Raw genomic sequence first — 56,867 nt, 5'->3', positions numbered from 1 at the left:
AGCCCCTTTTGACAGTCCGGAAACAAGGTGCCCGGCCATTAAATCCCTGACTGCATTTGTTATCAGCAGCCCCGGAACGAGCGGCATGACTGAACCGATAATGATCTTATCAAGCTCTGTTCCCACTCCTGAGTACACAAAGAAATAGGCGATAAGGCCAATTAATAATGAAGCAATAAATTCAGAGAAAAATTTTATCTGGACCACTCTATGTACGTATATAAATGAAACAAACCCCAGCCCGCCTGCAATCATGGCTGGAACAAAATCTGTCCAGCTTCCCAGGAACATAATTAAAAAGCAGCCGCTTGCAATGGAGGCCGCAAGAATCTGCTGATAAACAGGGAAAGTATAGTCGGCACTTTCAATTTCCTTCAGCCTTGCCAAAGCTTCCTTTCCATCCAGTTCACCGCTGCTGATTTTGCGTGAAACTCCGTTCACTAATGTCACTTTGTACAAATCCGTTGACCGTTCTGAAATCCGAATCAGCTTTGCCGGTTCAGTTCCATCCGTTGAAAATATAATTCCGGTTGGCGTCACATAGCTATGTGAGTGCGGTATACCCAGGGAAGCTGCAATCCTGGTCATTGTGTCCTCTACCCGATACGTTTCTGCACCGCCCTGTAGCATGATTTTCCCGGCAAGCAAGCAGATCTCAATTACTTCAATTGTTGGAGGGAGTTCTTTCCCCATTCTTTCACCTGCTTTACAGATCTAAAATTTAAAAACGTTCATATATAGGGTTACATCTTAACGGAAATGGTAAACGAAAGAAAGACTTTTTGTCTAAAATTTTTATAAAAATGTTTCGTAAACTCTATCAGCTTATTCTATAAGACAGAATAGAAGTGGAATAAAAAAAGCGATTATTCCTTGCAGAATAATCACTTCCCCATTATTTCTTCCGGATTCCAAACTGCGCATTAAGCTGACCCTGAATCATTTTTGACCGTGATGCCTGATCGTCTTTTTTCTTTTTTCTCTTTAATTCCGAGCGGATTTCTTCCGTTCGGACTCCCTCCTCCCTTTTGTTGGCTATATCGATGAGCGTCTCTACATCGCTAAAAGAATATTTCCTGCTTCCTCGTTCTGATCTTTCAGGGAAAATCAATTTCCTCTCTTCGTAATACCGAATCTGCCGTTCACTAAGTCCTGTCAGTTCACTGACCGTCCCAATCGAAATGACTTTTCTGGTTTTGTAGGATGATTCACTTTCCAATCATGTCACCTCAATCTAACCATTTTCTTTCATTATACTAATCTTTCAATCATTTTCATCAATCCTGTCAGATAATCTTACAAAGCAGCAAAAACAATGTAAGAAAACTTAACATAATAAATGAATAAGAGCTAAATTTCTTTTAGAATAAACAAAAACATTAAAGAAAAGAGGAGATAGTGAATGCAATATTTAAGGAAAGCCATTGAGAAAAAACGGCAATATCTAATCGATCTGCTTGTCAAATCAGGAAGCGAATATCAGCATTCTGAACCGGCTCTGCAAAAGCTGACCTTAACGGAACTTGAGGTTATTTTTAAAAAACACAGCAATCGAAGCCGTTATTAACCAGGGGGCCTTTATGGAAACAAAAAATACAATAGATCTGGCGAGAAGGATTATTGAACTCGATTTACTGCGTGATCAGCTGTGGGAAAGTTTAACGGCAGCAGCCGGTGAACATGCTTATGAAATTTTAAGAAATGAACAGAATAATTGACAACTGAACGCTTGAGAGAGCGTTCTTTTTATGTCTATGTTAAGGTTTTGTAAATTTTCAAATTCCCCTTTTCTTATCAAGTTTAATTTGGTATCATCCAATTATCAAATTCCGATATCGGGTTTCGAAATTAATAAGGGAGGCATTTGCTTGGAAGATAAAATAGTGCGCAAGCTGTTCCTCGGGTTTATTCAAATCCATATTCTTCACCATGCAAAGGAGCACCCTGTTTTCGGCGCTTGGATGGTGGAAGAGCTGAAAGAGCATGGATATAGCATCAGTTCCGGAACATTGTATCCTCTCCTCCATTCGATGGAATCAGATGGGCTTCTTCATCAGGAGAAGAAAAATGTAGATGGCCGAATCCGAAAATATTATACTGCAACAGAAAAAGGAATTACGGTGCTCGAGGAAGCCAGAAAAAAAGCTTATGAGCTTTTTAAAGAGATTAAAGACTAAAGGGGATGCATATGAACAAAAACAGAACTGGCTTAAAATCGTTACTGGAAATATTAATGGTTTCAACAAGGCTTGGACTCACCTCTTTCGGGGGACCTGTAGCTCATCTCGGCTATTTTCACGATGAGTATGTCCGGAGAAGAAAATGGATGGATGAGAAAAGCTACGCTGACTTAGTTGCACTTTGTCAGTTCCTCCCCGGACCGGCGAGCAGCCAGGTTGGCATTGGCATTGGTGTCATGAGGGCTGGAGTAGGCGGCGGCATTATGGCTTTCCTTGGTTTCACATTGCCATCTGTTATTGCCCTGATTATTTTTGCCATTCTTCTTCAAGGCATTAATCCGGCGGAAGCCGGCTGGATCCATGGGCTCAAAATTGTCGCGGTCGCCGTAGTGGCTCACGCGGTCTTGGGTATGGCACAAAAGCTTGTACCTGACCTGCCGCGAAAAACGCTGGCACTGCTCGCGATTATCGCCACACTATTATGGCAGACTGCCATTACTCAGGTTGGAGTCATCCTTATCTCTGGTTTTATTGGATTTTTAATCTATAAGAAACATGCAGATAACGATGAAGCACGGATGGAGTTTCCCATTTCAAAAGGTTTTGCCATTGGCTGTTTAGTGTTGTTTTTCGCCCTTTTAATAGTGCTTCCAATTTTAAGGGAGCTAACCGCATGGGATTGGGTTGCTCTTTTTGACAGCTTTTATCGCTCAGGATCTCTGGTTTTCGGGGGCGGCCATGTTGTCCTTCCTTTGCTGGAACGTGAATTTGTCCCAACAGGCTGGCTAAGTGAAGAAGCTTTTCTGGCTGGCTACGGTGCAGCTCAGGCAGTACCGGGACCGTTATTTACTTTTGCTGCCTATCTTGGGGCAGTGATGAATGGCTGGCAAGGCGGTTTGCTTGCAACGGCAGCGATCTTCCTGCCTGCCTTTCTGCTGATATTAGGCACCCTCCCATTTTGGGACACACTTCGCCGCAATCCTAACATAAAGGGTGCATTAATGGGTGTAAATGCTGCAGTTGTCGGCATTTTAATTGCTGCCTTTTATCATCCAATTTGGACCAGCAGCATCCTGGAGCCGGCTGATTTTGCCTTTGCAGCAGTACTATTCAGCATGCTTGTTTATTGGAAGCTGCCGCCCTGGATTATTGTTGTGACAGGGGCTATAGGCGGAACTTTACTAGGATCAATATTTTAGAAACGCATCTAATAAGAAAAGCTGCCTGGATTAGGCAGCTTTTTCTATAGCGGAATTTCAAGTACAATTCTTGTCCCTTTCGTTTCTTCTGAATAAACATTTATGGAACCGCCCGCAGCTTTTGCTCGTTCTTCCATGCTAAAAAGACCGACTCCTCTGGAGACTTCATTAACATTGAACCCTATGCCTTTATCTTCAATGACTATACGGATTTCTTCTTCCATCTGCCTGATTGTGACTGCTGCTTCATCTGTTTCAGCATATTTCCTTATGTTTGTTAAAGCTTCCTGAATGATCCTGTAAATGGTGATTTCTTTATTTGAACTAAGACGGGAAGCCAGGTAGCAATCAAAATGGACGTTGATATTGTGATGTTCTGAAAACCGGACCAGGTAGGATCGAATCGCTGGAATCAGACCAAGATCATCAAGCACAGAAGGACGCAGCTCCCATGAAAGGTCTCTCAGTTCCTCAATGATTTCAGCAGCCTCATCCTGCATTTGATCAAGCAGAGGGTGGTTAATTTCCGCCTGAAGCCTATTAATGGTAATCAGATGGCTGTACAAATTCTGCCCTATTCCGTCATGAAGCTCCCGCGAAAGTCTTTTCCGTTCATCTTCTTGAACATCGATGATCCTGGTCATCATTTTTTGCAGCTCTTCTTCTGCATTTTTTCTTTGCGTGACTTCATGGCGAATAGCAAGATGCTGATAGGGTTTCCCCTTTTCATTAAGGAATGGGACGATTGTGGTATCCACCCAATAATGTGTGCCATCCTTGGCTCTGTTCTTGATCTCTCCTTTCCATACCTTCCCGGAAGAAATCGTCTTCCACAAATCTCTGAAAAATTCTTTGGTGTGGTAACCTGAGTTGATAATTCTATGATCCTGTCCAAGCAATTCTTCCCGTGAATATTTTGAGATGCTGCAGAATTGATCATTCACATAAGTAATGGTGCCTTTCTGATCGGTAATTGCCACAATGGATGAAGCATCCAGGGCAAACTTTAAATCGATCAGCTCGTATACGGAATTTTTCAGTTCCTCCACAACACGCTTATATTCAGTAATTTCTTTCCGGATGGCCAGGTATTTATATGGATTTCCTTTGTCATCAATAAAGGGAACGATCGTGGTATCCACCCAGTAATACGTTCCGTCTTTAGCTTTGTTTTTAATTTCGCCGCGCCAGACTTCCCCGCTCGAAATGGTTTCCCAAAGGTTCTCCATAAAATCTCTGGAATGGTAGGATGAGTTGATAATTCTATGGTCTTTACCAACCAGCTCATCCGCAGAATATTTCGACACCTCACAGAACTTTTCATTCACATACGTGATTTTTCCTTTTTTGTCTGTATAGGCCACAATTGTTGATTCATCCAGTGCAAATTGCAGGTCAACCAATTCCTTTAATGAATATGATTGCTGCTTTTTTAATCGGGAACGGTCTTTAACTGAATGAAAGACGATTAAATAATAGGTTTCTGTTTCTTCTCCCTGCTTGAAAGAATTGATTCTATAAAAGATTGAAAATACTTGACCATTACGATGCTGGCCATATTGGTGAACCACTTTTCCCTCTTCAGTTTCATGCAGGGTGATCTCAGGGAGCAGTTCCTTTAGGCTCTTCCCCTGCAGCTCATTTACCCTATATCCAAATTGCTCTTGCGCCTGCTCGTTCACATAGGAGATGATCCCAAATCTATTAACAAGAATCGTTGCATCAGTGAAATCAGGAGCAATCTCTCTCTTTTTCGGCAACTGATTATTCCTGTCCATTTACGTTCCTCCAGTTGCATTTTTTAACCATTCAGCTTTAGTTCGAGTGTCCTCGCTGCATTCCTTGCAGTGCTTTGCTTGTTTTCATTTATAGGCTGACCGGACCGGTTCCCGATCAAGAGGACCCCTTTGGGGATTCCCTTAAAATGAATGGGAACAGCATATGCATGCTTAAGGGCTTCAGCAAGCATAATCGGGTATTCCAATGCTTTTCCAGCAACATTTTCGGGGAAGTTTTCTACGTACATCGGCCTTCCGGTTGAAATCACCTTTCCTGCAATGCCTTTGCCGTACCTTACTGTAATCCGCTTATATTTTTCGTTGCTATTTCCTGCAGCATAATGCCATCTTACATCCGGGCCATCTGTATTTTGCAGTGCCAATCCGACAAAATCACAGTCCAGCTCTGTCAGCACCTTTTCACAAGCCTGATCAATAAGTGCGCTTTCTCCCGGGCTGCACCCCTTATATTCCATAACCAAGCAGCCCTTTCTTTAAGGCATACGAAACAAGTTCCGGCCTGGTTTTCATCTGAAGTTTTTCCATTAAATTACCTTTATGGGTTTCAACTGTCTTTACACTAATCACAAGCTGTTCAGCAATTTCCTTATTAGAAAACCCTTTGGCTATTAATGTAAGAACCTCTTTCTCCCTGTCAGACAACAGGTTGAATGTATCGGTGTTCCCCTGCTTTACACTTCCGATATATTCTTCCATCAGCCTTTTAGTTGCAGACGGATGCAAATAGGCATTCCCGCTTGCAACAGAACGGATTGCTGCGAGCAGTTCATCATGAGGAGCACTTTTTAAAATACATCCGGACGCACCCGCTTGGATCGCCCTGAATAAGTACTCTTCATCATCATGCATGGTCAAAATCAGGATCTGTATTTCCGGTTTTAATTTCTTCAATTCTGACGTTGCCGACATGCCATCTTTTCCATGGGGCATGCTCAAATCCATTACTACCACATCAGGCTTTAATTCAAGAGCCTGATGAATCCCCTCGTTGCCTTCCGAAGCTTCACCAACCACCTGCATATCTTCATGGTTATTTAAAAGCATTTTCAAACCCATTCTGACTACCGCGTGGTCGTCGCAAAGTAAAATATTGATCAACCTTGCTCCCCCTTTACCATTTGTCCGCACGAGAAAAGCACTAGCGCCTTGCCTGCCCGAGGGGGCAGGCTGGTTGCGCCGGACAGTTCTCGAAGTACAAAGTAACAATTCCAGTGTTAAAAAATTATCCTTTATAGGCAACAAGGGAGCCGCTTTGCGCAGGTCCCTTGTTAAGTATAATCTTAGTATAACGGAAGGCTGATATCTATTGTAGTCCCTTCACCGATTTTGGAGCTGATGACGCACTTGCCGCTGATTAAACACATTCTTTCAATCATGGCAGCAAGGCCAGACGATTTTTGCATCCCAGCATTCACATCAAAGCCCTTCCCCTTGTCTTCAATGTTAATAGAAAGCTGTCCCGGTTTCCATTGCAGGAAGATGACTGCACTCATTGTGTCAGCATACCTGGCTATGTTTGCCAGAGCTTCCTGGCAAACCCGGAACAAAGTTATGCTTTCCCTTTCACTGATTTGGACTTCCATCCCCTCATTTTGAAGCTCCACTGTTATTCCATATGTGGAAGTGTATAATTTCAGATAACTTTTCAGCGCCGGCAGCAGGCCGAGGGTTCCCAGAGCAGGGGGATGCAATTCCACAGCCAGAAGCCTGATTTCCTGAATTGTTTTTTCCATCATTTGCGCCATATCTCCAACATAGCCTTTCATCTCCGGCTGATCGACAGCGGTTTGAATGAACTGCATGCCTGTATATAAGCTGTAAAGCGTCTGCCCGACCCCTTCGTGAAGCTCCAGGGCGATGCGCTTGATCTCATCTTCCTGAGATTGAATAATATATGAACTGATATTTTTCTTTGCTGGCTGGGTTTCCATTTCATCCCTCCTCCTTAAGACTTTATTTTTGCTCTTATTTTGCTTTTTTTACCCGATGGCTGGAAATGTCACTGAACATGCCAGCATATTGAACTACATCTCCAGCATCATTTTTAATCGCACTTATGGTAAGCCATTGGAGATATTCCTCTCCGTCTTTGCGGCAATTCCATATTTCCCCTTGCCAGAATCCATTTTTTTCGATTGAAGTCCATAAGTCCTGGTAAAAGCCCTTAGCCTGCTTTCCTGATTTAAGGATATTCGGATTTTTGCCGACTACTTCTTCTTCCTTGTACCCGGTTATTTCTGTAAAAGCAGGGTTTACAGAGATTATTTTACCGCCCTTATCCGTTACCAGAATTCCTTCAATTGTATGATCAATCACCTGGCTCGCAATTTCCATTTTACCTTGGAAGTACATCCAAACAACCAGAATCAGGCTGGCAAGCGCCACTTCTGACAATGCCATAAAGCCAATCGCATAATGCCCGGTAATATTAAATAACAGGGTCAATATCAGCGGCGGGAAAAATCCTCCCAGGCCGCCCATTGCGGAAACAATTCCGTTCACGATACCCGCCTGCTTCTGGAAGTACATAGGCACCAGCTTAAAGATAACACCATTCCCGATTCCAGCTGATAGTGCAATACTTAAGCATCCGAATGTATACCATGTAATGGACGGAGATAATGATAGAATCACCGCAGAGATGGTATAAACTCCGAAAACAAACATTAGAAGAATTAAAGAATGGAAACGGTCTGCAAGCCAGCCGCCAATCGGTCTCATGGCAGTTGCAAGGACGATGAATCCGGCAGTCCTTAATCCCGCATCCACTTTATCAAGTTCAAAATGAGCTACAAGGAAGTTTGGCAGATAAATGGTAAACGCAACAAATGATCCGAAAGTAATGAAATAAAATAAGCTCAGCAGCCACAGCTTTTCATTTTTATAGACTCCTTTAATCTGTTCCAGAAGCGGCGTCTGCACCTTAACTTCTTTTTTATCACCAAGCAAGAAGTTTGCTGCAATAAAGATTCCGAGCAGGACAAGATAGATTTGTACGGTTAGGGACCATCCAAACTTTGTGGCAACGACCGGAGCCGCAAATGCGGTTATGGCTGTTCCAAGATTACCTGCCCCGTATATTCCATTTACAAACCCATGGCGCTCCTTTGGATAATACTTTGGAAGAGATGTAACACCAACAGAGAACACCGCTCCTCCAAGCCCGAGGAATAACCCCCCGATCAGTAAATCAGTAATGGAATCAGCTATACTGATATAATAGACTGGGAATAACAGAAGAATAAAGCTCAGCATAAAGATTATTCTTGCGCCAAACTGATTAGCATAATATCCCAGAGGAATTCGAAGCAGTGATCCAAGGATTACCGGAACTGCTGTTACTAGGGCAAGCTTGTCGGCTGGAATATTGATATCTTCCTTAATAAACGGCATAAGGGAGGATATCAGCACCCAAACCATAAACCCGGCTACTAAGTTCAACGTCTGCAAAGGCAACTGTATTTTTCTTATCATTGTGTTCACGCTCTCTTCTTTATCACATATTTTAATCCGGCTTCCTGATCAAGAGCAGCCCACCTGCTCTCAGATGCTTCCACAGAAGAAGTCAGCGGGACCGCAAAAAAATTCATGTGGTCAAAATAAATACGCAAATGTGTTCCATCTGGGCAAAGCCCGGTTTTTATTATTTCTTTGTGAACAAAAGGGGCTTTGTCATTTCCCTCTTCATCTAAAATTGCCACCTGCACATTTTGCCGGACAAAGCCGTCCAAATCTTCTATTTTAATGAGTTCCACAGCTTCCGCACCCTCTTTTAGCAGGGTAAATATACATTTGATAACCCTGCAGATATTTCCAGAATGATTCACTTGCATTTTCTTCTATGAATTCAATGGTTTCCTCTTCTGATTGCCATTTGCTCATGCCTTTTATCTCTGCTACAACAATGTCCATGCTGTCATGAGACTTCTCATCCAAATACCAGTTGAGGCGGACTCCCTTAAAGAGTTCGGAAAGGAGCTGGTCAACTTCTGGAGCAAAATCCCCGGATCGTTCTCTTACAAAACAAAAATCAAGATATGTTTCACTGTTCATAGAAATCACGCCCTCATGTTAATCGTCTTTTTATAAGCGAATACAGCCAGGGGAAAAAGAACAATATTCAGTCCGCCGAAAATCAGTACATTTACATAGTTTTCGTAATAGTATTGGTGGACCATATATTGGGTAAAGACAATATTCATCATTAATATCGCGGCCAAAATAATGACACCCAGATAGCTACGCTTCATAACGTTTCACCCTCACTGCAAAGATTGCTCCATTCTCCACCTTAACCTGGATTTCCGGAAGCGGCCTTCTTGGCGGCCCGGCAGTTGGCGAACCAGTCTCCACATCGAACTTGCCGTGGTGGCAAGGGCATATCATTTCACCTTGCTCCTTCACCCAAAATACCGGGCAGCGCAAATGTGTACACGCATTCTGATAGGCAACATATTTGTTCTCTGATAAACGGATCAAAATCGCGTCATCATGATCGCCCGGAAACTTGAACTCCACTGCATCGCCGATTGGCAGCTTGCTTACTTCGGTTATTTTCTTATGAGGATATTCCTTTTCGCCAAGCCCCATTAATTCTTTGGCCGCTACTGCCCCCCAGGGAAGGGAGGAAACCGCAAATACACCGGCGGCACCAACCAAAGTTTTCATGAATCCCCGTCTATCCAGTTTTCTTTCGTTATTCCGTTCGATATTATGCGTATAATTATCTTCATTAAAGGGAATCTTGTTATTCTTTTCAGACATCCCTAATCCCTCCTAAAACAGCTTTGTAATCCCCTGCAGGATTCCCGGCAGATTTACCTTTACATTTGTTTCGCCTTCAAGGTATGGCATGCTTGTTACCCATTTGCCGTTATCAAGGTTAAATTGCTTTTTCTTGTTTTCAATTTCTTCATCTGTCAGCCATTGCAGTGTATTGGATGGACATACACTCGCACACATAGGAGGAATTCCATCTTTAGTACGGTCAATACATAGGTCGCATTTGTACATTAAGTTCTGCTCTTGATCAAATTTTGGTATGCCATATGGGCAGGCAATTGTACAGTTCTGGCAGCCAATACACTTTTCCACGAGTGCAGATAACACAGCGCCTGTCTCATGAATTTGAATGGCCTGGGCCGGACAGCTTCGGGCACACGCCGGATTTTCACAGTGAAGGCACATGAGAGGCATCGTCTGCCGGTTCACAAGAGGATTTACATCATACACATAGTTTCTGTTGCGCTCCTCATGCCCCCCGCATTGTGTACATGCTGCCAGACAAGAACGGCATCCTATACAGTTTTCAAGTTCTAAGTACAGCCTCTTCTTCATTTATTGCACCTTCTTTAATTCGACTTTTTCCAGCTGTGCAGCACATGCCTTGAACTCAGGCATTCGGGATATAGGATCTAACGCTGCAATTGTTAAAAGATTAATAGAATCTTCATGTCCAAAATGGTATGGAACAAAGACGGTATCCTTGCGGATGGCTTCCGTAATTTTGACTTTATAAATGGCCTCGCCTCTTCTTGTAAATAAACGGACTCTTTCTTCATGTTCCATATTATATTGTGATGCTGTTTCCGGGTGGATCTCCACAAATGGTTCAGGGCACATATCATGAAGGAATGGAATTCTTCTAGTCTGGTTGCCAGATAGGTAATGGTAAACCACCCGGCCAGTTGTTAAACGGAGCGGATAATTTTCACATGGTTCTTCCGCTGGCGGGCGGTATGGCAGCGCGCATATTTTTGCTTTGCCATCCGGATGATAAAATTTCTTATCAAGGAACATATGTGGTGTCCCTTCATCATTTTCATTTTTGCATGGCCAGAAAACTCCATCCTGCTTATCGATTTTATCCCAGGTAGCTCCATAGTAATCAGCATAGCCGCCCTTGGTAGCCAGTCTGAACTCATCTGCAACATCTCGTGCCGTTTTTAGGTGAGAAAAGTATTTTCCTTTTCCTAAGCGCTCAGCCAGCTCCACTTGGATCTGCCAGTCCGGCTTCGATTCCCCAACAGGTTCCTGAGCTTTATTGATTTTAATAATGCGGCCTTCAATATTCGTTACTGTTCCTTCATCCTCTGACCATGTGACAGCCGGAAGAACAACATCTGCAAATTCTGCCGATTCAGAAAGGTAGAAATCGGAGCATACCATGAAATCCAAGGTTTTAAATGCTTTCCTGACAAAATTTTGATTTGGTGCAGATACAGCAGGATTCGAACATAGAAGGTATAAACCGCGAATCGTTTTTTGCTCCATCAGCTCAATCATTTCATAAGCAGATACACCAGGCTGCGGCATTTCTTCAGGTGTGATTCCCCAAACACGGCATACTTCTTCAACATGTTTTGGGTTTGTAATTTTTCGATAGCCTGGAAGCAAATCTGATTTTTGTCCATGCTCTCTTCCGCCCTGGCCATTACCCTGGCCAGTGAATGTGGCTACTCCGGCTTTCGGACGGCCGATCTTTCCAGTAACAAGCGCCATATTGGTGTAGGCGGAAACATTATCAACACCCTTATGCTGCTGTTCGACACCTCGTGCAAACATGACAACTGCATTTGGAGCTTTTCCGTATATTTCGGCAGCGCGGATGATTTTTTCCGGCGCCACACCCGTCAGCATGCTTGTATATTCAGGTGTGAAATCTTTTACAAGTTCCTTTGTTTCTTCAAATCCGTTCGTGTGTTTATTAATGAACTCTTCATCTATATAGCCCATTTCAATCAATTGATTAACAATCCCGTTTGCAAGTGCAAGGTCTGTTCCCGGCTGCAGGTCAAGATGAAGGTCAGCTCTTCTGGCAATTGGCGTTTCCCGGGGATCAACTACAATGATATAACCGCCTCTTTCCTGAACGTTCCAAATGCGGAACATGGAAGTTGGATGGCATTCAGCTGTATTGCTTCCAGCGATAAACAGGCAGTCTGTTTCATGAATATCTGTCCAAGGCAATGTTGACCCTCTATCCACTCCGAAAGAACGGAGGAATCCGCCGGCAGCGCTTGACATACAGAAACGGCCGTTATAGTCAATATATCTTGTTGCAAGAGCGACACGGGCAAATTTACCTGTCAAATAACATTTTTCATTTGTCATTGATACCCCGCTGAAGACGGAGAGTGAATCTTTTCCGTATTCTGTTTGAAGCTCTTTGAATTTTTTTGCAATTAAATCGTATGCTTCATCCCAGCTTGCTTCACGGAACCCTTCTGTGGTTCCTTTCAAAGAAGCATCATCCCGGATCAGCGGTTTCAGCAGGCGGTCTTTGTGATTGGTCTGCTGGTAGGCGGTAACCCCTTTGGGACACATTTTCCCGACCGTAACCGGCCAGTCATAACGGGGCTCGACCCCGATGATTTTATTTGTCTGTGTATTAACCCTCAAGTTCATTCCGCATTGCATGCCGCAATAGCTGCAGTGTGTTTTTATCAATTTTTCATTCGGATGGTTTAGATTCTCAATTTCTTTAAAAAACTTATCCCTTTGCATTCTGGTTTGCCTCCTTGACCTTCACTTCATGAGTAGGGAATCCGGAAAATTGTGCAATCCGGTATTTTCTTCTGCAAGGGAGGCACATTTCTGCAAGATGATGTCCTTCCTTTGCTTTAAATTCAATATCGTTCACGCCGAGTACATCGACGACATCTTTTGATTGTTCTGATGAAACAAACTGATCTCCGCAAACCTTACATTCCTTCATGCCCTGTTCGGCATAATGTTCTCTGTAGTTTCTTGCCAAAACACTCATTGGGCGGAAAGGAATATGTGCAAGCTTTCCAAATGGCAGGTAAATCAGTGTAATGATGACTGACCACTGATGAATCAGTGACATTGCCGGCTGTCCCGCACCGTGTAAAAAGATGTTCATAAAGGTTAAAGCCAACCCTGTGATGCTGACTAGAAGCAGCATATAAAGAGGCATGAAATCATATAGGAAATTCTGCTCTGCTCTTGCCTGCATATTTTTCAGACGGCGGTACAGCGCCATGCAAACTCCAGCGATTACCATTACTGCTGTAATATTCAGCGCGTTATAAGAAAGGTTGGCAATGATGCCATCCGCAGGGACAGTCATTACCTTCATGCCCATTGCAATAATGTTGTAATGGCCATTGTTATCCATCGTAAAATACATCCATCCGAAAACGAGAGGGAATGTAACGAAGCAGGATAAGATGCAGCCCCAGCCGATTAGCACGTGCTGAGTCCATCGGTAAATTCCCCTATTCCAGATAAAATTGTAAGTTGCAAGATGCTCAACAGACGTTTTTGGCGTTGACTTTCTAAATAGCAGCTTCAATCCTTTTTTCAGGATAAGCTTTGTTGGCGGCCTTTCACCCCAGGCAATGAACCTGTAGAAAAACCCTCCAATAAACACAATCGTTCCGACCATATATCCGTAAAGGTTTAAATCAACATGTGTAAACATTCTAGTGCCAATAAAAGAAAGAATAGCTAATGCTGTAACAGATAAAAACATCGACTTGGCAAAATGAGATGCAAACGCATTGTTTAATGTGTTTCCTGTTTTTTGATTGACTGCAGCTTTTGCCTGCATATTAACTCCTCCTCATTCACAAACAATTACCTTAACCTTATTGTAAAAGCGGGAGGAGTTTTTCAATATCGGGGAACTTCCCCATTAGAGGGGGGGAAATTCCCCTATCTTTAAGAAAGGATATTAATTGCTTTACAAATGAGCATGCTGCAGAGAATGTGCCAACTAAAAAAAGACCTTTTCAAAGGTCTTGTGAAAATATTGAAACTTTTTCCAAATTCCTGCGTATTTCTATTTAGGAGGCGTTATTATGAAAAAAAATATATTTTTATTGTTCATTACACTAGCTGCAGAAACTCTGATTACCCTGCTCGCTTCACGTGCTTTTCAATCCGATTCATCGAAATCATGTTTTTTTCAGGTGTGGCTTTTACAGCTTTGACCGTATGGTTTTCGGGCAGCGGCGGTATGGTGACGAGGTTTATAGACAGCAGAGCAAGTGCCATGACTGGATTCTTATCTACAAGGGAGGAGTTCAGCTTCAGACCTAATTATGCTGTTCTCGGTTCGGTTATCTTTTTACTTATTGGCCTTCTTTTCTTTATTTTACTGTTAACAAATGTGATTCCTCCAATTTAGGCATTATGGTACAATCATGAAAAGGAGTTGGTAATATGGCTAAATCAGCTGCGAAGAAGTTAAGGGAAAAAGCGGTACGTGAGGGAAAAAGAAACCCTGAATGCAATCGAAGCCCATTTGCGTATGCGGACATGCGCACAAGAAAAACAAAAACCAAAAAAGAACAATTATACAGGAGCAAATATAAGAGCCGTTATTCTGATGAAAACAGAAGAGACGGTTCTTTTTTTGTGTTATCTTTTCAAAAGCAGCCAGTCCGATTAAAGACCAGCTGCATTTTTCCGATTATAATATTCCCATCCCTTCTATATGTCTCCGGGCTTCGTCATCACCAAGATCATAAATCATTTTATAAATGCCTTCCATGGATGCATCATATTCATCATTTTTTGATTCTTTGTGGTACTCCAGGAAAGGGACATGTGCACGGGCAAATGTTTTAAGATCTGCATCATAATTCTCATTAATGTATTCATTTAACTGAGCTAATTCTTCGTCTGTGGCAAAAATTTTAAACTGCCATTCGGCTGCTTCAACTGGTTCTGTGTAGATCTGCGCATTTTCAATATCTATATAATATGTTTTTTTTGTTTGGTCCATTGTTTTTCATCTCCTCTATCTTTTATACGGTATTTACCACAAATTGAGGAAGTTTAATCTTTTAATATTCAATGACATTTTAAGACGCTTGTTGGGCATGATATAGCTGTGCATTACAAGGAAGGTGGCACAAAAAATGAATCTTTTCAGGAGGTATACAATGGGTATTTTAAGCGGAAATCCAAAGGACGAACCTATGCATTATGGCGAAGTTTTTAGTACGTGGTCTTATTTGCTGACAGGAAAGGGAATGACTTCTGCATACCAAACGTTGCTTAGCCACTCTGGTGACGAGGACTTGAAGAAAATGCTTGAAGAAGCCATCCGCCTCGGTAAACAGGAAGAGGAACAAATTGAGGCTATTTTGAAGGAAAATGGGGTCGGTCTTCCTCCCGCACCACCTGACCGCCCTAATGCTTGTGTAAATGATATCCCAGCCGGTGCGAGATTTATGGACCCTGAAGTAGCTGCGAAGTTATCAGGTGACATCGGAGCAGGATTGGTTGCCTGCAGTACAATCATGGGTCAATGTATTCGTGAAGATATTGCAGTCATGTTTGGACAATTCCATACTCAGAAAGCAGCTTTAGGCCTTAAGGTGCTTCGTATGAACAAAGAAAAAGGGTGGCTCATTCCACCGCCGCTTCATCTTCATAAATCCGATAATTGCTAAGGTTTTGCTGCTAAAAGATATCATATGTAAAAAGAGGGCAGAGTCCATTATCTGCTCTCTTTCCTAAAAGTTATTTCTTAAAACTTGGGCTTAGTTCACTCCATACATCAAATAAGTTACCGTCCGGATCAGAAAACACAAAATTTCTGCCGGGATGCCCGCGATTTTCGATAGCTCCTGTATTCACTTCCTTCTCAAGAAGTTCCCGATGCAAGTTTTCGAGCTCTGTTATTCCATCGACCTCAAAGGTTAAACAAAATCGCAATCTTCCATCAGAATCCTTAAAATTAAGACTTTCCTCTTCAGGTGCTTCCAAAAGGAAAAAGCTTTGGCTTGCCATATTGATTATCGCCATTTTTCCCTTTTCATCCCTATAGCTTTCTGCTGCTCCTAGCTTCTCTGTGTACCAGTTTAAGGAATCCATTACATTTCTGACAGGTATGTAGACCGTTCCCACTCTTAAGAGTTTTTGACTCATAAATGATCCTCCTTCAAACAAATTCTCTATATTTGTAAATTCTATCCAAACGTATTAATTCCTCTTAAAAATAAAAAAACCTTAGTCCTGAATGTGACTAAGGTTCACGTATCTTACTCAGAGTATTTGCTTTCACTGGAATCAGGGGAGACCATGCCGCCGGCACCGCTGGAATTGATATCAGGTTCTGCTCCTTCAGGCTGAGATGGCAGCACTTTGTTTTTCTTTTGATTCGGAAGGCCGGAATGCTCCTTTAGATATTGATCATTTTCCATGATCGTTACCACCTTAAATCCTGTTCCTTCGAGATGGTTCTTCAATTGATCAAATACTTTTGTCTGATTATTATTCATTTCCTGATCATCATACTGAAGCTCTACATTTATTGTTTTCATGTCAGGACCTCCTTTTTACCCTATTTTCCCGAATGCCCTTTCATTAAACTACACAGAACCTTTAAAAAAGCAGAAGTTTATTTCAGAAATAATAGGTTATTTAAGAAAATAACCAGGACATGGTTCAGTCAGGAAAATACATGGATGATTTTCCTATTAATATCATTATCTATTCATCCCTGAATATAAATAAATTGTATGCCGATCAGACGAAAGGAGCAGAGGCATGTGGTTTTGGATTCTGGTAATCTTCATCCCTATTATTATTCTCGCTATTTTGGAAGAATCGATTCAATTTGCGGTGAATCGTAAGGTCTTCGGAAAAAGTGACAAACCGGTATTAATTAAACAAAAACTGCATCACTTAAAAAACAAATTCAGGTATAAAAAAAGCCATTCCCAATAAGGAAAGGCTTTTTTGTCCAGCCGCTAAAACTCATACTTTAATCAGATTCTTCTGTTTCGAAACCTTCTTCTGCCGACTGTTCCTGTTCAGGTCCGGACATCCGCTTCTTTTTCAGCTCAAAATAGGCATCTAATACTTTTCTGCCAATTTCATAATTGGCTGTATGTCCGCTTCTTCCCTGGTATGCCCATGGAACAATGACAGACATGGCGATTTCAGGATTATTATGCGGTGCATAGGCAACAAGGCTCAAGTTCATAACATCTATTAATTTATCTCCCTTTTTTTTGAGAGGACCGTCATAAAATGCTTCCGCTGTACCTGTTTTTCCTGCTGGAGAATATGGTGCATCTGCGAACCTTCTATATGCAGTCCCTTCAGGATGCTGCATCACCTGTCTTAATCCTTCTTTGACAGTGTTTAGTTCTCTATCACTTACATCTATCGTATTTAAAACAGTTGGCTGAATATCCTTCCAGATCGGGCCAAGCTCCTCCTGCTCTGTGGCTGGCTCACGGATTTCTTTTACAAGGCGCGGCTGGATACGGTAGCCGCCATTTGCAATCGTTGATATATATTGCGCCATTTGCATCGGAGTATAGGTATCATACTGCCCGATTGCAAGGTCTAATAGAAATCCCGGCAAGCGAAGCGGTCCTTCATAGCCTATTGCCTCATTCGGCAAATCGATGCCAGTTCTGACTCCGAGGCCAAATTGGCCGAAAGACTCTCTCATATCTTCAAATGCATTAGGATTCTTAAATCCCAGAGGCTGATCATATGCATACCGCGCATCCGCAATTTCAATTGCTGTTTTGAACATATATACGTTTGAGGATATGCGCAAAGCCCTTGTTTCGTTCATGATTGCCTGAAAGTTAAACCAGGATTTTTTCACCTGTGGTGTCCCTGCAATTTTCATGGGTGCATCTAGAAATGTCGTCCCGGGTGAAATTGCACCGGTTTTATAGCCTGTTAAAACAGTTGCCCCTTTTACAGAGGATCCCACATTATAAGAAGAGGCAACCGTACCCAGCGCATAATCCTGCAGAACCGTTTTGCCACCATCATCTTTGTCTATCATCTTACCTGCCATCGTCAGAACTTCACCAGTATGCGGATTCATTAGGACGACAAACGCACGATCCATTAAGTAAGTTCCCCTGGTCCTTTTTGCAGCCCAAATTTCCTCTTCCAATATTTTTTCCACAGCCTTCTGCAGATCCATATCAATCGTCAGGACAAGATCCTTGCCTCTTTGGCCTTGAGAAACCAGTTCACTTCCGAGAATTTCTCCTTTTTTTGTAATAAGCTTTTCCTTTGATTTTTGGCCATGCAGAACATCCTCATATTGCATTTCGAGATAGCTCTTTCCGACACGTTCATTTCTGCTGTAGTCCCTGGCCAGAAAATAATCCAGCCTTTCCTGAGGCAGCCCTTCATTTGTATCAGTAACCTTCCCCAGGACTGTCTGGAGCGTACTGTCAAAAGCATAAGTTCGATCCCAGTCAGTAGTTGTATTGACACCTGGAAGATATTGAAGATTCTCGCTTACCGCAGCATATTCTTTACTTGATACACCCTCATTTTTTACTATTTGCGGCGTCATTGCATAGCCGCTCGTAAATTCCCGGAAGATTGCCCGCACTTCCAGGTCCTGCTTGCTCAACTGTTTCAGATCTTCTTCTGTAATTCTTTCAAGCTGCATCTCATAAATTTGCTTATCATCCAGTTTTTTCTCTTTAAACAGCTTCCATTCCTTATCAGTTATTTTATCCCGGACAGCTTCAGGATTTTTTAGAATCCAATGATCCTTCTTATCGCGTTCTGTCACTTTATCCGTCTTTTTATCAATCAAAACGGCCAGCCGTTCTGCCACCTGAAGCATTTCTTTCTGTTTGGCATTCCGGTTGGTATATGTAATTGCACTCTTTGGGATATTATCCACAATAAGCTGATGGTTCCTGTCAAGCATCCTTCCCCTTGGAACCGGGTTAGATACGATGACATCTTCCGTCCTGTCAACTTCTTTTTTGTATGTCTCACCATTTACAATCTGGACAACGCCAAGTCTTAAAATTAGTACTGAAAATAAAACAAAAACAGCAAAAAACAATAAATTGACCCTAAAAGGCACATGGCTTTTCTTTTTCTTCTTTTTCCCCATGTATGAATCCCCCCTTATGAACACTATGTCTGTATAATAGAGATTCTTCCAAATCTTCCCCTGTTAAATAATTCCACGATTTTTGTAAAATCCCTTCCAGTCCAAAACATATTTTGAAATATAAAGGAATTTAAGGAGGTTAAGTGGAAATGTTAATCTGATTAAATTTTAGGAGGTCTTTAATATGGAAAGAGCGCAAAAATATCTGAACTATTTTTTATCGCACAGAAAGGTGACCAATGAGCTAATCAAGAAGATTAATGAAAATAACTATGACTACAAACCAACTGAAACAAGCATGGCGGCCGGCAAGCTGGTAACTCATATGCTTACTTCTTTTTATATGTTTGCCAAAACAGTAAAAGAAGGCAGCCCGTCAGTGTTTGGCGAGAAATTCGATGAAATTGCGCCAAACCTTTCTGAAGCCGCTGAAAACTACACAGAAAAAACCATTGAGATCATTTCATCATTAACAAATGAAGAAATGGATAGGAACATTGATTTGACACGGATTTTTGGAATGGAACTTACAGGCAGCCAGCTGCTGCAGCTTGCAATGGATCATGAAATTCATCATAAAGGGAATTTGTTTGTCTATGTACGGGAAATGGGCCATACGGAGCTTCCGATGTTTGTGAGCAGATGATAAGAAAAGCGGAAGCGCCTTCGGAACAAGCCAAAGTGCTTGTTCCTGCGAAGAACATCCAAGGAAGCTTTCCCTTGGTGCTCACCCCCGACACCTTGAGGGGGTAGGCGCTGGAGCTGGACAGTTCTCAAAGTTAAAAGTTCATTTTGAAAAAACGGACGCGTCTCGCGTCCGTTTTATAAACTACCTGAGCGGAGAAATTAATTCTGCCAGCTCATTTTTCGGTGAATTCACTTTATTTGATACCGGATACTTATCCATTTTTTCACCCGGATAGGGTTCAAGCAATGACTTCAGATATTCAGTGTCATTAAAACGGGGATTAATCCAGTCTTCAAAATCGCTTTCCTTTAATATCACCGGCATTCGGTCATGAACATCCCCGGTTACTTCATTTGGCCCCGTTGTAATGATTGTACAGCTCGTTAGAGGTTTTTCTCCTTTATGCCATGAATCCCAGATACCTGCAAAGGCAAACGGTTTTTCATCTTTCATAATGAACCTGTATGGCTGTTTACCTTCTTCGGTTTTCTTCCATTCATAAAAGCCATCTGCAAGGATTAAGCACCTTCTGCTTTTAAAGGGAGCTTTAAAACTTGGTTTCGAGTCGATGCCTTCCGCTCTTGCGTTTATCATTTTGTAAGCTATTTTTTCGTCTTTAGCCCAGAATGGGACCAGCCCCCACTTCATCTGCATGCCGATCCGCTGTTTGCCATCTCCAATGATGGTTAAGATATTCTGGCTTGGCGCGATATTATATCTGGGTAAAACCTCTCCCTCTGCATATTCAAATTCAAACAGCAGCTGAAGTTTTTCGATGGTTTCTGTTAGTGTAAACCGGCCGCACAATATAATCACCTCTTTTAAGTCAATTCAGCAATATAATGTTCATCTATTCCCGTATATAGCGCATATTAAAACTGCCAGCTATTTTACAGGGAGGAATGAAATATGACAAAACAAGGCAGACAAAATGCAAATCAAACGAGAGCCCAAATTGAAAAACAGGATAAACGAAACGATGTTGAACTGGGAAGCGAGTTTCAGGCAGGAAATGATAAATCTCAAAGCCAGAAAAAAAGCGGAAAGCAAATTAATAAGAAGTCATAATGACAAATCCCCCATTTTAGGGGGATTTTTATGTCCTGATTGTATACAGCTGTCCTTCCACTGCAAAAGAAATGCGGCCTGTTTCCTCTGAAACTACAATGGCAACAGCATCTGATTTTTCAGTAATTCCAATTGCCGCTCTATGCCTTGTCCCAAATTTTTTCCCCTCAATGGTTTTATTGGCAAGAGGCAGGATGTTGCCTGCAGAAATAATGGTATCTTCTTTTATTAAGATCCCCCCGTCATGCAATGGGTTTCCAGGATAAAAAATGGTTTCAAGCAAAGTGCTGCTTACTTTTGCTCCAATTGGCGTCCCATTATGAAGGTAATCGCCTATAGGCAGCCTTCTCTCCACAACAATAAGCCCTCCATGCCTTTTTTCCGATAAATGCTGGGCGCCCAATGATAAGCTCGAATATTCCTTGGTATACGGCGATAAATATGACTGAAGATAATAAGTCGAAGCAATTGTGTGAGCCTCCGTTACCGCCTTCTGCAAGTTTTCGAAATCGGATAAAATACAGCAGCTGAAGTCCTCTAGCGTTTTGGAAATAGAATGAATCTGATTGTCGATATTGTCAATATACCGATTTAAATCTTTTCGGTATTGATCTTCGCCATAAATCACCGGACTTCCTCCAATCTTAATTCATATTAGTACCTTTTCCAGTTAAAAATTATTTATCCGTTTTACGGAATAGGTTTAGAACCTCTTTAAAGGGACTAAATATAAGTATTAAACAACGAGGTGAGGGACATGTTCGATATTTTAGTAAAACAATTTGTGAAACCCGCAGGATTACTGGGGAAGCTTGCCGGGAAAATCATGTATTTTGAAAACCGCAAGATTAACAAATGGACAATAAATCAATTAAAGATTAATCGCAGGGACTCTATTTTAGAAGTAGGCTTTGGCCCTGGCTACAGCATCAGGCATATAATGGATCACTGCCGCCATGCAGAAATGGATGGAGTTGATGTATCCGAAGATATGAAGGCTTCTGCAGCCAAACTGAATGATGACTATATTCGGCAGGGGAAGGTCAGATTGTTCGTAAAAGATGTTCACAATTACTTCCCTGATAAAACGTATAATAAGATATTTTCAGTCAACAATTATCCATTATGGACAAAACCAAGAGAGTCACTTCAGCATCTATATGGGATGCTTGAGGAAGACGGAATAATTGCCATCACAGTTCAGCCACGAGAAGAAGGCGCAGATGACACCATTGCCAAAAATCTCGGACAGGTGATCAAAGCAGATATGGAAGCGGCTGGATTCCATTCTATTTCCATTTCGTATAAAGAAGCCCGCCCCGTATTAACCGTTTGTGTAACTGGAATAAAATAATGAAAAAGAGCGGGAGTTGCTCCCTCTCTTCTTCATTTATCACCAGCCGCGGCTGGCTCCACCTCCGCCGGATGAACCGCCTCCCCCACCCCGGGGACCGCCGCCTCCTCCGCCTCCCCCTCTTGAGAGAATGGAAAGGATGGCGTATGAAAAGGCTCCGCCAAAAAATTTAATGTCTAGAAACAACAATCCAACAACAATTATAATTATCAGCCAGGACGGGATGTCAATGCCCTTATCCTGTGTTCCGGCATCAGCATACTCTCCACCTAAATTCACTTCTTCTCCGGCAGCTTCCTGTACAAGCACCTTATAGGTTTCAATTACCGCTCTATTGGGCTGGCCATCCTGAAGATATGGAAGGGTAACTTCATCTAGAATCCTGCCTGCTTTTCCATCGGGAATCTCGCCTTCAAGCCCATAACCAACCTCAATCCGCACCTTCCGATCCTGCATGGCCACAACCAATAGGACACCATTATTCTCTGCAGCACTGCCTATGCCATAAGACCGGAAAGCTTCATTTGCATATTCTTCAATCGGTCTGTCTCCAGTAGTTCCAACAGTTAAAACTGCAACCTGTGCAGATGTCTTTTCTTCCAACTGCCTCCCCAGGCTATTTAATTCAGATTTTTCCTGGTCATTCAGGACGTCCGCAAAATCCTGGACATAAATATCTCCGGCAGGCTGCGGTATGGATTCATCTGCATGGACTTGGAATGCCCCCATTATTAAATTTACTAAAAGAAGGGTCAAAGAGACCCTACGAATGATCATTCTCCATTGCCTCCGAAGTCAACTTCAGGTGCTTCATTTGCCAGCGGATCCGCCCTAAAATACTCTTTTTCATCAAAGCCTGTTATCCCTGCGACGATTGCACCCGGAAAACTTTTTACTTTTTTGTTATAAACAGCAACCTGGTCATTATAATCCTTTCGGGCAACCGAAATCCGATTTTCCGTACCCGCAAGCTCGTCCATTAATTGAGTAAACTGCTTATCCGCTTTTAAATTGGGATAGTTCTCCACCACTACAAGCAGACGGCTCAAAGCGCTTGACAGCTCGGCGTTTGCGGCTGCTTCCTCTTCAGGTGACCCCGCTCCCGCCAATCTCGCACGAGCATCTGATATTGCCTGAATTGTCTCCTTCTCGTGTGCAGCATATCCCTTAACAGTATTTACCAGATTAGGAATCAAATCCAGCCTTCGCTGCAGCTGGTTCTCAATTTGGGAATAAGCCTGGTCCACATTTTCCTCTGTGCTTACAAACCCGTTATAACTGGACATCAGCATCATACCTGCTATGACTACTGCCGCAATAACGGCAATTAAAACACCCATACCTTTTTTCATTTGCGCCACTCCTGTTTCTAAGTTGTTTTGTCACTTGCATGGTATTTTTCCTTTTTTGGGCGAAAGTTAAACCAGGAGATTGGCTTGCTGATTGGTTTTTGGAGAACTGGTTAAATTTGTGAGGGTCGGCTCTTTCCGCGCGGAGTGTATGCTTTAATGCGCGGGCGGGCTTCTGATTTGCGCGGGAATGGTACTTTTGCGCGCGGTTTAAGGTGAGTTACGCGCGGGTTGAAATCTTTCTGCGCGGATAGCACGTTTTTATGCGCGGGCAGGCTTCTCTTTTGCGCGGGAATGTTACTTTTGTGCGCGGATCCCGGTGAGTTACGTGCGGATGTGCTCCTTCTGCACGGGTAGGCTTCTGGTTCGTGCAGGCAGGTTACTTTTGTGCGCGGAGTTTCTATCATTATTGCTTCATGCTGATGTAAATTGTGTCGCCAGCATAGGTTATTGCGCTGATTTTATAGTTTTTTGCTCTATCACACTTGCTTCCCCATAACTGAGCCATCCAGCAGGATATTCGCGCCGCGGTATCTCATTTTCGCTCTGGAACCTTTCATAATTGGGCCAATCAAATTTCCTTTCCCCTGCAGGACCAAAAAACCGGAACCCATCCGGGCTCCGGTCCAAGTATGATTATTTAATAAAATTGTTCGCAATCAGTTCACTGAATTCAGGTTTATCTTTCAGGAATTTTAAAGTGTAGGATGAATCCGCAAATTCCTGGATTGTGTCTGCATCAACATCGTAAGTGAACCCAATTCTTTCCCAGGCGCGGTCTACGACTTCTTTTTCCAGTTCCTGGCCAGTCACTTCTTTAATGTCTTTGATAGTAATTGCTTTTGCTTCTTCAGGATTTTCTTCGATAAATTTAACTGCATCTTTATGTGCATCAACGATTTTCTGTACTTTTTCAGGGCTGTTCTTCACAGCTTCGCCAGTAGCAACCAATACTGATGCCGGAAGTGTTTCTCCGAAGGATACTTCATCCCAGCCAATTACGACTTCCGCGTTTGTTTCCTGTTCAATGACAGCTGCCCATGGTTCGGGAGCAACCGCAATATCGACTTTACCTGTTTTCAGCATACTTGCATATTGCGCAGGGTTGCCTGTTAAATGCTTCATGGTACCGCCAATGCGAGCTGAAGTGATGCCGGCTTCTTCAAGATATGTTTCATACTGGACATCATGTGTGCAGCCCACGCCAGGTGTAATAAACGTTTTTCCCTGGAAGTCTTCAAGTGAGTTAATTTCTACTCCCTCTCTGGCAAGAACAACTGTTCCGCCAGTTGAGGCACCGGCGATAATTTTAACATCAGCTCCGGTTGAGAAGTTGTTCATTGCTGGCCCAGGTCCTACAAGACCTGCATCAATGTCGCCTGTTTTCAGGGCAGTCATGAATGAACCGCCTTCAGCAAATGTCTTGTATTCTACTTTAGTTCCATCTCCAAGCTGTTCTTCAAAATAGCCTTGATCTTTTGCAACCATTGCTGGCACATGATTGATATTCGGGAAATAACCGATGACAATCTTGTCTTCCTCACCGCTGCTCTTCTCAGAAGATCCGCAGCCGGCAAGCAGCCCGGTGAAAGTAAATAATACAGCAACCCATAAAATAGCCTTTTTCATTAATACCCCTCCAAAATTAAGACTCAAGTCCCCATTTTTTTATGACTGATTTTTCAATGCGCTGGAAGATGAATTGGTCAACAATCATTCCAATAGCTCCAATGATAATCATGACACCTATAACGATGTCCATTCTTCCAAAGTCTGAAGCATATCGAAGTGTGTAGCCCAATCCTGGTCCTGTGCTTAAAAGCTCACCGGCCATCAGTGCGCGCCAGGCAAATGCCCAGGCAAGTCGTGAGCCAGTGACAACGTATGGAATTGATGCTGGAAAGATGACTCTTGTGAATAAGTCAATTCCATTCGCACCCATTGTCTGAGCTGCCTTGATATATAATGGTGAAACATTTTTAATCCCTGTTCTCATGTTCAGAGCCATTACAAATGTCCCGCCAAGTATGGTTACAAAAATAACAGCCTTTTCATTTAAGCCAAACCACATAATCGCGATCGGCAGCCAGACGATGCTGGGAACACTTTGTAAGGCGAGGATGACTGCACCCAGTGTTTCATCAGCTGTTTTGGATTTCCCTAAAAGAATTCCAATCAGAGTCCCAATAATAAGGCTGATCGTTAAACCGACTGCGAGCCGTTTAAAACTGGCGATTAAATCATAGATAAGAGTTTTATCCTGGAACCCTTCAACAAGAGCACTGAATACACTGGACAGGGAAGGGAAAATCAGAGGATGCCAAAGCTCTAGACGTGATCCAATTTCCCAAAATGCAATGATGGCTGCAAAAAATATGATCCTTTTAATGGCTGTTTGCATATTGGATTTCCTCACTTACAACTTTATCAATTTCCTTCTTCAGGTATTTCATAATGTGGTCTTCAATCTCAAGCATTTCTTTTTTGTGTTCCTCACGGGGTCTGGGTATGTCAACCGTTATATCCTGTAAAATGATTCCCGGCTTTGTTCCCATAACAATGATTCGATCTGAGAGTTTAATAGATTCTGAGATGCTATGAGTAACAAAAAGAATGGTTTTCTTCGTCTCAGTCCAGATGTTTTCCAGCTGTCCGTGCAGACGTGAACGGGTCTGTTCATCAAGAGCTCCGAATGGTTCATCCATTAATAGTGTTTCCGGGTTCATCGCAAGCGCTCTCGCAATCGCGACCCTCTGCTGCATTCCTCCAGAAAGTTCATGAGGATAATGGGATATATATTTACCCAGCTGAACCATTTGCAGATATTTAAGTGCTGTTTCCTCTGCATCCTTCTTCTTCATTTCTTTTTTCAGTGGAAACGTGACATTTTCCATGACTGTCAGCCAAGGAAATAAGGCTGCCTGCTGGAAAACCATTCCCCTGTCTTTTCCGGGTTTTGTTATGGTTTTTCCATCAATTTGAATTTGGCCTGAAGTTGTTTTAGTCAGCCCTGCGACGATTGAAAGAAGGGTTGACTTTCCGCATCCTGAAGGGCCTAAAATTGAAACAAACTGGCCTTTTTCAATGGATAAATTAATATCTTTCAGGACGTCAACAGGACGATTTTCTTTATCCCTATATTGTTTATTCACATCGTTTATCTCAATGAACATTCAAAATCACCTATTCCCATAAATCTCATTAATTTACTCGGATTACTTGTAATTATAATGTATTCACTTTGCATGTCAACCTTTACAATAAATATTTTAAAAAATGGGCTTAATCAAATAAAAAGCCTCCTCCATCAAGGAGAAAGCTTTTGTTTCACAATTTAATTTCTTCTTTTTTAGATGAAGCGATCAGCTCTTCAACTTTAGCTAACTCACCGCTTTGAAAAAGTTCTATGATCTTGCTTCCAACGATTACCCCGTCACAATGCTGGTTCATTTCTTTTACATGATCCGGTTCAGAAATTCCGAATCCGGCCAATACTGGTATCGGACTTACATCTTTAACATTCTTCAAATGCTTTCCGAGCTCCTCTTTAAATTCTTTTCTTGCACCTGTGATGCCATTAACCGTTACAGCGTATAGAAAGCCTTTCCCCTTGCTCGCAATAGCCTGGATCCGCTCCAGTGGACTGGTTAAGGTCACAAGCCGGATGATTTCGATTCCAGCTCTCTCTGCGATTGGCGCAATTATCTCCTCTTCTTCTGCAGGAAGATCAGGCAATATTAAGCCGTCCACCCCAGACCTGGAGGCATCAGAAATAAAGTTGCCAATGCCATATGCCATGATCGGATTCATGTATGTCATAAAGATAAGCGGGATGTGAACAATAGGCCGGATTTCCGCAATTTTAGCCAGGACGCCTCTAAGTGTTGTTCCGGCTTCTAATGCTCGAATGCCAGCTTGCTGGATTACTGGCCCATCGGCAACCGGATCCGAAAACGGAATCCCAATTTCAATGGCAGTTGCTCCCGCTTTTTCGAGGAAAGTGATTTTCTCGGCCAGTGTCTCTAAGCCTCCATCCCCGGCCATTATATATGGCACAAATGCTTTTTCGTTGTTTTGCTTTAGGCTCTGAAAAACTTTTTCAACCCGGTTCATTGTCCTTTCCCTCCTAATTTTGCTCTTACAGTTTCTACATCTTTATCTCCTCTGCCAGATAAACAGATGACAAGGCCTTCGTCTTTTTTCATTTGCGGTGCAAGCTTTAATGCATAGGCAACGGCATGGGAGCTTTCCAGCGCAGGAATAATGCCTTCCAGTTTGCATAAAAGCTTTAATGCATCCAGCGCCTCATCGTCTGTGATGGATTCATACTCGGCTCTTCCGCTGTCTTTCAAATAACTGTGTTCCGGGCCAACTCCGGGATAATCAAGCCCGGCTGAGATGGAATGGGCCTCCTGAATTTGTCCGTGTTCGTCCTGAAGCAAATACATTAATGCCCCATGAAGAACTCCAGGAGTTCCTTTTGTTAAAGATGCGGCATGCTTCTCAGTATCTGTTCCCAATCCAGCCGCCTCCACCCCAATCATGCGGACAGTTTCATCTTTTATGAAAGGATAGAACATTCCCATTGAATTGCTTCCTCCGCCAATGCAGGCTACAACTGCATCAGGGAGCTTACCTTCTTTTTCAAGGTATTGCACCTTGGTCTCATTTCCGATAACACTTTGAAAATCCCGTACAATCATAGGAAAAGGATGAGGTCCCATGACAGAGCCAAGGATGTAATGTGTATCCTCGACATTTGTCACCCAGTAGCGGAGTGCTTCGTTGACTGCATCTTTTAATGTGGCACTTCCCGATTTCACCCCTACAACTTTCGCTCCAAGCAGTTCCATTCTAAATACGTTCAGCTGCTGTCTCCTGATGTCCTCTTCACCCATAAAAATAATGCATTCAAGATTTAAAAGCGCACATGCAGTTGCTGTTGCGACTCCATGCTGCCCTGCACCCGTCTCAGCTACTATTTTTCTTTTTCCCATTCGCAGCGCCAATAGAGCCTGGCCCAGTGAGTTGTTTATTTTATGGGCACCTGTATGATTCAAATCTTCTCTTTTAAGATAGACCTTCGCACCGCCGGCGTATTTTGTGAGGTTCTCCGCAAAATAAAGAGGAGTTTCACGCCCGACATAGTCTTTCAGCAAAGCCTGCAGCTCTTTCTGAAAACCTTCATCAGCTTGCGCTTTCTTATACTCCTCTTCCAATTCAAGAATGGCCTGCATAAGTGTCTCCGGCACATACCTTCCTCCAAATTCCCCAAAATGACCTCGTTCATCTGGCAATGTGTAAGCTGCGTTCATTTTACTTCCTCCCTCTCCACAAGTGTAGCGTTATCTATGAATCTTTTTATTTTCTCCAGATCTTTCTTCCCTTCAGTCTCAACCCCGCTGCTTACATCAACCATATAAGGATTGGCTGCTTTAATTCCTTCCCCCACATTTTCAGGAATGAGCCCTCCAGCGAGGATCATTTTTTTGTCCTGTGTTGATTTTTCATTTAATATCGACCAGTCAAATGATACCCCGTTGCCCCCTCGATACTTTCCTTTTGGACTATCAAGAAGGATGTATTCACATGAATATTCATCCAGTTGGGATAGATCATCTGGTGAACCAATGCTCAGAGCTTTTATAACTGGAAAAGAAAATGAGCTGCAAAATTCCGGCGTTTCATCTCCATGAAGCTGAATGACATTGATCCCTGAAACACTTGCTATTTCCTCAATGGTCTCTTTCGTTTCATTTACAAACACTCCGACTTTCAAAACTTCTCCGGGAAGCTCTCTAATTATCTCCCCTGCTGCCACAGGATGAATTTTTCTTTTGCTTTCAGCAAAAACAAATCCCAGGGCATCCGCACCGCTTTCAATGGCAGAAAGTGCCGTGCTGATATCTCTAATTCCGCAAATCTTCACCTTCATTGTTTGACAGCCCCCTGCAAAGGAAGCTTCATGGCCTTCAAAAGCCCTTCCAGGTTATCAGCTTTCATAAATGCTTCTCCGACAAGAATGGCGTTTGCTCCTGCTGCAATTACACGCAGTACATCTTCTTCTGACTTAATCCCGCTTTCACTAATCAGGAATCTCCCTGCATTCTTTATTAGCGGTGCAAGTTTTTCTGTTACACCAAGGTCTACTTCGAAAGTTTTTAAATTCCGGTTGTTGACTCCGATCAGCCGTGCACCGGTTTTCAGAGCTATTTCCAGCTCTTCTTCATTATGAACTTCCATTAATACTTCAAGGCCTTCACCTTCAGCAAAATCGAAAAGCTCTTTAAGCCGTTCAGCTTCCATGGCAGCAGCAATGAGCAAAATAAGGTTCGCCCCTGATGCTTTTGCCTTTAAAACTTGCACTTCGTCTATAATGAAGTCTTTGCAAAGGATAGGCAGGCCGACTGTCTCTCTAACAGCTGACAGATCAGCAAAGCTGCCTTTAAAAAACCTGTTGTCTGTTAAAACGGAAATGGCATCGGCACCATACTTTTTATAAAATAATGCCTGATCTTTCGGATTTTGTCCGGTATTTATATCACCTTTTGAAGGTGAAGCTCTTTTGAATTCGGCAATCACAGCCAGTTCACTGCCTGATGCAAGCTTGTTAATAAATGAGCGTTTAATTATGGTTTCCCCAGCTTGAAGGTATTCTTTTTCCTGCTGCAGTACGATGACTTCTTTTCTTTTTTCAGCCAGTATTTTATCTAGAATCGTTCCCACTTATATCACCTCTTTATGGACACTTTTACTTGCTTCAATTAACCTATGCAGTTTTGCTAATGCAGCACCTGAATCAATGCTTTCTCTGGCTAAATTTATCCCGCCTTGAATTGTTTCGGCCTTGCCTCCTGTAAAGATGCCAATCCCGGCGTTAAGAAGGACTGTATCCCTTCTTGCTCCCCTCTCCCCATTAAGGACACTCAGGAGTATTTCAGCATTTTCCCTTGAATCTCCGCCTCTGATCGCATCATTGCTGCTGACGGATAGGCCAACTTCCTCTGGGTGAAGAACCTTTTTCGTTACCTTGCCGTTATTAAGAATGGCCAGGTGATTTTCCCCCTGCAAGGATGCTTCATCCATAAACCCTGCACCATTTAAAACAACTGCCCGTTTTCTTCCTAAAGTTTTTAACACCTCTGCAAACATTTCAATATAATCTCTCCGATAGATCCCCAGAAGCTGATGATCAAGTTCAACCGGATTGGTTAATGGCCCTATTAGATTGAAGGTTGTGGGTATTCTCAGGTCCTTGCGCACTTTCATGATTCTTTTAATATTCGGATGAACGTGAGGGGCGAAAAGAAAGGCAATCCCGATTTCCTCCAAAATCTCCTCCGTGCGCTCAGGAGGGTGATTTAAATTTATCCCCAAATGCTCCAATACATCGGCACTGCCTGTTTTGCTGGATACACTTCTATTGCCATGCTTGGCAACAGGAATTCCGGCTCCTGCAATCACAAATGCCGAGGTGGAACTGATATTAAAGCTGCTTGAACCATCTCCTCCTGTACCGCAATTATCCAAAACATTAGGAATTTTCTTGCTAAATGAAAGGGATTTATCCCTCATCGCTTTTACGATCCCTGCAATTTCTTCAACTGTTTCCCCTTTCGTTTTAAGACTCACCATAAATGCCGCAATCTCACTGTCCGTCACATCATTGGCAAATAAATTGTCCACCGCTTCCTTCATTTCTGCCTCTGTTAATGACTCCCGATCAGATAATCTCTGCAGTATTGTTTTCACCTTTTTTTTCCCTCCCGATAGATTGTAAAAAGTTTTCCAAAATTTTCTTTCCAAGGCCTGTTCCTACAGACTCCGGATGGAATTGCAAACCGTATAAAGGATAGTCTTCATGCTTGATTGCCATTATTTCATTATCATCCATTGATCTGGCCAAAACCTTAAAGCTGCCAGGCAACGTTCCTGACTGAATAATTAAGGAATGATAACGCATGATATGGATTGGCTGCGGCATATATTGAAACAGCTGTGATCCGTTATGTTTCAGATTAGACACCTTGCCATGCATAATTTTCTTGGCTTTTTCAATCTTTGCCCCAAAGGCATAGCCGATTGCCTGATGGCCAAGGCAAATGCCAAGGATAGGGAGCTTCCTGTAAAATTCTTGAATAACTTCAACAATGACTCCTGCTTGTTCCGGCCGGCCCGGTCCAGGTGAAAGAACAATGGCTTCAGGATTTAATTCTTCAATTTCTTCGATTGTTATCTGATCATTCCTTACAACTTTAATTTCTTGTCCCAGTTCACCTAAATACTGATAAAGGTTAAATGTGAATGAATCATAATTATCAATCAGCAGAATCATTTTTTGTCCTCCAAAAATGCTTTTAATTTATGAAGAGTTTCTTCGTACTCTTTTTCTGGAATGGAATCATGCACTATGCCTGCCCCAGCTTGTATATAGGCGAATCCATCTTTTATCACCATTGTTCTGATTGCCAGGGCGAAATCCATATTGCCGTTTCCGGAAAAATAGCCGACTGCCCCTGAGTAAATTCCTCTTTTCACTGTTTCAAGTTCATTGATGATTTCCATTGCTCTAATTTTGGGTGCACCTGAAACCGTACCAGCAGGCAGACAAGCTATTAAGGCATCAATCGCTGTGTATGGATTTTTCAGCCTGCCGCCAACTTCGGATACAAGGTGCATGACATGCTTATATCTCTCAATTACCATGTTTTTTTCTATAGTTACCGATCCAAATTCGCAGACACGGCCGAGATCATTTCTGCCCAGATCGAGCAGCATCCTGTGTTCGGCAAGCTCCTTTTCATCTTCAATCAGGTCCCTTTCAAGCAGTAAGTCCTCGTCTTCTGTCTTGCCTCTTGGCCTTGTTCCTGCAATAGGGTTAGTAATTACTTTGTTTCCAGTTGCTTTTATAAGACTTTCAGGGGATGCCCCCGCAACCGCATATTCTGCAAAATCAAGATAGTACATATAGGGGGAAGGATTTTGCACTCTTAACTTCCGGTAAAATGCAAAAGGATCTCCAGTCAACTCTGCTTTTAACCGCTGAGAAAGCACCACCTGAAAAATGTCTCCCTCTTCAATAAAGGACTTGGCTCGATTTACTTTTTCAACGAAGTCTTCTTTGGATATGGAAGCTTTGAAAGCCGACAGCGATGCTTCTTCCGATTCAGATGCCACTGCCCCCTTTTGTATTTCGGCCTTTCTTTTCTGTAATCTTACACGAAGCTGAGATTCATCGGTTGCTGCCAGTATAGACATGGCTACCAGATATACCTTTTGCTCCAGATGATCAAAAACAGCCACTTCCTCAAAAAACATAAAGTGGACATCTGGTACATTCAGCTCATCATGAGGAATCACCCCGATTTCTTCGTATTGCCTGATGACATCATAGCCTGCATATCCAACAGCTCCTCCACAAAATGGGAACTGTTCAAAGGGGTGCGGCCTTTCCTCCGGCATCAGCCTTCTTAATACATCAAGCGGCTTTTCATCAAAAACTTCTATTTTTCCGTCTGCAGAAACAGCCGACCGAGATCCTTCCCCTTTTAGTTCCATTACGGGGTCCGCACCAATAAAAGAATACCTTCCCGACTTTTCATGCTTTAGCGAGCTTTCAAACAGAAATTTTTTTCTTCCGCTCATTCTCTGGTAGATCAAAATAGGTGTTAATGTGTCCCCCTCAAGCTCTTCGATGATATACGGACCTTCCAATATCGTTTTCAATATATTTCTCCTCCAGTTCTTTCGGATTCAGGAAAGCGCGAGCGCCTTGATCACCCCCGACACCTCGAGGGGGGCAGGCTGCTTGTGCTAGACAGTTATCTAACTTCAGAATTTATACTCAACTACAAATAAAAAAAGTCCCCTATACACACAGACAGAATCTGCGTGTATAGAGGACGTGTCTTGTGAACGTGGTGCCACCTCTTTTTAGAGCAAAATGCTGCTCCCTTTTTCGGGTACGGAAACATATCGATACCCTATCCTTTTAACGGTGGAAATCCGTGCTTCCCTACTTTCTTTCAGGAAGCCTCTCGCAAGTCCATTCGAATGACTTACCGTACCGGGCTCTCACCTGTCCCCGGCTCTCTTGAACGGACTCCATCAATCTACTTCTCTTGCTCAGCGATTTAAAGTAATAAAGTTATTTGAAAATAAAAAAGAGCCTCCCGTCTAAAAAGGACGAGAAACCCGTGGTGCCACCTTCATTAGCTGATACATCAGCTCACTTAACAGATATCAAAACGAAAAAACGTTTGAATATCTGTCCCTTGTAACGATGAGACCGTTCGCCAAAGCCTACTGCTTAAAAAGGTTCGGTTTGGAGGCTCGAAAGTCCATTCACTGCTGTTTCCACACTGATTTGCACCAACCATCAGCTCTCTTTAGCTTCAACCGCAGCTACTACTCTTTGTCATTGCCGATCGATATATTGCTTATTATACTATTCCGATAAATGAAAAATGTCAAGGCTATTTTTAATTTTTTTATAATAGAGCTTTTTCCAGCTTTTCTCTCCAGACATCTGCAAGTGCCTCAATCTGCAGCAGTTCTTCAATTGCTTTACGGTTTTTGCGGTCATGGAACATGATAAAATTTCCTTGCAGAACCGATACCTTTTCCTGCTTTCTTTCTTCGAGCTTAAGAACGCTGCCTGCTGCTACATTCCCTTCCTTCAGCACTCTGAAAAAATAGCCTGTAAAGCATGTTTCAACAATTCTGTTCAAAAGCCGATCTTCTTCGTTATACTTTGAGATGGCTGAACAAGGAATGCGCCCTTGTGTTATTTGGATAGCGGATTCACCAAGCGAAAAGATATCCCCTATAAAAACATCCTTTTCCAGCATATTCCGCGCACAAATATTTTCACCAAATGCCGGAGGACAGAAAGTCCTTTTAAATTCTTTTTCCCACATCCCGTAATGTTCGAACGGGTATAGGCAAACTGCCCGGTCGGGGCCGCCATGAAAATCAGTGTTTGCCACTCCATCCCCAAGGAAACCATCCTTCGTTAAGAATGCACTTTCAATTTTTTCTTTGCCGATTCCCGATATTTCCTCACGGTTTTTCCAGCTGTGCTTTTTCGGTTTTCCTATGCTTAAAGTAATAATTTCTTTTTCTTTCACATTATCCCCCCAACAGATTCGTTTTTTTATATTTTAACGCTTTCCTTTTAGTAAATCGAAACATATTTTTCCAGAATTTGAATTTTCCCATAAAAAGACAGAGGTTTTTCTAGTTAGTTTTCCTGCAATTAGCTCATATTAAGACTAGTTTGATTAACGAAAAGGAAGGTCAGAAATATGGAGCATGTTGAAAATTTACAATCTGTAAATTCCAAAGCTAAAAAGAAGTCAGGTGATGATGTTCATAACCAAAAATGGGCCATTCTTTCACTTTCTTCAATTCCTCTCGTTATGACACTTGGGAATTCCATGCTGATTCCTGTTCTGCCGGCGATGGAAAATAAACTAAATATTTCTGCATTCCAATCCAGCATGATTATTACCGTTTACAGTATTGTAGCCATTATTTTGATTCCAATCGCAGGCTTTTTATCGGATCATATCGGCCGTAAAAAAGTCATTATACCAAGTCTTTTCATTGCAGGAATTGGCGGGCTGATCTCTGGATGGGCAGCATGGAAAATGGCGGATGCTTATTGGATCATATTAGCCGGGAGGGCATTGCAGGGTGTTGGGGCAGCCGGTGCGGCACCAATTGTTATGCCTTTAGTCGGGGATATGTTTAAAAATGATGATGATGTCAGCAGTTCCCTTGGCCTGATTGAAACTTCCAATACTTTTGGAAAAGTTCTATCACCTATACTTGGAGCGTTTTTGGCAGGATTTATATGGTTTTTACCGTTTTTTTCGTTTCCAGTTTTTTGTACGATTTCAATCCTGCTGGTTTTTTTTCTTGTAAAAACACCAAATAAAAGAGAAGAGCCGCTTCCGCTAAAGAAATTTTGGAGCAATATTAAGGATACCTTTAAAAACAACGGAAAATGGCTTTATGCTATTTTTTTAATTGGTGCCATTCTTATGTTTGTGCTTTTCGGGATACTTTTTTATTTATCTGATGTCCTTGAAAAGATATATGATATTAAAGATGTTAAAAAAGGGCTTCTCTTAGCTTTACCGCTTGGCGCACTGTGCCTTTCGTCCTATCTAACAGGAAAAAAAATAAAAGAAAATAAAATACTGATGAAGTGGATCATTTTTTTAGGCTCAGTGCTTGTGGCAGCTGCGACTGCAATCTTAAGCTTTTCAAACAATATGTGGTTTATGATCAGCATGTTCCTGTTTGCCGGAATTGGCATAGGCGTTGCATTGCCTTCATTGGATGCACTAATTACGGAAGGAATTGCAAAAGAAGAACGTGGTACCATTACTTCTTTATACAGTTCAATGAGGTTTATTGGCGTTGCCGGCGGCCCTCCGGCCATTGCCATTCTCATGAAGCATTCTGATCAAGGCCTTTTTTATATATTAAGCGGTATTACCATTCTTGCTGCCCTTGCAGCCATAATGGCAATCAAACCTGACGGAAATGATGGCTAAAAAAATCCGTATCGTGCTATGACGATACGGATCTTTTTATTTAAAATGCTGCTGTACAAAACCAGTTACAACCTGGTTGAAAAGCTGCCACTTTTTGGTTGGCGCCTGATGGGATACACCTTTGATCATTGCCGCCTGAAAGCTGACATATCTTCTATAGCTCCTAATATGCTGATTAACAAAATCTCTTGATCCATAAATAAGGAGAAGGGGGACGCTTAAGTTCCTTAGGCGATCAGTGCATGAATAGTGGAGCGATCTATCATAAAATTGAAACCACATAGTATGATTTGCCTTTTTCATGTGTTCCAAAATATCGTTTCTGACTTTTTGATCATTTGTGTGACTTGCTGCTATTACATAGCGCAGGAAACCCGGAAAATGTTTCACGAAATACATTCCCAATATATGCTCATATTTGAAAGTTTCTGATAAAACCTCTGGAAATCCGCCAGATAGTATGACACCAAGCGTCCTCTCAGGAAAAGAGAGTGCAAATTCCTGGGCAATTATGCTCCCAGATGAATAACCAAGGATAACGGCTTTTTCAATTTCCAGGTGGTCCAGTACAGCTTTAATCTCTTCTGCATACCCTTTAATGGTTACTGTTTTCTCGGGACCAATAGTATCTCCATTCCCGCTTAGATCAGAAAAAACAACCTGAAAATGCTCAGCCAGCAGGCCTTGATAATAAAATACCTTTCTCCCCATGGCAGGCGGATGTATAAAGATTATCGGTACACCCTTTCCCATCGTTTCATAAAAAATCTTTGTATCCTCATAAATAAATGCTGGCACAAGAATCGTCCTTTCCATTCACAAAACATAGATGGCTCTCCATCCTCCTGTTCCATATAAAAAATGGGACAGTTTTAGTCTGCCCCATCTCGGTCAATTCTTTATTTCCAACATCAGTTAATCATGTCTCTTTAGCATTTTTGTTTTGCTGGTCAAGCTCTTTTTAGAACTCCATATCGCTTATGCTTTTATTTGTGCTTTGCTATCCTGATTTAGTCTTAATATTGCGTTTTGTAATGTCTAATCCTCCCTTACAGTACTGCCATTATAGTAGGGTACATTAAGCTCCGAATCATTATGGATTTTCAGCCGGAATCTGCATATACTATAAGTAATCATGCGATTATGCTTATTTCCGTGACTTTCTGAACCGCATATGATATTCTTGAATTAAGAATATGAATAAATAAAAAACGACCGCAGGTGTTGCCGCACCCACGGTCATTCGCAATAGTCGTTCCCTTAGGGGATCGGCCTGTCAAAGACATAGACCTCTCCCTCAATTGTCAGATCAAGGGAGGTCTATTTTTTATGGTTAAAAGTCATGACAGCAATGATCAGACTAGAGAAGGAAATCATCATCATGATCGATTCGAAAACTGTCAAAAGGCATCACCCCCTTTCACACGGGGCTAGCCGACCACCCTTGAGAAACTCCCATTGCTTCTTTATTATATCATATCCTTGTCCATTTAGTCGAACGTGTGTTCTATTTTAAGAAAATTGATTCTTCTTTCCTATTTTTTCAAGTTTCATTATCTTTATCACCTGCAGATTTCCTTTGAAGATATCCGCGAAGAAAACCCATTTCTTTATTAAGCAAATACTCCATTTCCTCCATCTGCTGCTTAGCAATTAACTGCGGACTGCCTGTCCATTCAGCACTGTGGATAAAGTAATAATTCTTTATTCTTTTAAAAATGATGACCGCTTCAGGAAAGCAGTCAAACAGTCCCTTTACCTGATTTCTCCGCATGTAACTCCATCTTATCAGTTTCATGATATCAGCCTTTTTATACTCTTTTACCCAGAAAACACTGACGCATGTTCTTAATGCAAAAAAACTGCCAAACATGGCAGCTTTGAATTTATTCTTTAAGCCTCGGCTTTGCCGGATCACATTTCGGCATTTCCGACTGAGTGGACTCAGCAAGCTTTGACAGGTAATAGCATTCTTCACGGTACATGTGATCAGCCATTAAAGCTGCAAATGTACCCAACGCCTCTTTGCTTATTTCAAGCTCCTCAATTTCATTCAGAAAGTTCATAAACAAAGAAATTTCAAGAGCAACGTCATTGTTGAACTTTTGGAGTGCCGGAAACAACGTAACATTCGTCCGAAGGAACCCGGACATTTCAACTGCTTTTAAGTAAAAAGCTTCAAAATCCTTTGTATAGCCATCACTGATTTTTTTAATTTTCTTTTCAGCCTGGTCCATATTGTCCGATATGGCACCTGCATGGCCAGCTGCATCCAGAAGCCAGATTAAATGATGGTGGAGCTCATGAAATACAGGCGGGGCTTCCCCCTTTTTTAAATATTGAAGGACAAGCATATATTCTTCAAGTTCATTGACCATATGATTAATAAAAACAGGCCCAAGATGAATGGAAATTTTCCCTATCAGATGACGTTCGATTAGATTCAATTTAAATTCCCTGAGCTTTTTAGCTTCCTGTTCTGCCCTCCGGCTCAATTGCTCCAGGTTATCAACTTCAACCCTTCCTAATAGCTGGTCGAAGGTTTGTATAAAGTAATTTGCCCGTTCAATGCTGTCTTTTTCCTTTGGTGATAGTGAATCATGTATGAAACGTGCATGATCACCCAAAATCTGAAGCCAAAACCCGTGTTCTAATTTTGCAGCACTTTCAAATCCAGCAGCCAATATATCTCCCCTTTCAAACTTACTCATAAAAACATATCAGGAACCATCTGAAATTATGCCTATAAGCACGAACCTCATAATTATTTGGTAACTTAGTTTTTTGCAGAAAGGGGAAAATTAAATAGGCAGCAGGTATCCTAAAGCGTTTTTTTCATCATTACCTGGCCAATCTTTTTTTCAAATCCCATTTTAAGCAAAGCTTTTGAGGCGGGATTGGAAACAGAAATATTAACGGCAGTGAAATCAATTGAATCATCCTGATCCAGGAACAGATGGCCCAGAATCCTTTCAGTCATTGCATCATATGCACTTTCGTCCGTGAACTTTAGCTGATAGATGATAATGCGATCTGTACGTCCTCCTGCTTCCAGCACTCTTTTGTATAAAATGTATCCTTCCTCTTTCCCATCGTCACTCATAAGCACAGCAGCTTCCCCTTGTTTTGCACTTTGCCACTGGCACTGCCAGGCAGCATCGCTGTCATAAAACCTGAGTGACTGCAGCTGTTCGGGATATATCTTTTTTATTGCTAAATGGTTTTCCGTCAATGAGCCTATTTCTTTATATGCTAGTTTCTTGTTTAGATAAAGCAATTGATCAGTAATCGCATAGCCGGCTTTTTTGTACAGCTTAATCGCTCTCTCATTTTCTTCAATTGCTTCAAGAACAGCAGTGTGAGCATTTTCAGCTTTATATATGCTGAGAACTTCTGACATCATAGCTGCAGAAAGACCTTTTCCCCTGTATTGTGGTGCGATTCCAGTGCCTCCGTTCCAGGCAATTTTCCTGCCGTTAATCTCCCGGAACCCATTCATTATGATTCCGCAGGGTTCTCCGTGCATAAAAACGACAATGGATTTTTCAGGAGAAAGTCCCTCAGATGCCATTCGATTAACAAAGGCCTGAATATCCATTTTTATTGGAACTATATAACCTTCAAATCCTTTGTTCCAGGCAGTCAGCGCCTCCTCCAGGGTAACTTGAGAAAGTCTTTTTATTTTCATAAACGCTCTCCTTCATGTGTTTTCTGATGAAGTTTTACTTGCTGTGCATCTAATGGTTAGTTATTTAAGTTTGTTCCCTCTCTTAATAACAATGATAATGGCCATGGTTCCACACCTCCAAATATATAGACTAGATAGTTTATTTATTCATAAAAAAATATAGACTGATGAGTTTGTTTTAATTAAATCATTTATTTTCAGTTTTTTCAATCTTTTCTAAAAGGAATTTTCTAAAAATTTAAAGCCGATACATTAAGTACCGGCTATGGTTTATTCATTATTTAAAGGTTTTTTCAGGAACCCTATAAGGATAGCAGACAGAAGAGCACCTGCTATTATTCCTGCAAGGTAAATTCCCCATGGGCCATCGACAAGAGGGACGACAAAGACTCCGCCGTGCGGCGCTCTTAATCCGATTCCAGCCATCATTGAAATGGCACCTGCTACGGCGGATCCTGCCATGATTGATGGGATGACCCGCAATGGATCTGCTGCTGCGAACGGGATTGCGCCTTCTGTGATAAACGAAAATCCCATAATGTAATTTGCTTTTCCTGCATCCTGTTCCTGTTTTGTAAATCTATTTTTGAATAAAGTGGTGGCAAGCGCGATGGCAAGAGGCGGAACCATCCCCGCTGCCATGATTGCTGCCATTGGTTCATATACTCCATTTGCAAGCAGACCTGTACCAAATACGTATGCCGATTTATTAACCGGGCCGCCCATATCAAATGCCATCATCAGCCCAAGGACTACTCCAAGCAAGACAGCATTTCCAGTACCAAGACCTGAAAGCCACTCGGTGATAGCAGTATTTAATGCGCCAACTGGTTTGTTGACAACATAAAGCATGAGTAAGCCTGTGATAGCAATTCCAAAAAGCGGATAAAGCAAAATCGTTTTAATCCCTTCAAGTGATGAAGGCAAACCGGCAAAGACCCTTTTCAAACCAACTACTACATAACCTGCAAGGAAGCCGGCAATGATGCCGCCAAGGAATCCTGCGCCTCCAGATGCTGCCATCATTCCCCCGACGGCACCTGCAGCAAAGCCAGGGCGATCAGCAATACTCATGGCAATGAACGCTGCAAGGATTGGAACAATTAATCCAAATGCATTTCCCCCGCCAATGGTCATCAGTGCTTCTGCGATAGGATGATACGACGGATCATTAGGATCTGCTGCTTTATATCCGAACATAAAGGAAATGGCAATAAGTATTCCGCCGCCAACAACAAATGGAAGCATGTTGGAAACGCCATTCATCAAATGCTTATAAACTCCTGCTTTTTGTTCTTTTTTATTATCTGCGTTTTCGCTGCTGTCCGGGCTTCCGCCATTGTATATTGGGGCATCCTGCTTTAGCGCTTTCTCGATAAGCTCCTGAGGTTTTCGGATGCCATCTGCAACTGCCGTTTCGAGGACATGCTTGCCGCTGAATCGCTCCATTTCCACCTTTGTATCTGCTGCGACTATAACTGCTGCTGCATTCGCAATTTCTTCCGGTGTCAGAACATTTTTAGCACCACTTGAGCCATTTGTTTCAACTTTGATATCAACGCCCATTTCAGCTGCCTTGGCCTTTAGTGAATCAGCCGCCATATAAGTATGGGCAATTCCTGTTGGGCAAGCTGTTACAGCAACAACAAAACGTTTACTGTCTGCAATATTTTGGACTTCCTCTTCTTCTGTCTCGTCATAGCTGTCTATAATTCCAATAACTTCGTCTGCAGAAGCAGCATTTTGGAGTTTTTTGCGTGCTTCCCCGTTCATTAGTATCGATGAAAGCCTGGATAGAGCTTCCAGATGTGTATTGTTTGCTCCTTCCGGGGCTGCAATCATAAAGAATAGGTGTGCGGGCTGACCGTCAAGTGATTCATAATCCACTCCTGCTTCTGATTTGCCGAAAGCAATAGCAGGCTCTTTGACCGCACCAGTTTTTGCATGAGGAATGGCTATCCCGTCACCGATGCCTGTTGTGCTTTGTTCTTCCCTTTTTAAAATGGCATTCTTGAAGGCAGTGCGGTCATGAAGCTTTCCTGCTTGATCAAGCTGGTTTACCAATCCATTTATGGCATCCATTTTACCTGTTCCGCTCAATGAGAGCAGGATCGTATCTCTTGTCAGTAATTCTGTAATTCTCATCCTAAATCTCCCCTTTTAGGCTGACCTTCTCAATCGAAACCTGTGAAAGCAATTCCTCTGCTTTTTCCTTTGTGCAAAGACCAAGTGAAAAAGCCGTAGCGCTTCCGGAAGCAACACTGTATTGAAAAGCCTTTTCTATATTTTTGTTTTTTTCATAAGCTGCAAGAAAACCGGCTACCATGGAATCTCCGGCACCTACAGAACTTTTCACTTCCCCATTTGGAACGCTTGAAATATACGCTGTTTCATCAGAAATCAAGACGGCTCCCTTGCCGGCTAATGAAACAATTACATTCTGTGCGCCCATTTCTACAAGTTTCTGTCCATATGGGATAACTTCTCTTGCTGAAGTAAATTCTGTATTGAATATTTCACCTAATTCATGGTGATTGGGCTTTATTAAAAACGGTTTGTATGGAAGGACCTTTTTCAGTAACTCTCCCTCTGCATCCACCACAAAAGCCGTCCCATTTTCTGAACAAATTCTTACCAGCCCTTCATAAGTTGATTCAGGCAATGTTGATGGAATACTGCCAGCCAGGACAAGCAAATCTTCTTCTGAAAGATTGCGGATCTTATTTTTTAGTTCCTCAAAATTCCTTCCTGAAATGGCCGGCCCTTTGGCATTGATTTCTGTTTCTGTATCTGTCTTGATCTTTACATTAATTCTTGTGTCATCAGCAACTTGGACAAAGTCAGTTTGAATATTCTCCTGATTTAAGCAATCAACAATATAATCACCTGTAAATCCGCCTACAAAGCCAAGGGCCTTGCTTTCAACATCCATTCTGTTCAGCACTCTGGAAACATTTATCCCTTTTCCTCCAGGGAACTTTGTATCCTGCTGCATGCGGTTCAAACCGCCGACTAACAATTCATCCAATTCTACGATGTAGTCCACTGACGGATTTAGCGTCAATGTGTGTATCATGCTGTCACGACCTTTATTGTAGTTTTGCTGCTATATGGCTCTTGCTGTTCCTCGTCCAGCTCATTTGTAATAATTGCTGCTGTATGCAAATCGGCAATCTTGGCAAATGCGATTTCTGAAAACTTCGTATCATCGGCAAGCACGAATGCCTCCCTTGAAAGCGAAATGGCCATTTGCTTAATCATTGCCTCATCCTGATCCGGTGTGGTGTAGCCGAATTGAGGATGGATGCCGTTAACCCCCATAAAGCATTTATCAAATCGATAATTTTCCAGGCTCGCCAATGCCCCCCTGCCAATGATGGCTTTGGTCTGTTCCTTGGCAAAACCGCCGATTAAAAATGTTTTTATATTCCTTTCGAGCAATGCATTGATATGCATTAATCCGTTCGTTACAACCACAATTTCCTTCGCAGGCAAAAAGGGAATCATTTCTGTTACTGTCGAGCCTGCATCAAGATAAATGGAATCACCTTCTTCAACAAGACTTGCCGCGTATTGGGCGATTTGCCGCTTTTGCTGAAGGTTTTTGGATGACTTTTCAGACATGCTGGGTTCCTGCAGCTTTCCCAGAAGCCTGGCAGCCCCTCCATGTACTCTTTTTAAGTACTTCCCTTCTTCAAGCTGGGTCAAGTCCCTTCTGATTGTTGATTCCGATGTTTCTGTCATGTCAACGAGATCCTGAATTTTCACTACACCTTTTTCTTTTAAAAGCTGCAGAATTAATTTGTGGCGCTCTGGTGTTAACAAAACATCACCTCCCTGTGCGAGTGTTATTCTTGATTACATCTTACTGAAACCGATTGCAAAAATCAATCATTTTCATTCAAAATAAATCAAAAACAATCAAAATATGAATGTTTTTGGTTGTTTTAGTGTACATTTTCTCTCTGACCCATAAACTAATAGAATATTTTAAATATATTAAAATAATAGTTTGCTCTCTATGTTTTATTATGCTAGAATCAAAAATAACAATATATAGTTTCTTAAACAACTTACGCTACTATATATTGTTTTGAATTTAAGAATTCACTCGTTCCAAGGTCTCTTTTTGAACCGCTTTCTATTTGAAAGCGGAATTTTTTTGTTTTAGAAAAAAAATCTCTTTTGTTCAATCCCAGCCAAACAAAAAAGAGCACTACGCAATGGTAATGCCCTTCTTAGATATCAATTTATTTATTTTCATAATTTACAAGATCCTCAATTTTTCCATCTTCATTATGCAGGATTACCATTGTTCCCGCTTCTTCTGCCATGCTCTTCGCTTTCTCCACTGCATCTGAACGTGTTTCCGCTGTAAACCCAGGCTTGTTTTGCCCCTCTTTTTTGACTGCCCATCCTTCCTCATCGTGCGGTACTACATGGAATCTTGCTTCTTCTGTTCCTGCCCGGTCCTTAAAATATTGTTCCTGTTCATTACTGTGAATGTTGTTTTTACGATTTGCCATGTTTATACCTCCTTAATATAAGTGAACTTTCATCTATTGATGAGTACTATCACTGTACCCTCTTAGGGAGTAAAAAAACACAAAGTCACCTTTCCAAAAATAGTAGTAACTTACCACTAAGTTTTGTCTTTTATTATATAAATTTGACACATAGTGTCGGAACAATAGGCATGCCCCATAGGAATTAGTACTCTATTCAAAAAATACCATTTTCTACTAAACTAGGAATCGTTAGGGAATCGAAAAAAACACTAGATTTCAGGAGGGTATTATGTCAAAAAATAGTCGAAAATCTCCCAAGATATTAGCAGCGGCTCTAGCAGCTTCTTTAGCTTTTGGCACAATCGGATATGCCGCCCCGCTAAGTAATGAAAATGGAAATTCAACCCATTCGCAAGATCAGAAGATTATTGCCAGAGTAAATGCTGAACGTGCTATCGAGCACGTGAGGTATCTATCGGAAAAAATTGGGACAAGACCTGGCGGGTTAGAAAATGAAAAAAAATCGGCAGAGTATATTGCTAAAACACTCAAAAGTTATGGCTATGATGTTGAGTTTCAATACTTTCCGGTAGCAGATCAATACATAGGCAGCGCAGCATTTGAAGATGGGACAGTATGGGAAATGGGCGCTGCACCAAAGGGGGCCATCAGCGATACACCAGTTGATGCAGAAGTAACCTATGTAGAAAATGAGGATTATAAAGGAGCCGAAGGTAAAATAGTTCTTCTTGCACGGGCAGAAACTACAGCCGGATACCGTGAGCAGGTAGCCAAAGCAGTTGAGGCAGGTGCAGCTGGTGTGATTCTCCAAAGCCTCGTTGGAAGCCGCGGCAATTACGGACAAACTTTTAATCCTAACCTTACTGCGGAATATGATATCCCGGTTTTCGGGGCTTCCTATATTCATGGTGAATGGCTCAAAGAACAAATGGAGCAAGGTGCAGTTGAGCTCTCCCTGACAGCAAAACATTATAAAGATCTTAAATCGGTAAATGTAATTGCAACCAAGGAAGCTAAATCAAAAGATGAAGATACAAAAGAGGTTATACTAGGTGCTCATCATGATAGTGTAGTGGGTGCTCCAGGCGCGAATGATAATGCTTCCGGGGTAGGTTTGATGCTTGAGCTTGCCAGAGTTTATAAAGGATACAATACAGACAAAACCCTTAAATTCATTGCATTTGGATCTGAGGAGCGCGGCCTTTTGGGAGCAAGATATTATGTAGATCAGTTAACAGAGACAGAAAAAGACCAGATAGAGGCTGTTTTTGTTCCTGATATGGTTGCTACAAATTATGACAAGGCGACAAACCTATATGCCATGACACCAGACGGCAGCCAAAACATTGTAACTTCTTCAACTGGTGAAGCGGGGGCACGCTTGGGCAATTCGGATATTCTCCCAGGCAAATTCGGATCGAGTGACCATGTTCCTTTCCATAATGCCGGCATTCCAGCAGCCTTATTTATCTGGATGGGCATAGACAGCTGGGATCCGCTTGTTTACCATATTGAAAAAGTTTACCATACTCCACAGGATACAATTGAAGATAATATCTCTGCTGAGAGAATGCAATCAGCACTTGATATTATCGGTTCCGGCCTTTTTGATGTGGTTCGAAAAAAAACACAAGGCAATAACTAATACCTCTAACCAGCCGCTGGCCAATCGCCAGCGGCTGGTTTATTACAAAAAAAGAAGCTCCTTACCTATCCCCTGTTTCTCCGCTCGCTGACAGCATTCACCTTGACATATAATCCATTTTCACACTTTAACACGTATTTATGTAAACCAATTTAATAATTAAGTTGACATTTAACGTTTGCTGCTATTATTCTAAATTGTATAAATATAAATCTATCAGGAGGCATCATATGAAGACAGGTTTAAGAACGATTGATTTAACATTGGCTGGCATGTTTGTCGCCCTAATGGCTGTTGGAGCAAATATCACTTCATTTGTCCCATTTTTGGTTATTGGGGGAGTGCCTATTACTTTGCAGACCTTTTTTGCCATTTTGGCAGGGGCTATTTTAGGAAGCCGATTAGGGGCTATCACTATGGCTGTCTATGCTTTTGCCGGGCTTGCAGGCGCTCCTGTATTTTCAAAATTCGGCGGAGGTTTTGCATCCTTATTAAGCCCCACTTTCGGTTTTATCCTATCGTTTATTTTAACAGCCTATGTCACCGGCAAATTGATAGAAAAGAAAAAATCTGTTCCGGTGTATATTACTGCAGCTTTAATCGGAATGGTGATCAATTATGTTTTCGGGACGAATTGGATGTATATGGCCTATAAACTTTGGTTTACAGCACCTGAGGGATTTACCTATAAAATGGCATGGCTATGGATGGCAGTCCCCCTTCCAAAAGACATTATTCTCTCTGTTTTTGCCGGGTTAATGGCCCATCGTCTGGAGCATAGAGTATTTGCCAGCAGTCAATTCAGAAAAATGAACCGAGCAGCATAAACAATTTTACTAAGGAGGATACATATGAATTTTCAACAGCTAGCACTTTACGTACTGGAAGGACATGAACTGACAGACTCGGAGGCAATGGGAATTTTAAATTGTCCAGATGAAGAACTCCTGGATTTATTGCACAGTGCCTATAAAATCCGTCATCATCATTATGGAAACCAAGTTAAATTAAATATGATTATAAATACGAAATCAGGCCTATGTCCTGAAAACTGCGGATACTGCTCACAATCGAGCATCTCAACAGCTCCTATCGAAAAATACCGGATGATGGATAAGGAATCTATCATCAAAGGAGCTAAACAGGCGCATCACCTCAATGTCGGAACCTATTGTATTGTTGCAAGCGGAAGAGGCCCAAGCAATAGGGAGCTAGATGAAGTAGTTTCAGCGGTTAAAGAAATAAAGGATAACTATAATATGAAGGTCTGTGCCTGTCTCGGGCTCCTAAAACCTGAACAGGCTGAGCAGCTCAAGGAAGCTGGAGTGGACCGCTATAATCACAATATTAACACCTCAGAAAATCATCATGAGAGCATCACTACATCCCATACATACCGGGACAGAGTCAATACGGTCCAATTAATAAAGGAAGCAGGCATTTCACCATGTTCCGGGGTAATTATTGGCATGAAGGAAACCAAGGAAGACGTTATAGCAATGGCCAGAAGCCTAAAAGCCCTGGATGCCGACTCAATACCGGTTAACTTTCTGCATGCAATCGATGGGACGCCATTAGAAGGGACAGATGATTTGAATCCTCGCTATTGTCTGAAGGTGCTCTGCCTGATGCGATATATCAACCCTTCAAAGGAAATCAGAATATCCGGAGGCAGAGAAGTGAATCTTAGGAGCCTTCAGCCGCTTGGGCTTTATCCTGCTAATTCTATTTTCGTAGGAGATTACTTAACCACTGCAGGACAGGAAAGCACAGCGGATCACCAAATGCTGAAGGATCTCGGTTTTGAGATTGATTTTGTATCTGGGGAACCAGTATTCTCCTGATAAAAAAAAGATTCTGCCCCCAAAGCAGAATCTTTTTTATTTTATATATCCGGATAACCTTTATAATTCATCAAACCCATTATCAATTTGAACTTTTGTATATTGCCGCGATTTTTGCTCAAAGAAATCGGACTTCCCATGGTCAACCTGCTCATAAGCTACTATCCAGCGGAGCGGATTGGTCCGATAGCCTTCAAACGGCCGTTCATATCCCAGCTGATTGCAGCGGACATTGGCATAAAATTTAATATAAGCTTCAACGTCAGACAGCAGGATGCCTTCTGTTTTGCTGCCGATCACATCGCGGGCCCATACAATCTCCAGTTCAGCTGCTCTTTTAAATGTTTCCTTGACGAATTCACTTAATTCATTAGTATTAAGTTCCGGATTTTCCTGCAGAATTTCTTTAAATATTTTAACAAACAAATCTACATGGATTTGTTCATCCCGGTTGATGTAATTAATCATCGTTGAGGCGGCTACCATTTTCTGATTTCTGGCCAGGTGATAAAAGAATGCAAAGCCTGAATAAAAGAAAAGCCCCTCCAGAACGACATCAAAAACAATAGATTTCAACAGGTTCTCTGCGCTTGGATTCTCTGCAAAATCTTTATATCCGTTCACAACAAATTCATTTCTTTCAGCTAATATAGGTTCTGTACGCCAGAATTCAAAAACCTCATCCTGTTTTTGTTTGGGAACAAGGCTTGATAGAACATAGGAATATGAATGATTATGAATCACCTCTTGCTGTGCAAGTATGATCATAAGTGCTGATATGCTTGAGTCAGTAATATAATCAGCAACTTTTCCGGCATAATCCGTCTGGATGCTGTCGAGCAATGCGAGCAGCCCAATAATTTTCAGAAATGCATCTTGTTCACTTTTCGTTAATTCCGGAAATTGCTTAATGTCCTGTGACATGTTTATTTCGAAAGGCGTCCAAAAGTTAGCAAGCATTTTTTTATACTTCGGATATGCCCATGCGAACCGAACATCATCCCAATTAAGAATATTGGAGCATTCCCCGTTGATGATTGAAGTTGATTTGTTTGGCGCCGATTGATTAATAATTAGCCGTTTTTTTAGGGTATTCATAAGGTCCTCCTTTAGCTTGAGCAAGATTCACAGTCTTCAACCTCAGATGAAGTTGAACGGATATAATAAGTTGTTTTTAATTTTTTCTTCCATGCTGAAAGATGCAGATTCAAAAGATCGATTGCTTTAATATGGTTAGGAATATAGAAATTAAATGAAATAGCTTGATCTATATGTTTTTGTCTGTTTGCATTCTGCCTGATGCTCCACTCCTGGTTAATATGATAAGCAGATTTGTAATACCAAATGGTCTCACTGTTAATATCAGGAGCTGTCACAGGGATCCGATAATCCTTTTTCTCTTCGGAATACTGCTTGTTGAATATAGGATCAATACTTGGAGTGCTTCCTGCAATTAAGGCAGTTGATGCATTTGGGGCTACCGCCAGCAAATAGGCATTTCGAATTCCAAATTCACTTACCTCTTCGCACAATGCGGCCCAGTCCAAGTCTGAATTTTCTTCCAGATACCCCCGTTTTTCAAAGTAGGCACCCGTTTGCCAATCAGAGCCTTTAAAGGCTGAATAGCTTCCTTTTTCTTTTGCCAGGTTCATAGAACTTTTTATCGCTAAAAAAGCAATTTTTTCATATAGAATGTCAGCGAATTCTTCTGCTTCTTCGCTTTCCCATGTGATTTTTTTCAATGCAAGAAGGTGATGCCATCCAAAAGTCCCCAGTCCAATCGCACGGTACTTTTGATTTGTGATCTGCCCCTGAGGAACTGGAATACTATTAATATCAATGACATTATCAAGCATTCGCACCTGAATTGGCACAAGCCTTTCAAGTACTTCCTCACTCACGGCCCTTGCAAGATTGATGGATGAAAGATTGCAGACAACGAAGTCTCCTGGCTGTTTTTCAATAATAATTCTCCCATCCCTTGTATATTCTTCAACCCTCTTTGTAACACTTTGGTTTTGTACGATTTCAGTGCACAGGTTTGTACAATAAATCATTCCGCAATGTGAATTGGCATTTTTCCGATTTACTTCATCCCGGTAAAACATGAATGGTGTCCCTGTTTCAAGCTGGCTTCTCATGATGGATTTCATTATCTCGATTGCAGGCACTTTTTCCCTTGACAGATTCGGGTTATCTATGCACTCTTTATATTTCTGGCGGAATGAACCTTCGCCTTCTCCTTCGTCATAAAAATCTTCCAGTGAAAAGCCCATTACCTTGCGGACTTCATGGGGATCAAATAAATACCAATATCCTCGGCTTTCTACTTTTTCCATAAACAAATCCGGAATGCAGACACCTGTGAATAAATCATGTGTTCGCTGCCTTTCATCTCCATTGTTTAGCTTTGCATCAAGAAACGAGAAGATATCTTTATGCCAGATATCCAAATAGACGCTTATAGCACCCTGCCTTTGTCCCAGCTGATCAACACTGACGGCTGTGTTATTCAGCTGCTTCATCCAGGGAATCACACCTGAAGATGCCCCCTTAAATCCTTTAATATCACTGCCTCTGCTGCGGATTTTACCCAAATAAACACCGATTCCCCCACCATTTTTAGACAATGATGCAATATCGGTATTACTGTCATATATGGAATCAAGACTGTCATCAACGGTCTCAATGAAACAGCTTGAAAGCTGTCCCCAGTTTTTCCCTGCATTAGCCAATGTTGGAGTGGCAACAGTCATATACAAACCACTCATTGCCCAGTAAGCTTCTTTAACAAGTTCAAGCCGCTTATCCTTCGGCTCCTTTTTCATCAGCACCATGCTGATGATCAAGAATCGCTCCTGTGGAAGCTCATAGAGATTTTTCTGTTTGTCCCTGGCAAGATATCGGTCAGCAAGCATTTTTAACCCCAAATATGTAAATAAGCAGTCATTTTCTTTCCTAATAAAATAGGCCAGCTCATTTATTTCATCCTTTGAGTACACATGTAATAAATCCTGTTCATAAATTCCCAAAGCAGTCAGCCGTTCAATTAATGTATAAAAATGTTTGTAGCAATCATCCGGCTGGCATTCTCTATTTTTTCCAGACTCAATATAGAGCTTCTTAAGAAGCAGGCGTGAAGCGGCAAAAGTCCAATCAGGCTCATCAATGCTGATAAATGATAAACAATCCAATATAAGCTGATCATACATTGCCTCCGCTCCCAGCTGGTTCATTTCTTCATTCCTTTTTAATAACTGCCCAATGTCGAGCTGCGGAAATTCTGACTTAAGTTCTTCTAAAATTTTTATCGGTTGTATGGTTTGGACCATCTTACTTCCTCCTAAAGGCAAAATAAAAATCCGCCCGGAAAATGAGCGGATCAAACGATAGAATAATAGCAGCAAGAAATGAAAAAACGGCCATTACGCGATCGTTTCATCATCTCAATCCCCGAAGATAAGAAACTTTCGATCGCCCTGGCAGGTCTCCTGGCTTGTGCTTCACTCTACTAAAAGCCCTTCCCATACAAGCGCCATGAAGCGTTTTGTACAGTGGCATGCTTTTTTCGTCTGCACTTACAGTTGCGGGGACAGCTTCGGTTTTACACCGAATTCCCTATTAAGTCCACTTAGGACACCAATCACGATCTATATGTAGTTTTTAATCTTTAAAATATATACTATATATTGTAGACGATTCTATCATATAGAGAAAAAGATTACAAATTTTTATCCGTCAATGTTCGAAAAAAGAGCAGAGGGGGATTTCCCTCTGCTCTTTTTTTCTCATTCATGATTTTCCATTTCAATATCATGAGGTACCGGCTCTGGGGTAGCCCAAAAAGAGTCATATGCAGCATAAACTGCCATTACAAGAACGAGGTAAGCAATCGCTGCACCTGCCCATTTTTTCATTTACATCAGCCCCTCCAATTAAACATTTTTTTCATTAATTTTTACTCTTTGTAATCGAAGTGCGTTTAAAACGACAGATACGGAGCTGAACGCCATTGCAGCGCCGGCAAGCCAAGGTGCAAGGAACCCTAACGCAGCTACAGGGATGCCAAGTGTATTGTATGCAAATGCCCAGAAAAGATTTTGTTTTATATTCCTTATGGTTTTTTTACTCATTTGTATCGCGTCTGCAATACTATTTAAATCCCCTCTCATTAGAGTAATATCAGCTGCTTCCATCGCAACGTCTGTACCGGTTCCTATCGCCATTCCAATATCAGCTACAGCAAGTGCAGGTGCATCGTTTATGCCATCGCCGACCATGGCGACTTTTTTTCCCTGGTTCTGAAGTTTTTTTACTTCTTCTGCCTTGCCTTCAGGTAAAACCTCTGCAATTGCAGAGTCTATGCCCACTTCCTCAGCTATTGCCTGAGCCGTACGTTTGTTATCTCCCGTAATCATAATGACTTCAATCCCCAGTTTCCTTAAGCGATTGATTGCATCTCTGGAAGTTTCCTTTATTGTATCCGCAACTGCCACGATACCTGCATATTTGCCATCAGCCGCGACAAGCATTGCCGTTTTTCCATTTTCCTCAAGTGTTTCCATTTCAAGTTTGGCTGACTGGACTTTAACACCGTATTTGTCCATTAATCTTCTTGTACCTATTAGAAGGTCTTTGCCTTCCACTTTTGCTTTAATTCCATACCCGGGAATAGCTTCAAATTCCTCAGGATTAGATAGCGTGATCCCTTTATCCTTTATTCCCTTTACGATCGCTTCAGCCAATGGATGCTCAGACTGTTTCTCCGCTGACCCTACAAGCTGGAGAAATGTCCTCTCTTCTATGTCGCCTTCCGTAATCACATCTGTTAAAACCGGTTTTCCATGTGTAACTGTTCCAGTTTTATCAAGAACGACTGTAGTGATTTCATGTGTGAGTTCCAAGTGCTCTCCGCCTTTAAAAAGAACCCCATATTCCGCCGCCCGGCCGGAACCTGCCATTATAGAGGTTGGCGTCGCCAGACCCAGTGCACATGGACATGCAATCACCAGGACGGCAATCAATTTTTCGAGTGCTTCTGCAAAATTTCCAGGACTTACCCATATATACCACACCAGGAATGTAACCACAGCTATAGTCACAACAATGGGAACGAATATCCCAGAGATCCTGTCTGCCATTCGCTGTATGGGGGCTTTTGAACCTTGCGCTTCTTCAACCACTTTTATAATCTGTGACAATGCTGTATCTTTGCCAACTTTTGTGGCTTTAATTTTCAGGAAACCATTTTTGTTAATGGTGGATCCAATAACTGTGTCGCCTGCTGTTTTATCAACAGGTACACTTTCCCCTGTCAGCATGGATTCATCCAAAGCAGACTGCCCTTCGATAATTTCACCATCAACCGGAATTTTTTCACCTGGCTTGACATATATGATTTCTCCAGCAATGACCTCTTCAAGGGGAATTTCAATTTCTTCCCCTTCCCTTAAGACAGTCGCAGTTTTTGCCTGCAGACCCATAAGCTTTTTGATCGCTTCAGAAGAACGTCCCTTAGCCCGTGCTTCAAACAGTTTGCCTAAGATTATTAATGTTATAAGGATGGCACTTGTTTCGTAATAGAGTTCCACCATATGTGCATTGCTGCCAATTGATAAAATTGATTGGTATAAGCTATAGAAAAAAGCAGCAGAAGTACCGAGTGCAACCAGCACATCCATATTGGCGCTCTTATTTTTTAATGCCTTATATGCCCCGACATAAAATTGCTTTCCTATTAAAAATTGCACGGGAGCTGCAAGCGCCAGCTGCACCCAAGGATTCATAAACATATCGGGAACATAAATGAATGATGTAAACTCGAAATGTCCAACCATGGACCAGAATAAAGGAATGGAAAGTATTAACGAGAAAATGAACTTGCCTTTTTGTTTTTCAATTTCCTTTTCCCGATATCCTTCGATATCTCCGGCATTATCCTTTTTTATTTTTGCCTGATACCCTAAATTCTCCACTTTCTTTATCATGTCCTGGATGGAGATTTGTTCAGGATTGTATTCAACAGTGCCAGTTTCAAGAGCCAGATTGACTACAGCTTGTTTGACGCCTGGAAGCTTATTAAGTCCTTTTTCAATCCTTCCAGAGCAAGCAGCGCAAGTCATGCCCAGCAATTCTAACTCGGCTTTCTCAGATACTACCGAATAACCTAAATCCTCAATTTTTTTCTCAAAAGCTTCTACAGAAGTTACTTCAGGATTATATTTAATTGCTGCTTTTTCTAAAGCAAGATTGACACTTGCTTCCTGGACGCCGTCGAGCTTATTTAAGCCTTTCTCTATTCGAGACGAACAGGCTGCACATGTCATGCCTGATATTGAAAGGTGAACCTCTTTTAGGGCTGCATCACCCATAACTCCCACTCCTTTATTATACGATGTTCCTTACACTTAAAATACTATACCCCTCTACCCTATATGTCAATAAAAAAAATCCAGACAAATTACTCATTTTTACAGTTTCCTATTTATTAAAAAAAGAGAACGTGCATTTTATTCACACGTTCTTTCCAGATATATTACTCTACATCATAGCCTTGATCGTCAATTGTTTCTTTGATTTGCTCAAGTGTAACTGCTGATGAGTCAAATTGAACCTGCACCTGGCCATTATCAAGTTCAACCGCTACTTTATCAACACCATTTAGTTTGCCGACACTGCCTTCTACCGCTTTTACACAATGTCCGCAAGACATTCCCCTAACTTTTAAAGTTACACTTTCCATAATAATTAAACCTCCAATTATTTTTTCATTAGTTTTTGAATAGTGACTAAAAATTCATCAAGCACTTCTTCATCGCCTTCGTGGATTCTTTCAACCACACAGCTTTTCAAATGGCCCTCAAGCAATAGCTTTGCTACGCTATTCAAAGCAGACTGCGTTGCAGAAATTTGTGTTATAATATCGTCACAATACACGTCTCTGTCAATAAGTCCTTTTATTCCGCGTATCTGACCTTCAATCCGATTTAAACGGGTTGTCAAATTCCTTTTAACTTTTTCTGAGTGATGACTTTTTCGCTCCGATTCAATCGAACAGCAGCTTTCAGACGATAAATCCTCATTTTCCAATTCAAAAGCCATTTGATCAGCCTCCTTTATATTTATTATATTATACCCCGGTATCCTATGTAAATACTTGAGCTCAAAATAAAATAAATTAGGATTTTTATGTACAATTTCCCTTTCATGATATTTAAAATCTCTGTTTATACTAACGGAAACACTTTATTAAAGGAGGCAGCTGATGTGGAAAGAAAGCATGAAAATCTAGAAGACACGGGCAAAGATCTATATGGGATCGATAAAGATATCAGCCTGCAGTCAGTAAACTTTGCTTCTGCTGAGAATCAGTATTTAAATGAACGTACAGAAACTGAATCCAATCAGGAATTATAGAGTAAAAGCCGCCAATATGGCGGCTTAGGATCATATTTACAATTCTGTAAGTTCTCCAATTTCTACCTCGGATCTTTCTTCAAGTGGACCGCGCAAATGTACCGTAGCTGTTCTTCCATCCTCATTCAGCTTGTCGATCCACACAGAAGCACCATTGTATTTTACTTCGATATCTGCTGATGATGAAAGAATTTGCTTCACACGTTTTGCATCCATAAGTAACACTCTCCTCTGCTTTTTTCATTTTATTTTTTGCATGGTTGAGAAATTTATGCTTACTTTGTCAAAAAGTGAAATGAGTAAGCCTTCTGATTTTTGATCAAGGTTTATATGGACAATGGCAACTGATTACAAATCTGCTGTTCATAACTTGCTCTGGATTAAAAGTTGTCCTATCCTTCCAATACACTGAATAAACTTTGTACAAACAGGTATTGGCAGTTAGGAGCTGTACACTTATGAGCATATTTCTAGGCTATGTTTTCTTGGGTCTGTCGCTTGCAGCGCCAATCGGTCCAATCAATGCTGCACAGTTGGATAAAGGAATAAAAAATGGCTTTTTCCATGCCTGGCTGGTGGGGCTGGGGGCTATGACAGCAGATGCCATATATATGGCGGCCGTTTATTTGGGGGTTGTACACTTTCTTGAGATTCCATTCATGAAAGCTTTCTTATGGTGCTTTGGATTTTTCGTCCTTGTATACACAGGCTTTGAAACCCTAATAAGTGCCGGGAAAGTCGTTTCAAGCTATAGAACCAAAGATGAATCAAAAGTTAAATCCTTTATGTCAGGCTTTCTCATGTCATTGTCAAATCCTTTAACTATACTGTTTTGGCTTGGCATCTATGGTTCTATTCTGGCCAAAACAGCAGCCGAGTATGACAAGGCTCATGTTGTTTTATACAGTGGTGCAATTTTTACAGGGCTTCTTCTCTGGGACATAACGATGGCAGCTGTCGCCAGCAGCTTCAGAAGATTTTTAACCGGGAAGATTCTCGCTCTAATTTCCATATTATCTGGCTTATCGCTGATTGGCTTTGGGATTTATTTTGGGATGCAGGCTTATAAGCTTTTGTTTTAATACATATTCCATACATGCGGACATGAAATGGTCATAAAACATTTGGCACCATTTATCTTTCCAGAAAACGGAATTGACTTTTAAAACAGACAAAAAATGAGGATTGACGCAAAAATAATTCAGTTCTGGCACATATATGGGTGAATGTGACGCATATATGTATGTATTTTTCATTACAAAGAAGAGTTCAAAAATAAGACATTTTGATTCTTTATATCATCCAAACAAACAAAAAAGAGCACCCATCAGGTGCTCTTTCTTTTGCCCGGCAGCGTCCTACTCTCACAGGGGGACAGCCCCCAACTACCATCGGCGCTGAGAAGCTTAACTTCCGTGTTCGGTATGGGAACGGGTGTGACCTTCTCGCTATCGCCACCGGACTATTTGATTGAAGAAACTTCGTTCCCTCAAAACTAGATAATGCATGAAGAAGTGTTTGCCGAGTATTCACCAATGACTTGTCTAGCTTCGGCTCCTAACTTCTCGGCCGTTTCGATCCGTCCCTCCAAATCCCAAAACCAGGATTTGAATGGCCGGCTCTCCAACGTCTCTCGAAGTTGAACAGTCGCCTCCGCTTTTCGTTTTGG

65 protein-coding genes, 1 rRNA gene, 1 riboswitch and 2 other annotated features (1 of these 69 running past the window's edge) are annotated in these 56,867 nt (G+C 41.8%); of the genes, 17 read left to right on the top strand and 49 right to left on the bottom strand.

Features of this window, described 5'->3' with window-relative positions; all coding sequences use genetic code 11:
• A protein-coding gene (locus QUF73_00350; protein MDM5224655.1) for a threonine/serine exporter family protein crosses the window boundary here: on the bottom strand, nt 1-693 show its 5' portion. The gene continues 60 nt to the left of window position 1, outside the view; the window shows 693 of its 753 coding nt (coding positions 1-693); it begins with the start codon at nt 691-693; its stop codon lies beyond the left edge, outside the window.
• A gap of 202 nt (nt 694-895) precedes the next feature.
• Complete coding sequence (locus QUF73_00345; GenBank protein ID MDM5224654.1) at nt 896-1,219, bottom strand: MerR family transcriptional regulator; 324 nt, start codon at nt 1,217-1,219, stop codon at nt 896-898.
• A gap of 183 nt (nt 1,220-1,402) precedes the next feature.
• Here QUF73_00345 and fbpA point away from each other — a divergent pair, with 183 nt between their 5' ends.
• The 4 genes from fbpA (at nt 1,403) to QUF73_00325 (ending at nt 3,379) form a co-directional block, all read left to right on the top strand.
• Nucleotides 1,403-1,567 carry a Fur-regulated basic protein FbpA gene (gene fbpA / locus QUF73_00340; protein MDM5224653.1) on the top strand — a complete coding sequence of 55 codons (165 nt, stop codon included), beginning with the start codon at nt 1,403-1,405 and terminating at the stop codon, nt 1,565-1,567.
• Between the two features lie 13 nt (nt 1,568-1,580).
• Entirely contained in the window at nt 1,581-1,718 is a 138-nt protein-coding gene (locus QUF73_00335) for a hypothetical protein (GenBank protein MDM5224652.1), read from the top strand.
• Nucleotides 1,719-1,868: 150 nt separating this feature from the next.
• On the top strand, nt 1,869-2,177 hold the full coding sequence (locus tag QUF73_00330) for a PadR family transcriptional regulator (protein ID MDM5224651.1): 309 nt from the start codon (nt 1,869-1,871) through the stop codon (nt 2,175-2,177).
• Between the two features lie 11 nt (nt 2,178-2,188).
• The gene (locus tag QUF73_00325; GenBank protein ID MDM5224650.1) at nt 2,189-3,379 is read left to right on the top strand and encodes a chromate transporter; all 1,191 of its coding nucleotides are present in this window, start codon (nt 2,189-2,191) and stop codon (nt 3,377-3,379) included.
• Between the two features lie 44 nt (nt 3,380-3,423).
• On the opposite strand, the gene QUF73_00320 is transcribed toward QUF73_00325, so the two are convergent.
• From QUF73_00320 to QUF73_00265, 12 genes are all read right to left on the bottom strand, one after another.
• Complete coding sequence (locus tag QUF73_00320) at nt 3,424-5,157, bottom strand: PAS domain S-box protein (protein ID MDM5224649.1); 1,734 nt, start codon at nt 5,155-5,157, stop codon at nt 3,424-3,426.
• 23 nt (nt 5,158-5,180) lie between these two features.
• Nucleotides 5,181-5,633, bottom strand: coding sequence for a GAF domain-containing protein (locus QUF73_00315; GenBank protein ID MDM5224648.1), 453 nt, complete (start codon nt 5,631-5,633; stop codon nt 5,181-5,183).
• Nucleotides 5,623-6,276, bottom strand: a complete 654-nt coding sequence (locus QUF73_00310) for a response regulator transcription factor (GenBank protein ID MDM5224647.1) — start codon at nt 6,274-6,276, stop codon at nt 5,623-5,625. Before QUF73_00310 ends, QUF73_00315 begins: the two co-directional genes overlap by 11 nt.
• 182 nt (nt 6,277-6,458) lie before the next feature.
• Complete coding sequence (locus QUF73_00305) at nt 6,459-7,109, bottom strand: histidine kinase (GenBank protein MDM5224646.1); 651 nt, start codon at nt 7,107-7,109, stop codon at nt 6,459-6,461.
• 34 nt (nt 7,110-7,143) lie between these two features.
• The gene (locus tag QUF73_00300) at nt 7,144-8,652 is read right to left on the bottom strand and encodes an MFS transporter (GenBank protein ID MDM5224645.1); all 1,509 of its coding nucleotides are present in this window, start codon (nt 8,650-8,652) and stop codon (nt 7,144-7,146) included.
• 5 nt (nt 8,653-8,657) lie between these two features.
• Nucleotides 8,658-8,933 carry a hypothetical protein gene (locus QUF73_00295; protein MDM5224644.1) on the bottom strand — a complete coding sequence of 92 codons (276 nt, stop codon included), beginning with the start codon at nt 8,931-8,933 and terminating at the stop codon, nt 8,658-8,660.
• On the bottom strand, nt 8,920-9,231 hold the full coding sequence (locus QUF73_00290; GenBank protein MDM5224643.1) for a hypothetical protein: 312 nt from the start codon (nt 9,229-9,231) through the stop codon (nt 8,920-8,922). The genes QUF73_00295 and QUF73_00290 overlap by 14 nt, the downstream gene beginning before the upstream one ends.
• 5 nt (nt 9,232-9,236) lie before the next feature.
• Nucleotides 9,237-9,428, bottom strand: coding sequence for a hypothetical protein (locus QUF73_00285; GenBank protein ID MDM5224642.1), 192 nt, complete (start codon nt 9,426-9,428; stop codon nt 9,237-9,239).
• The gene (locus tag QUF73_00280; protein MDM5224641.1) at nt 9,418-9,942 is read right to left on the bottom strand and encodes a Rieske (2Fe-2S) protein; all 525 of its coding nucleotides are present in this window, start codon (nt 9,940-9,942) and stop codon (nt 9,418-9,420) included. Before QUF73_00280 ends, QUF73_00285 begins: the two co-directional genes overlap by 11 nt.
• Before the next feature lie 12 nt (nt 9,943-9,954).
• Nucleotides 9,955-10,515, bottom strand: a complete 561-nt coding sequence (locus QUF73_00275; GenBank protein MDM5224640.1) for a 4Fe-4S dicluster domain-containing protein — start codon at nt 10,513-10,515, stop codon at nt 9,955-9,957.
• Nucleotides 10,516-12,684, bottom strand: a complete 2,169-nt coding sequence (locus tag QUF73_00270) for a molybdopterin oxidoreductase family protein (GenBank protein MDM5224639.1) — start codon at nt 12,682-12,684, stop codon at nt 10,516-10,518.
• Nucleotides 12,671-13,753: a hypothetical protein gene (locus tag QUF73_00265; GenBank protein ID MDM5224638.1), complete on the bottom strand. Its 1,083-nt coding sequence runs from the start codon at nt 13,751-13,753 to the stop codon at nt 12,671-12,673. Before QUF73_00265 ends, QUF73_00270 begins: the two co-directional genes overlap by 14 nt.
• 250 nt (nt 13,754-14,003) lie before the next feature.
• Here QUF73_00265 and QUF73_00260 point away from each other — a divergent pair, with 250 nt between their 5' ends.
• Both QUF73_00260 and QUF73_00255 read left to right on the top strand, forming a co-directional pair.
• Nucleotides 14,004-14,135, top strand: coding sequence for a hypothetical protein (locus QUF73_00260; protein MDM5224637.1), 132 nt, complete (start codon nt 14,004-14,006; stop codon nt 14,133-14,135).
• A complete protein-coding gene (locus QUF73_00255; GenBank protein MDM5224636.1) occupies nt 14,132-14,332 on the top strand; it encodes a hypothetical protein in 201 nt (66 codons plus the stop codon). The genes QUF73_00260 and QUF73_00255 overlap by 4 nt, the downstream gene beginning before the upstream one ends.
• Before the next feature lie 285 nt (nt 14,333-14,617).
• On the opposite strand, the gene QUF73_00250 is transcribed toward QUF73_00255, so the two are convergent.
• Nucleotides 14,618-14,932, bottom strand: coding sequence for a hydrolase (locus QUF73_00250; protein MDM5224635.1), 315 nt, complete (start codon nt 14,930-14,932; stop codon nt 14,618-14,620).
• A gap of 160 nt (nt 14,933-15,092) precedes the next feature.
• On the opposite strand from QUF73_00250, the gene QUF73_00245 reads away from it, so the two are divergent.
• On the top strand, nt 15,093-15,605 hold the full coding sequence (locus tag QUF73_00245; protein MDM5224634.1) for a DUF3231 family protein: 513 nt from the start codon (nt 15,093-15,095) through the stop codon (nt 15,603-15,605).
• A gap of 70 nt (nt 15,606-15,675) precedes the next feature.
• Here the strand turns inward: QUF73_00245 and QUF73_00240 are convergent, their stop codons facing one another.
• Together QUF73_00240 and QUF73_00235 are read right to left on the bottom strand one after the other, a co-directional pair.
• A complete protein-coding gene (locus QUF73_00240) occupies nt 15,676-16,083 on the bottom strand; it encodes a VOC family protein (protein ID MDM5224633.1) in 408 nt (135 codons plus the stop codon).
• A gap of 113 nt (nt 16,084-16,196) precedes the next feature.
• Nucleotides 16,197-16,478 carry a hypothetical protein gene (locus tag QUF73_00235; protein MDM5224632.1) on the bottom strand — a complete coding sequence of 94 codons (282 nt, stop codon included), beginning with the start codon at nt 16,476-16,478 and terminating at the stop codon, nt 16,197-16,199.
• A 226-nt stretch (nt 16,479-16,704) separates the two neighbouring features.
• Between QUF73_00235 and QUF73_00230 the strand changes: the two genes are divergently transcribed.
• Nucleotides 16,705-16,884 carry a hypothetical protein gene (locus QUF73_00230; protein ID MDM5224631.1) on the top strand — a complete coding sequence of 60 codons (180 nt, stop codon included), beginning with the start codon at nt 16,705-16,707 and terminating at the stop codon, nt 16,882-16,884.
• A gap of 37 nt (nt 16,885-16,921) precedes the next feature.
• On the opposite strand, the gene QUF73_00225 is transcribed toward QUF73_00230, so the two are convergent.
• Nucleotides 16,922-19,051: a penicillin-binding protein 2 gene (locus QUF73_00225; protein MDM5224630.1), complete on the bottom strand. Its 2,130-nt coding sequence runs from the start codon at nt 19,049-19,051 to the stop codon at nt 16,922-16,924.
• A gap of 184 nt (nt 19,052-19,235) precedes the next feature.
• On the opposite strand from QUF73_00225, the gene QUF73_00220 reads away from it, so the two are divergent.
• Nucleotides 19,236-19,697 carry a DinB family protein gene (locus tag QUF73_00220; protein MDM5224629.1) on the top strand — a complete coding sequence of 154 codons (462 nt, stop codon included), beginning with the start codon at nt 19,236-19,238 and terminating at the stop codon, nt 19,695-19,697.
• A gap of 183 nt (nt 19,698-19,880) precedes the next feature.
• On the opposite strand, the gene QUF73_00215 is transcribed toward QUF73_00220, so the two are convergent.
• Nucleotides 19,881-20,546, bottom strand: a complete 666-nt coding sequence (locus QUF73_00215) for an SOS response-associated peptidase (protein ID MDM5224628.1) — start codon at nt 20,544-20,546, stop codon at nt 19,881-19,883.
• A 102-nt stretch (nt 20,547-20,648) separates the two neighbouring features.
• Here QUF73_00215 and QUF73_00210 point away from each other — a divergent pair, with 102 nt between their 5' ends.
• Nucleotides 20,649-20,807: a hypothetical protein gene (locus QUF73_00210; GenBank protein MDM5224627.1), complete on the top strand. Its 159-nt coding sequence runs from the start codon at nt 20,649-20,651 to the stop codon at nt 20,805-20,807.
• Nucleotides 20,808-20,835: 28 nt separating this feature from the next.
• On the opposite strand, the gene cdaS is transcribed toward QUF73_00210, so the two are convergent.
• Entirely contained in the window at nt 20,836-21,435 is a 600-nt protein-coding gene (gene cdaS, locus QUF73_00205; protein ID MDM5224626.1) for a sporulation-specific diadenylate cyclase CdaS, read from the bottom strand.
• A 129-nt stretch (nt 21,436-21,564) separates the two neighbouring features.
• On the opposite strand from cdaS, the gene QUF73_00200 reads away from it, so the two are divergent.
• Nucleotides 21,565-22,161 carry a class I SAM-dependent methyltransferase gene (locus QUF73_00200; protein ID MDM5224625.1) on the top strand — a complete coding sequence of 199 codons (597 nt, stop codon included), beginning with the start codon at nt 21,565-21,567 and terminating at the stop codon, nt 22,159-22,161.
• Between the two features lie 39 nt (nt 22,162-22,200).
• Here QUF73_00200 and QUF73_00195 read toward each other — a convergent pair whose 3' ends face one another.
• The 13 genes from QUF73_00195 to QUF73_00135 all read right to left on the bottom strand — a co-directional run bounded on the left by QUF73_00195 (nt 22,201) and on the right by QUF73_00135 (nt 34,639).
• Nucleotides 22,201-22,938 (bottom strand): TPM domain-containing protein, encoded by a 738-nt coding sequence (locus QUF73_00195; protein MDM5224624.1) that lies wholly within the window; start codon nt 22,936-22,938, stop codon nt 22,201-22,203.
• Nucleotides 22,935-23,513 carry a LemA family protein gene (locus QUF73_00190; GenBank protein ID MDM5224623.1) on the bottom strand — a complete coding sequence of 193 codons (579 nt, stop codon included), beginning with the start codon at nt 23,511-23,513 and terminating at the stop codon, nt 22,935-22,937. The genes QUF73_00195 and QUF73_00190 overlap by 4 nt, the downstream gene beginning before the upstream one ends.
• A 633-nt stretch (nt 23,514-24,146) precedes the next feature.
• Nucleotides 24,147-25,139: an aliphatic sulfonate ABC transporter substrate-binding protein gene (locus tag QUF73_00185; protein MDM5224622.1), complete on the bottom strand. Its 993-nt coding sequence runs from the start codon at nt 25,137-25,139 to the stop codon at nt 24,147-24,149.
• 16 nt (nt 25,140-25,155) lie between these two features.
• Nucleotides 25,156-25,911, bottom strand: a complete 756-nt coding sequence (locus QUF73_00180) for an ABC transporter permease (protein ID MDM5224621.1) — start codon at nt 25,909-25,911, stop codon at nt 25,156-25,158.
• Nucleotides 25,895-26,683 carry an ABC transporter ATP-binding protein gene (locus QUF73_00175; protein ID MDM5224620.1) on the bottom strand — a complete coding sequence of 263 codons (789 nt, stop codon included), beginning with the start codon at nt 26,681-26,683 and terminating at the stop codon, nt 25,895-25,897. The genes QUF73_00180 and QUF73_00175 overlap by 17 nt, the downstream gene beginning before the upstream one ends.
• 154 nt (nt 26,684-26,837) lie before the next feature.
• The gene (gene trpA, locus QUF73_00170) at nt 26,838-27,623 is read right to left on the bottom strand and encodes a tryptophan synthase subunit alpha (GenBank protein MDM5224619.1); all 786 of its coding nucleotides are present in this window, start codon (nt 27,621-27,623) and stop codon (nt 26,838-26,840) included.
• On the bottom strand, nt 27,620-28,825 hold the full coding sequence (gene trpB / locus QUF73_00165) for a tryptophan synthase subunit beta (GenBank protein MDM5224618.1): 1,206 nt from the start codon (nt 28,823-28,825) through the stop codon (nt 27,620-27,622). Before trpB ends, trpA begins: the two co-directional genes overlap by 4 nt.
• Entirely contained in the window at nt 28,822-29,445 is a 624-nt protein-coding gene (locus QUF73_00160; GenBank protein ID MDM5224617.1) for a phosphoribosylanthranilate isomerase, read from the bottom strand. The genes trpB and QUF73_00160 overlap by 4 nt, the downstream gene beginning before the upstream one ends.
• Nucleotides 29,442-30,236, bottom strand: coding sequence for an indole-3-glycerol phosphate synthase TrpC (trpC, locus tag QUF73_00155; GenBank protein MDM5224616.1), 795 nt, complete (start codon nt 30,234-30,236; stop codon nt 29,442-29,444). Before trpC ends, QUF73_00160 begins: the two co-directional genes overlap by 4 nt.
• Nucleotides 30,237-31,262 carry an anthranilate phosphoribosyltransferase gene (gene trpD, locus QUF73_00150; GenBank protein MDM5224615.1) on the bottom strand — a complete coding sequence of 342 codons (1,026 nt, stop codon included), beginning with the start codon at nt 31,260-31,262 and terminating at the stop codon, nt 30,237-30,239.
• On the bottom strand, nt 31,234-31,845 hold the full coding sequence (locus QUF73_00145) for an aminodeoxychorismate/anthranilate synthase component II (protein MDM5224614.1): 612 nt from the start codon (nt 31,843-31,845) through the stop codon (nt 31,234-31,236). Before QUF73_00145 ends, trpD begins: the two co-directional genes overlap by 29 nt.
• On the bottom strand, nt 31,842-33,236 hold the full coding sequence (gene trpE / locus QUF73_00140; GenBank protein ID MDM5224613.1) for an anthranilate synthase component I: 1,395 nt from the start codon (nt 33,234-33,236) through the stop codon (nt 31,842-31,844). Before trpE ends, QUF73_00145 begins: the two co-directional genes overlap by 4 nt.
• Nucleotides 33,237-33,405: 169 nt before the next feature.
• Nucleotides 33,406-33,648, bottom strand: a binding site (T-box leader).
• A 40-nt stretch (nt 33,649-33,688) separates the two neighbouring features.
• Nucleotides 33,689-33,940, bottom strand: a binding site (T-box leader).
• A gap of 60 nt (nt 33,941-34,000) precedes the next feature.
• The gene (locus QUF73_00135) at nt 34,001-34,639 is read right to left on the bottom strand and encodes an MOSC domain-containing protein (GenBank protein MDM5224612.1); all 639 of its coding nucleotides are present in this window, start codon (nt 34,637-34,639) and stop codon (nt 34,001-34,003) included.
• 177 nt (nt 34,640-34,816) lie between these two features.
• Between QUF73_00135 and QUF73_00130 the strand changes: the two genes are divergently transcribed.
• A complete protein-coding gene (locus tag QUF73_00130) occupies nt 34,817-36,076 on the top strand; it encodes an MFS transporter (GenBank protein MDM5224611.1) in 1,260 nt (419 codons plus the stop codon).
• Nucleotides 36,077-36,112: 36 nt separating this feature from the next.
• Here QUF73_00130 and QUF73_00125 read toward each other — a convergent pair whose 3' ends face one another.
• The 8 genes from QUF73_00125 to QUF73_00090 all read right to left on the bottom strand — a co-directional run bounded on the left by QUF73_00125 (nt 36,113) and on the right by QUF73_00090 (nt 44,290).
• Nucleotides 36,113-36,874, bottom strand: a complete 762-nt coding sequence (locus tag QUF73_00125) for an alpha/beta hydrolase (protein MDM5224610.1) — start codon at nt 36,872-36,874, stop codon at nt 36,113-36,115.
• Nucleotides 36,875-37,619: 745 nt separating this feature from the next.
• On the bottom strand, nt 37,620-37,850 hold the full coding sequence (locus tag QUF73_00120; GenBank protein ID MDM5224609.1) for a hypothetical protein: 231 nt from the start codon (nt 37,848-37,850) through the stop codon (nt 37,620-37,622).
• A gap of 112 nt (nt 37,851-37,962) precedes the next feature.
• Entirely contained in the window at nt 37,963-38,760 is a 798-nt protein-coding gene (locus QUF73_00115; GenBank protein ID MDM5224608.1) for a DUF2935 domain-containing protein, read from the bottom strand.
• Nucleotides 38,761-38,897: 137 nt separating this feature from the next.
• On the bottom strand, nt 38,898-39,764 hold the full coding sequence (locus tag QUF73_00110; protein ID MDM5224607.1) for a GNAT family N-acetyltransferase: 867 nt from the start codon (nt 39,762-39,764) through the stop codon (nt 38,898-38,900).
• A 270-nt stretch (nt 39,765-40,034) separates the two neighbouring features.
• The gene (locus QUF73_00105) at nt 40,035-41,909 is read right to left on the bottom strand and encodes a fructose-specific PTS transporter subunit EIIC (protein MDM5224606.1); all 1,875 of its coding nucleotides are present in this window, start codon (nt 41,907-41,909) and stop codon (nt 40,035-40,037) included.
• A 1-nt stretch (nt 41,910) separates the two neighbouring features.
• Nucleotides 41,911-42,840, bottom strand: a complete 930-nt coding sequence (gene pfkB, locus QUF73_00100) for a 1-phosphofructokinase (protein MDM5224605.1) — start codon at nt 42,838-42,840, stop codon at nt 41,911-41,913.
• Nucleotides 42,837-43,589: a DeoR/GlpR family DNA-binding transcription regulator gene (locus QUF73_00095; GenBank protein MDM5224604.1), complete on the bottom strand. Its 753-nt coding sequence runs from the start codon at nt 43,587-43,589 to the stop codon at nt 42,837-42,839. The genes pfkB and QUF73_00095 overlap by 4 nt, the downstream gene beginning before the upstream one ends.
• A 425-nt stretch (nt 43,590-44,014) precedes the next feature.
• Entirely contained in the window at nt 44,015-44,290 is a 276-nt protein-coding gene (locus QUF73_00090) for a DUF2188 domain-containing protein (GenBank protein ID MDM5224603.1), read from the bottom strand.
• A gap of 271 nt (nt 44,291-44,561) precedes the next feature.
• Here QUF73_00090 and QUF73_00085 point away from each other — a divergent pair, with 271 nt between their 5' ends.
• The 3 genes from QUF73_00085 (at nt 44,562) to bioB (ending at nt 47,782) form a co-directional block, all read left to right on the top strand.
• Nucleotides 44,562-45,938, top strand: a complete 1,377-nt coding sequence (locus QUF73_00085; GenBank protein ID MDM5224602.1) for a M20/M25/M40 family metallo-hydrolase — start codon at nt 44,562-44,564, stop codon at nt 45,936-45,938.
• Nucleotides 45,939-46,168: 230 nt separating this feature from the next.
• Complete coding sequence (locus tag QUF73_00080; protein MDM5224601.1) at nt 46,169-46,765, top strand: biotin transporter BioY; 597 nt, start codon at nt 46,169-46,171, stop codon at nt 46,763-46,765.
• A 24-nt stretch (nt 46,766-46,789) separates the two neighbouring features.
• A complete protein-coding gene (bioB, locus tag QUF73_00075; GenBank protein ID MDM5224600.1) occupies nt 46,790-47,782 on the top strand; it encodes a biotin synthase BioB in 993 nt (330 codons plus the stop codon).
• 60 nt (nt 47,783-47,842) lie between these two features.
• Here the strand turns inward: bioB and QUF73_00070 are convergent, their stop codons facing one another.
• From QUF73_00070 to QUF73_00045, 6 genes are all read right to left on the bottom strand, one after another.
• Nucleotides 47,843-48,880 (bottom strand): ribonucleotide-diphosphate reductase subunit beta, encoded by a 1,038-nt coding sequence (locus QUF73_00070; protein MDM5224599.1) that lies wholly within the window; start codon nt 48,878-48,880, stop codon nt 47,843-47,845.
• Between the two features lie 11 nt (nt 48,881-48,891).
• Nucleotides 48,892-51,114, bottom strand: coding sequence for a ribonucleoside-diphosphate reductase subunit alpha (locus QUF73_00065; GenBank protein MDM5224598.1), 2,223 nt, complete (start codon nt 51,112-51,114; stop codon nt 48,892-48,894).
• Nucleotides 51,115-51,245: 131 nt separating this feature from the next.
• A riboswitch (cobalamin riboswitch) is annotated at nt 51,246-51,441 on the bottom strand.
• 129 nt (nt 51,442-51,570) lie between these two features.
• Nucleotides 51,571-51,699, bottom strand: a complete 129-nt coding sequence (locus QUF73_00060; protein MDM5224597.1) for a hypothetical protein — start codon at nt 51,697-51,699, stop codon at nt 51,571-51,573.
• Between the two features lie 18 nt (nt 51,700-51,717).
• On the bottom strand, nt 51,718-54,153 hold the full coding sequence (locus tag QUF73_00055) for a heavy metal translocating P-type ATPase (protein MDM5224596.1): 2,436 nt from the start codon (nt 54,151-54,153) through the stop codon (nt 51,718-51,720).
• A gap of 164 nt (nt 54,154-54,317) precedes the next feature.
• Nucleotides 54,318-54,524, bottom strand: coding sequence for a copper chaperone CopZ (copZ, locus tag QUF73_00050; protein ID MDM5224595.1), 207 nt, complete (start codon nt 54,522-54,524; stop codon nt 54,318-54,320).
• Between the two features lie 17 nt (nt 54,525-54,541).
• Nucleotides 54,542-54,883, bottom strand: a complete 342-nt coding sequence (locus QUF73_00045) for a metal-sensitive transcriptional regulator (protein ID MDM5224594.1) — start codon at nt 54,881-54,883, stop codon at nt 54,542-54,544.
• A 165-nt stretch (nt 54,884-55,048) separates the two neighbouring features.
• On the opposite strand from QUF73_00045, the gene QUF73_00040 reads away from it, so the two are divergent.
• Nucleotides 55,049-55,198: a hypothetical protein gene (locus QUF73_00040; GenBank protein ID MDM5224593.1), complete on the top strand. Its 150-nt coding sequence runs from the start codon at nt 55,049-55,051 to the stop codon at nt 55,196-55,198.
• Between the two features lie 36 nt (nt 55,199-55,234).
• Here the strand turns inward: QUF73_00040 and QUF73_00035 are convergent, their stop codons facing one another.
• Nucleotides 55,235-55,414, bottom strand: coding sequence for an H-type small acid-soluble spore protein (locus tag QUF73_00035; protein MDM5224592.1), 180 nt, complete (start codon nt 55,412-55,414; stop codon nt 55,235-55,237).
• 242 nt (nt 55,415-55,656) lie between these two features.
• Between QUF73_00035 and QUF73_00030 the strand changes: the two genes are divergently transcribed.
• Complete coding sequence (locus tag QUF73_00030) at nt 55,657-56,280, top strand: LysE family transporter (protein ID MDM5224591.1); 624 nt, start codon at nt 55,657-55,659, stop codon at nt 56,278-56,280.
• 263 nt (nt 56,281-56,543) lie between these two features.
• Here QUF73_00030 and rrf read toward each other — a convergent pair.
• A 5S ribosomal RNA gene (rrf, locus tag QUF73_00025) occupies nt 56,544-56,660 on the bottom strand.
• Nucleotides 56,661-56,867 lie beyond the last annotated feature (207 nt).

This window comes from Cytobacillus sp. NJ13 (genome assembly GCA_030348385.1).
Lineage (GTDB): Bacteria > Bacillota > Bacilli > Bacillales > Cytobacillaceae > Cytobacillus.
Note: the sequence above shows the minus strand (reverse complement) of the source record. Positions and strands in the feature narration are given on the sequence as shown.

Bases quoted from the DNA above. Each gene is read 5' to 3' on its own strand.
- QUF73_00250 (MDM5224635.1), bottom strand. From the start codon at position 14,932: ATGGACCAAACAAAAAAAACATATTATATAGATATTGAAAATGCGCAG.
- QUF73_00245 (MDM5224634.1), top strand. From the start codon at position 15,093: ATGGGTATTTTAAGCGGAAATCCAAAGGACGAACCTATGCATTATGGC.
- QUF73_00200 (MDM5224625.1), top strand. From the start codon at position 21,565: ATGTTCGATATTTTAGTAAAACAATTTGTGAAACCCGCAGGATTACTG.
- QUF73_00225 (MDM5224630.1), bottom strand. From the start codon at position 19,051: ATGGGGAAAAAGAAGAAAAAGAAAAGCCATGTGCCTTTTAGGGTCAAT.
- QUF73_00145 (MDM5224614.1), bottom strand. From the start codon at position 31,845: ATGATTCTGCTGATTGATAATTATGATTCATTCACATTTAACCTTTAT.
- QUF73_00060 (MDM5224597.1), bottom strand. From the start codon at position 51,699: ATGAAAAAATGGGCAGGTGCAGCGATTGCTTACCTCGTTCTTGTAATG.
- QUF73_00030 (MDM5224591.1), top strand. From the start codon at position 55,657: ATGAGCATATTTCTAGGCTATGTTTTCTTGGGTCTGTCGCTTGCAGCG.
- QUF73_00220 (MDM5224629.1), top strand. From the start codon at position 19,236: ATGGAAAGAGCGCAAAAATATCTGAACTATTTTTTATCGCACAGAAAG.
- QUF73_00320 (MDM5224649.1), bottom strand. From the start codon at position 5,157: ATGGACAGGAATAATCAGTTGCCGAAAAAGAGAGAGATTGCTCCTGAT.
- QUF73_00325 (MDM5224650.1), top strand. From the start codon at position 2,189: ATGAACAAAAACAGAACTGGCTTAAAATCGTTACTGGAAATATTAATG.
- QUF73_00195 (MDM5224624.1), bottom strand. From the start codon at position 22,938: ATGATCATTCGTAGGGTCTCTTTGACCCTTCTTTTAGTAAATTTAATA.
- QUF73_00085 (MDM5224602.1), top strand. From the start codon at position 44,562: ATGTCAAAAAATAGTCGAAAATCTCCCAAGATATTAGCAGCGGCTCTA.
- QUF73_00190 (MDM5224623.1), bottom strand. From the start codon at position 23,513: ATGAAAAAAGGTATGGGTGTTTTAATTGCCGTTATTGCGGCAGTAGTC.
- fbpA (MDM5224653.1), top strand. From the start codon at position 1,403: ATGCAATATTTAAGGAAAGCCATTGAGAAAAAACGGCAATATCTAATC.
- QUF73_00105 (MDM5224606.1), bottom strand. From the start codon at position 41,909: ATGAGAATTACAGAATTACTGACAAGAGATACGATCCTGCTCTCATTG.
- QUF73_00275 (MDM5224640.1), bottom strand. From the start codon at position 10,515: ATGAAGAAGAGGCTGTACTTAGAACTTGAAAACTGTATAGGATGCCGT.
- QUF73_00305 (MDM5224646.1), bottom strand. From the start codon at position 7,109: ATGGAAACCCAGCCAGCAAAGAAAAATATCAGTTCATATATTATTCAA.
- QUF73_00035 (MDM5224592.1), bottom strand. From the start codon at position 55,414: ATGGATGCAAAACGTGTGAAGCAAATTCTTTCATCATCAGCAGATATC.
- QUF73_00240 (MDM5224633.1), bottom strand. From the start codon at position 16,083: ATGAGTCAAAAACTCTTAAGAGTGGGAACGGTCTACATACCTGTCAGA.
- QUF73_00290 (MDM5224643.1), bottom strand. From the start codon at position 9,231: ATGAACAGTGAAACATATCTTGATTTTTGTTTTGTAAGAGAACGATCC.
- QUF73_00270 (MDM5224639.1), bottom strand. From the start codon at position 12,684: ATGCAAAGGGATAAGTTTTTTAAAGAAATTGAGAATCTAAACCATCCG.
- QUF73_00160 (MDM5224617.1), bottom strand. From the start codon at position 29,445: ATGAAGGTGAAGATTTGCGGAATTAGAGATATCAGCACGGCACTTTCT.
- QUF73_00260 (MDM5224637.1), top strand. From the start codon at position 14,004: ATGAAAAAAAATATATTTTTATTGTTCATTACACTAGCTGCAGAAACT.
- pfkB (MDM5224605.1), bottom strand. From the start codon at position 42,840: ATGATACACACATTGACGCTAAATCCGTCAGTGGACTACATCGTAGAA.
- QUF73_00235 (MDM5224632.1), bottom strand. From the start codon at position 16,478: ATGAAAACAATAAATGTAGAGCTTCAGTATGATGATCAGGAAATGAAT.
- QUF73_00130 (MDM5224611.1), top strand. From the start codon at position 34,817: ATGGAGCATGTTGAAAATTTACAATCTGTAAATTCCAAAGCTAAAAAG.
- trpB (MDM5224618.1), bottom strand. From the start codon at position 28,825: ATGAACGCAGCTTACACATTGCCAGATGAACGAGGTCATTTTGGGGAA.
- QUF73_00185 (MDM5224622.1), bottom strand. From the start codon at position 25,139: ATGAAAAAGGCTATTTTATGGGTTGCTGTATTATTTACTTTCACCGGG.
- trpA (MDM5224619.1), bottom strand. From the start codon at position 27,623: ATGAACCGGGTTGAAAAAGTTTTTCAGAGCCTAAAGCAAAACAACGAA.
- QUF73_00045 (MDM5224594.1), bottom strand. From the start codon at position 54,883: ATGGCTTTTGAATTGGAAAATGAGGATTTATCGTCTGAAAGCTGCTGT.
- QUF73_00110 (MDM5224607.1), bottom strand. From the start codon at position 39,764: ATGAAAATAAAAAGACTTTCTCAAGTTACCCTGGAGGAGGCGCTGACT.
- QUF73_00180 (MDM5224621.1), bottom strand. From the start codon at position 25,911: ATGCAAACAGCCATTAAAAGGATCATATTTTTTGCAGCCATCATTGCA.
- QUF73_00265 (MDM5224638.1), bottom strand. From the start codon at position 13,753: ATGCAGGCAAAAGCTGCAGTCAATCAAAAAACAGGAAACACATTAAAC.
- QUF73_00280 (MDM5224641.1), bottom strand. From the start codon at position 9,942: ATGTCTGAAAAGAATAACAAGATTCCCTTTAATGAAGATAATTATACG.
- QUF73_00070 (MDM5224599.1), bottom strand. From the start codon at position 48,880: ATGAATACCCTAAAAAAACGGCTAATTATTAATCAATCGGCGCCAAAC.
- QUF73_00230 (MDM5224631.1), top strand. From the start codon at position 16,705: ATGTGGTTTTGGATTCTGGTAATCTTCATCCCTATTATTATTCTCGCT.
- QUF73_00300 (MDM5224645.1), bottom strand. From the start codon at position 8,652: ATGATAAGAAAAATACAGTTGCCTTTGCAGACGTTGAACTTAGTAGCC.
- QUF73_00065 (MDM5224598.1), bottom strand. From the start codon at position 51,114: ATGGTCCAAACCATACAACCGATAAAAATTTTAGAAGAACTTAAGTCA.
- QUF73_00285 (MDM5224642.1), bottom strand. From the start codon at position 9,428: ATGAAGCGTAGCTATCTGGGTGTCATTATTTTGGCCGCGATATTAATG.
- QUF73_00090 (MDM5224603.1), bottom strand. From the start codon at position 44,290: ATGGCAAATCGTAAAAACAACATTCACAGTAATGAACAGGAACAATAT.
- QUF73_00120 (MDM5224609.1), bottom strand. From the start codon at position 37,850: ATGCGGAGAAATCAGGTAAAGGGACTGTTTGACTGCTTTCCTGAAGCG.
- QUF73_00315 (MDM5224648.1), bottom strand. From the start codon at position 5,633: ATGGAATATAAGGGGTGCAGCCCGGGAGAAAGCGCACTTATTGATCAG.
- QUF73_00335 (MDM5224652.1), top strand. From the start codon at position 1,581: ATGGAAACAAAAAATACAATAGATCTGGCGAGAAGGATTATTGAACTC.
- copZ (MDM5224595.1), bottom strand. From the start codon at position 54,524: ATGGAAAGTGTAACTTTAAAAGTTAGGGGAATGTCTTGCGGACATTGT.
- QUF73_00175 (MDM5224620.1), bottom strand. From the start codon at position 26,683: ATGTTCATTGAGATAAACGATGTGAATAAACAATATAGGGATAAAGAA.
- QUF73_00080 (MDM5224601.1), top strand. From the start codon at position 46,169: ATGAAGACAGGTTTAAGAACGATTGATTTAACATTGGCTGGCATGTTT.
- QUF73_00210 (MDM5224627.1), top strand. From the start codon at position 20,649: ATGACAAAACAAGGCAGACAAAATGCAAATCAAACGAGAGCCCAAATT.
- QUF73_00055 (MDM5224596.1), bottom strand. From the start codon at position 54,153: ATGGGTGATGCAGCCCTAAAAGAGGTTCACCTTTCAATATCAGGCATG.
- bioB (MDM5224600.1), top strand. From the start codon at position 46,790: ATGAATTTTCAACAGCTAGCACTTTACGTACTGGAAGGACATGAACTG.